Origin of the sequence: Cytobacillus solani (assembly GCF_006704205.1) — a bacterium.
GTDB classification, from domain to species: Bacteria; Bacillota; Bacilli; order Bacillales; family Cytobacillaceae; genus Cytobacillus; species Cytobacillus solani.
Genome location: NZ_CP041305.1, coordinates 576,716 through 634,386 on the forward strand (window position 1 = coordinate 576,716; position 57,671 = coordinate 634,386).

At 35.3% G+C, this 57,671-nt stretch carries 59 protein-coding genes and 2 pseudogenes (1 of these 61 cut by a window edge); 16 read left to right on the forward strand and 45 right to left on the reverse strand.

The genetic code is table 11. The annotated features are described in order from the left end of the window. Positions 1-205: 205 nt before the first annotated feature. The 3 genes and pseudogenes from FI644_RS26720 to FI644_RS02955 form a co-directional block, all read right to left on the reverse strand. Positions 206-652, reverse strand: a pseudogene (locus tag FI644_RS26720) (DDE-type integrase/transposase/recombinase); the annotation flags it as partial. Further along, entirely contained in the window at positions 571-798 is a 228-nt protein-coding gene (locus FI644_RS02950) for a hypothetical protein (protein ID WP_142108012.1), read from the reverse strand. The pseudogene FI644_RS26720 and the gene FI644_RS02950, both read right to left, overlap by 82 nt. Positions 799-1,536: 738 nt before the next feature. Continuing rightward, positions 1,537-2,100 carry a hypothetical protein gene (locus tag FI644_RS02955; protein ID WP_053474810.1) on the reverse strand — a complete coding sequence of 188 codons (564 nt, stop codon included), beginning with the start codon at positions 2,098-2,100 and terminating at the stop codon, positions 1,537-1,539. A gap of 306 nt (positions 2,101-2,406) precedes the next feature. On the opposite strand from FI644_RS02955, the gene FI644_RS02960 reads away from it, so the two are divergent. Beyond that, positions 2,407-3,330 carry an EamA family transporter gene (locus tag FI644_RS02960; RefSeq protein WP_142108981.1) on the forward strand — a complete coding sequence of 308 codons (924 nt, stop codon included), beginning with the start codon at positions 2,407-2,409 and terminating at the stop codon, positions 3,328-3,330. Positions 3,331-3,416: 86 nt separating this feature from the next. Here the strand turns inward: FI644_RS02960 and FI644_RS02965 are convergent, their stop codons facing one another. Continuing rightward, positions 3,417-3,860 carry a YfmQ family protein gene (locus FI644_RS02965; RefSeq protein WP_053474809.1) on the reverse strand — a complete coding sequence of 148 codons (444 nt, stop codon included), beginning with the start codon at positions 3,858-3,860 and terminating at the stop codon, positions 3,417-3,419. A 394-nt stretch (positions 3,861-4,254) separates the two neighbouring features. Between FI644_RS02965 and FI644_RS02970 the strand changes: the two genes are divergently transcribed. Beyond that, the gene (locus tag FI644_RS02970) at positions 4,255-4,605 is read left to right on the forward strand and encodes a VOC family protein (RefSeq protein WP_056683046.1); all 351 of its coding nucleotides are present in this window, start codon (positions 4,255-4,257) and stop codon (positions 4,603-4,605) included. A gap of 385 nt (positions 4,606-4,990) precedes the next feature. On the opposite strand, the gene FI644_RS02975 is transcribed toward FI644_RS02970, so the two are convergent. Both FI644_RS02975 and FI644_RS02980 read right to left on the reverse strand, forming a co-directional pair. Next, positions 4,991-7,201: a heavy metal translocating P-type ATPase gene (locus FI644_RS02975; protein ID WP_142108013.1), complete on the reverse strand. Its 2,211-nt coding sequence runs from the start codon at positions 7,199-7,201 to the stop codon at positions 4,991-4,993. Positions 7,202-7,330: 129 nt separating this feature from the next. After that, positions 7,331-8,155 carry a cytochrome c oxidase assembly protein gene (locus FI644_RS02980; protein WP_053474807.1) on the reverse strand — a complete coding sequence of 275 codons (825 nt, stop codon included), beginning with the start codon at positions 8,153-8,155 and terminating at the stop codon, positions 7,331-7,333. 210 nt (positions 8,156-8,365) lie between these two features. Between FI644_RS02980 and FI644_RS02985 the strand changes: the two genes are divergently transcribed. Together FI644_RS02985 and FI644_RS02990 are read left to right on the forward strand one after the other, a co-directional pair. Then, the gene (locus FI644_RS02985; protein ID WP_053474806.1) at positions 8,366-9,154 is read left to right on the forward strand and encodes a hypothetical protein; all 789 of its coding nucleotides are present in this window, start codon (positions 8,366-8,368) and stop codon (positions 9,152-9,154) included. A gap of 5 nt (positions 9,155-9,159) precedes the next feature. Then, on the forward strand, positions 9,160-9,618 hold the full coding sequence (locus tag FI644_RS02990; protein WP_053477458.1) for a hypothetical protein: 459 nt from the start codon (positions 9,160-9,162) through the stop codon (positions 9,616-9,618). A gap of 486 nt (positions 9,619-10,104) precedes the next feature. On the opposite strand, the gene FI644_RS02995 is transcribed toward FI644_RS02990, so the two are convergent. The 8 genes from FI644_RS02995 to FI644_RS03030 form a co-directional block, all read right to left on the reverse strand. Next, positions 10,105-10,749, reverse strand: coding sequence for a VTT domain-containing protein (locus FI644_RS02995; RefSeq protein ID WP_379998017.1), 645 nt, complete (start codon positions 10,747-10,749; stop codon positions 10,105-10,107). Positions 10,750-10,949: 200 nt separating this feature from the next. Further along, positions 10,950-12,269 carry a replicative DNA helicase gene (gene dnaB / locus FI644_RS03000; protein WP_245637767.1) on the reverse strand — a complete coding sequence of 440 codons (1,320 nt, stop codon included), beginning with the start codon at positions 12,267-12,269 and terminating at the stop codon, positions 10,950-10,952. Then, positions 12,199-12,528, reverse strand: a complete 330-nt coding sequence (locus FI644_RS03005; protein ID WP_056683024.1) for a replicative helicase loader/inhibitor — start codon at positions 12,526-12,528, stop codon at positions 12,199-12,201. Before FI644_RS03005 ends, dnaB begins: the two co-directional genes overlap by 71 nt. Positions 12,529-12,543: 15 nt before the next feature. Further along, on the reverse strand, positions 12,544-13,362 hold the full coding sequence (locus FI644_RS03010; protein ID WP_053474803.1) for a hypothetical protein: 819 nt from the start codon (positions 13,360-13,362) through the stop codon (positions 12,544-12,546). A gap of 243 nt (positions 13,363-13,605) precedes the next feature. After that, positions 13,606-14,046, reverse strand: a complete 441-nt coding sequence (locus FI644_RS03015; RefSeq protein ID WP_053474802.1) for an SRPBCC family protein — start codon at positions 14,044-14,046, stop codon at positions 13,606-13,608. Positions 14,047-14,445: 399 nt separating this feature from the next. Continuing rightward, the gene (locus tag FI644_RS03020) at positions 14,446-15,384 is read right to left on the reverse strand and encodes a peroxiredoxin family protein (protein ID WP_246067000.1); all 939 of its coding nucleotides are present in this window, start codon (positions 15,382-15,384) and stop codon (positions 14,446-14,448) included. Between the two features lie 63 nt (positions 15,385-15,447). Continuing rightward, the gene (locus tag FI644_RS03025) at positions 15,448-15,678 is read right to left on the reverse strand and encodes a glutaredoxin family protein (protein ID WP_053474801.1); all 231 of its coding nucleotides are present in this window, start codon (positions 15,676-15,678) and stop codon (positions 15,448-15,450) included. A gap of 396 nt (positions 15,679-16,074) precedes the next feature. After that, a complete protein-coding gene (locus tag FI644_RS03030) occupies positions 16,075-16,515 on the reverse strand; it encodes an Lrp/AsnC family transcriptional regulator (RefSeq protein ID WP_053477455.1) in 441 nt (146 codons plus the stop codon). Between the two features lie 120 nt (positions 16,516-16,635). Here FI644_RS03030 and FI644_RS03035 point away from each other — a divergent pair, with 120 nt between their 5' ends. Continuing rightward, the gene (locus FI644_RS03035; protein ID WP_053474800.1) at positions 16,636-17,190 is read left to right on the forward strand and encodes a cysteine hydrolase family protein; all 555 of its coding nucleotides are present in this window, start codon (positions 16,636-16,638) and stop codon (positions 17,188-17,190) included. Between the two features lie 446 nt (positions 17,191-17,636). On the opposite strand, the pseudogene FI644_RS03040 reads toward FI644_RS03035, so the two are convergent. From FI644_RS03040 to FI644_RS03075, 8 genes and pseudogenes are all read right to left on the reverse strand, one after another. Next, positions 17,637-17,783, reverse strand: a pseudogene (locus FI644_RS03040) (metal-sensing transcriptional repressor); the annotation flags it as partial. A 31-nt stretch (positions 17,784-17,814) separates the two neighbouring features. After that, on the reverse strand, positions 17,815-18,039 hold the full coding sequence (locus FI644_RS03045) for a hypothetical protein (protein ID WP_053474798.1): 225 nt from the start codon (positions 18,037-18,039) through the stop codon (positions 17,815-17,817). Between the two features lie 54 nt (positions 18,040-18,093). Continuing rightward, a complete protein-coding gene (locus FI644_RS03050) occupies positions 18,094-18,600 on the reverse strand; it encodes a hypothetical protein (RefSeq protein ID WP_082446806.1) in 507 nt (168 codons plus the stop codon). Between the two features lie 188 nt (positions 18,601-18,788). Further along, positions 18,789-19,466: a GNAT family N-acetyltransferase gene (locus FI644_RS03055; RefSeq protein WP_246067003.1), complete on the reverse strand. Its 678-nt coding sequence runs from the start codon at positions 19,464-19,466 to the stop codon at positions 18,789-18,791. Between the two features lie 186 nt (positions 19,467-19,652). Then, positions 19,653-20,150: a GNAT family N-acetyltransferase gene (locus FI644_RS03060; protein ID WP_053474795.1), complete on the reverse strand. Its 498-nt coding sequence runs from the start codon at positions 20,148-20,150 to the stop codon at positions 19,653-19,655. A gap of 175 nt (positions 20,151-20,325) precedes the next feature. Then, positions 20,326-20,730, reverse strand: coding sequence for an NUDIX hydrolase (locus FI644_RS03065; protein ID WP_246067060.1), 405 nt, complete (start codon positions 20,728-20,730; stop codon positions 20,326-20,328). 224 nt (positions 20,731-20,954) lie between these two features. Then, complete coding sequence (locus tag FI644_RS03070; RefSeq protein WP_053474794.1) at positions 20,955-21,236, reverse strand: immunity 22 family protein; 282 nt, start codon at positions 21,234-21,236, stop codon at positions 20,955-20,957. Between the two features lie 145 nt (positions 21,237-21,381). Then, a complete protein-coding gene (locus tag FI644_RS03075) occupies positions 21,382-21,867 on the reverse strand; it encodes an NUDIX domain-containing protein (RefSeq protein WP_181758170.1) in 486 nt (161 codons plus the stop codon). Positions 21,868-22,083: 216 nt separating this feature from the next. On the opposite strand from FI644_RS03075, the gene FI644_RS03080 reads away from it, so the two are divergent. Further along, entirely contained in the window at positions 22,084-23,676 is a 1,593-nt protein-coding gene (locus FI644_RS03080) for a M2 family metallopeptidase (protein WP_142108015.1), read from the forward strand. A 112-nt stretch (positions 23,677-23,788) separates the two neighbouring features. Here FI644_RS03080 and FI644_RS03085 read toward each other — a convergent pair whose 3' ends face one another. The 6 genes from FI644_RS03085 to FI644_RS03110 all read right to left on the reverse strand — a co-directional run bounded on the left by FI644_RS03085 (position 23,789) and on the right by FI644_RS03110 (position 30,550). Continuing rightward, positions 23,789-24,313, reverse strand: a complete 525-nt coding sequence (locus tag FI644_RS03085) for a GNAT family N-acetyltransferase (RefSeq protein ID WP_142108016.1) — start codon at positions 24,311-24,313, stop codon at positions 23,789-23,791. Between the two features lie 250 nt (positions 24,314-24,563). Beyond that, positions 24,564-25,682: an alanine racemase gene (gene alr / locus FI644_RS03090; protein WP_075209098.1), complete on the reverse strand. Its 1,119-nt coding sequence runs from the start codon at positions 25,680-25,682 to the stop codon at positions 24,564-24,566. Then, the gene (locus tag FI644_RS03095) at positions 25,672-26,583 is read right to left on the reverse strand and encodes a D-alanine--D-alanine ligase (RefSeq protein WP_142108017.1); all 912 of its coding nucleotides are present in this window, start codon (positions 26,581-26,583) and stop codon (positions 25,672-25,674) included. The genes alr and FI644_RS03095 overlap by 11 nt, the downstream gene beginning before the upstream one ends. Before the next feature lie 4 nt (positions 26,584-26,587). Further along, complete coding sequence (gene pdxR, locus FI644_RS03100; RefSeq protein ID WP_053474788.1) at positions 26,588-28,036, reverse strand: MocR-like pyridoxine biosynthesis transcription factor PdxR; 1,449 nt, start codon at positions 28,034-28,036, stop codon at positions 26,588-26,590. A gap of 734 nt (positions 28,037-28,770) precedes the next feature. Next, complete coding sequence (locus FI644_RS03105) at positions 28,771-29,643, reverse strand: DMT family transporter (RefSeq protein WP_053474787.1); 873 nt, start codon at positions 29,641-29,643, stop codon at positions 28,771-28,773. After that, on the reverse strand, positions 29,630-30,550 hold the full coding sequence (locus FI644_RS03110) for a DMT family transporter (RefSeq protein ID WP_053477453.1): 921 nt from the start codon (positions 30,548-30,550) through the stop codon (positions 29,630-29,632). Before FI644_RS03110 ends, FI644_RS03105 begins: the two co-directional genes overlap by 14 nt. Before the next feature lie 117 nt (positions 30,551-30,667). Between FI644_RS03110 and FI644_RS03115 the strand changes: the two genes are divergently transcribed. The 8 genes from FI644_RS03115 (at position 30,668) to FI644_RS03150 (ending at position 40,386) form a co-directional block, all read left to right on the forward strand. Continuing rightward, on the forward strand, positions 30,668-32,008 hold the full coding sequence (locus tag FI644_RS03115) for an aminotransferase-like domain-containing protein (RefSeq protein ID WP_053474786.1): 1,341 nt from the start codon (positions 30,668-30,670) through the stop codon (positions 32,006-32,008). 898 nt (positions 32,009-32,906) lie between these two features. Next, positions 32,907-33,596, forward strand: a complete 690-nt coding sequence (locus FI644_RS03120) for a TorD/DmsD family molecular chaperone (RefSeq protein ID WP_053474785.1) — start codon at positions 32,907-32,909, stop codon at positions 33,594-33,596. Next, positions 33,589-35,991, forward strand: coding sequence for a DMSO/selenate family reductase complex A subunit (locus FI644_RS03125; protein ID WP_053474784.1), 2,403 nt, complete (start codon positions 33,589-33,591; stop codon positions 35,989-35,991). The genes FI644_RS03120 and FI644_RS03125 overlap by 8 nt, the downstream gene beginning before the upstream one ends. Before the next feature lie 15 nt (positions 35,992-36,006). Continuing rightward, a complete protein-coding gene (locus FI644_RS03130) occupies positions 36,007-36,585 on the forward strand; it encodes a DMSO/selenate family reductase complex B subunit (protein ID WP_053474783.1) in 579 nt (192 codons plus the stop codon). Between the two features lie 13 nt (positions 36,586-36,598). Then, on the forward strand, positions 36,599-37,435 hold the full coding sequence (locus tag FI644_RS03135; protein ID WP_056682999.1) for a dimethyl sulfoxide reductase anchor subunit family protein: 837 nt from the start codon (positions 36,599-36,601) through the stop codon (positions 37,433-37,435). A gap of 809 nt (positions 37,436-38,244) precedes the next feature. Continuing rightward, positions 38,245-38,862, forward strand: a complete 618-nt coding sequence (locus tag FI644_RS03140) for an NUDIX hydrolase (RefSeq protein WP_056682995.1) — start codon at positions 38,245-38,247, stop codon at positions 38,860-38,862. 156 nt (positions 38,863-39,018) lie between these two features. Then, positions 39,019-39,642 (forward strand): HAD family hydrolase, encoded by a 624-nt coding sequence (locus FI644_RS03145; RefSeq protein ID WP_056682992.1) that lies wholly within the window; start codon positions 39,019-39,021, stop codon positions 39,640-39,642. Between the two features lie 486 nt (positions 39,643-40,128). Next, positions 40,129-40,386: a hypothetical protein gene (locus tag FI644_RS03150; protein ID WP_053474779.1), complete on the forward strand. Its 258-nt coding sequence runs from the start codon at positions 40,129-40,131 to the stop codon at positions 40,384-40,386. A 144-nt stretch (positions 40,387-40,530) separates the two neighbouring features. Here FI644_RS03150 and FI644_RS03155 read toward each other — a convergent pair whose 3' ends face one another. From FI644_RS03155 to FI644_RS03190, 8 genes are all read right to left on the reverse strand, one after another. After that, positions 40,531-41,076 (reverse strand): GNAT family N-acetyltransferase, encoded by a 546-nt coding sequence (locus tag FI644_RS03155; protein ID WP_142108018.1) that lies wholly within the window; start codon positions 41,074-41,076, stop codon positions 40,531-40,533. Positions 41,077-41,229: 153 nt separating this feature from the next. Next, a complete protein-coding gene (locus tag FI644_RS03160; protein WP_142108019.1) occupies positions 41,230-41,673 on the reverse strand; it encodes a carboxymuconolactone decarboxylase family protein in 444 nt (147 codons plus the stop codon). A gap of 136 nt (positions 41,674-41,809) precedes the next feature. Beyond that, positions 41,810-43,174, reverse strand: a complete 1,365-nt coding sequence (locus FI644_RS03165) for a DUF4179 domain-containing protein (RefSeq protein ID WP_142108020.1) — start codon at positions 43,172-43,174, stop codon at positions 41,810-41,812. Further along, the gene (locus tag FI644_RS03170) at positions 43,134-43,688 is read right to left on the reverse strand and encodes a sigma-70 family RNA polymerase sigma factor (RefSeq protein WP_142108021.1); all 555 of its coding nucleotides are present in this window, start codon (positions 43,686-43,688) and stop codon (positions 43,134-43,136) included. The genes FI644_RS03165 and FI644_RS03170 overlap by 41 nt, the downstream gene beginning before the upstream one ends. Before the next feature lie 246 nt (positions 43,689-43,934). After that, a complete protein-coding gene (locus tag FI644_RS03175; RefSeq protein ID WP_142108022.1) occupies positions 43,935-44,945 on the reverse strand; it encodes a GNAT family N-acetyltransferase in 1,011 nt (336 codons plus the stop codon). A gap of 254 nt (positions 44,946-45,199) precedes the next feature. After that, positions 45,200-45,448, reverse strand: coding sequence for a DUF3923 family protein (locus FI644_RS03180; RefSeq protein ID WP_053474773.1), 249 nt, complete (start codon positions 45,446-45,448; stop codon positions 45,200-45,202). Positions 45,449-45,692: 244 nt separating this feature from the next. Continuing rightward, the gene (locus tag FI644_RS03185; RefSeq protein ID WP_053474772.1) at positions 45,693-46,769 is read right to left on the reverse strand and encodes a helix-turn-helix domain-containing protein; all 1,077 of its coding nucleotides are present in this window, start codon (positions 46,767-46,769) and stop codon (positions 45,693-45,695) included. 173 nt (positions 46,770-46,942) lie between these two features. Continuing rightward, positions 46,943-47,704 (reverse strand): glycoside hydrolase family 25 protein, encoded by a 762-nt coding sequence (locus FI644_RS03190; protein WP_053474771.1) that lies wholly within the window; start codon positions 47,702-47,704, stop codon positions 46,943-46,945. A 365-nt stretch (positions 47,705-48,069) separates the two neighbouring features. Here FI644_RS03190 and FI644_RS03195 point away from each other — a divergent pair, with 365 nt between their 5' ends. Further along, a complete protein-coding gene (locus FI644_RS03195; protein ID WP_053474770.1) occupies positions 48,070-48,561 on the forward strand; it encodes a DinB family protein in 492 nt (163 codons plus the stop codon). A gap of 123 nt (positions 48,562-48,684) precedes the next feature. Here the strand turns inward: FI644_RS03195 and FI644_RS03200 are convergent, their stop codons facing one another. From FI644_RS03200 to FI644_RS03235, 8 genes are all read right to left on the reverse strand, one after another. Beyond that, entirely contained in the window at positions 48,685-49,095 is a 411-nt protein-coding gene (locus tag FI644_RS03200) for a hypothetical protein (protein ID WP_246067006.1), read from the reverse strand. A gap of 586 nt (positions 49,096-49,681) precedes the next feature. Beyond that, positions 49,682-49,951, reverse strand: coding sequence for a hypothetical protein (locus FI644_RS03205; RefSeq protein ID WP_231690025.1), 270 nt, complete (start codon positions 49,949-49,951; stop codon positions 49,682-49,684). Between the two features lie 471 nt (positions 49,952-50,422). Further along, positions 50,423-50,827, reverse strand: coding sequence for an NUDIX domain-containing protein (locus FI644_RS03210; protein WP_142108023.1), 405 nt, complete (start codon positions 50,825-50,827; stop codon positions 50,423-50,425). A gap of 47 nt (positions 50,828-50,874) precedes the next feature. Then, on the reverse strand, positions 50,875-51,459 hold the full coding sequence (locus FI644_RS03215; RefSeq protein WP_053474767.1) for an LOG family protein: 585 nt from the start codon (positions 51,457-51,459) through the stop codon (positions 50,875-50,877). A gap of 692 nt (positions 51,460-52,151) precedes the next feature. Then, complete coding sequence (locus tag FI644_RS03220) at positions 52,152-52,910, reverse strand: alpha/beta fold hydrolase (protein ID WP_053474766.1); 759 nt, start codon at positions 52,908-52,910, stop codon at positions 52,152-52,154. 489 nt (positions 52,911-53,399) lie between these two features. After that, entirely contained in the window at positions 53,400-53,936 is a 537-nt protein-coding gene (locus tag FI644_RS26225) for a hypothetical protein (RefSeq protein WP_181758171.1), read from the reverse strand. 757 nt (positions 53,937-54,693) lie between these two features. Next, positions 54,694-55,542 carry an MBL fold metallo-hydrolase gene (locus FI644_RS03230; RefSeq protein WP_142108024.1) on the reverse strand — a complete coding sequence of 283 codons (849 nt, stop codon included), beginning with the start codon at positions 55,540-55,542 and terminating at the stop codon, positions 54,694-54,696. Positions 55,543-55,626: 84 nt separating this feature from the next. Next, entirely contained in the window at positions 55,627-56,085 is a 459-nt protein-coding gene (locus tag FI644_RS03235) for a VOC family protein (RefSeq protein WP_142108025.1), read from the reverse strand. A 216-nt stretch (positions 56,086-56,301) separates the two neighbouring features. On the opposite strand from FI644_RS03235, the gene FI644_RS03240 reads away from it, so the two are divergent. Beyond that, on the forward strand, positions 56,302-57,246 hold the full coding sequence (locus FI644_RS03240; protein ID WP_053474763.1) for a helix-turn-helix transcriptional regulator: 945 nt from the start codon (positions 56,302-56,304) through the stop codon (positions 57,244-57,246). Positions 57,247-57,596: 350 nt separating this feature from the next. Here the strand turns inward: FI644_RS03240 and FI644_RS03245 are convergent, their stop codons facing one another. Continuing rightward, on the reverse strand, positions 57,597-57,671 hold the 3' portion of the coding sequence (locus tag FI644_RS03245) for an MFS transporter (RefSeq protein ID WP_056682969.1). 1,104 nt of this gene lie beyond the right edge of the window; the window shows 75 of its 1,179 coding nt (coding positions 1,105-1,179); the start codon falls outside the window, past its right edge — the gene reads right to left on this strand; its stop codon occupies positions 57,597-57,599.

The window sequence follows — 57,671 nt, forward strand, 5'->3', positions numbered from 1 at the left end:
TAAATGGATGATACTCTTGTAAGAAAAGAGTTGAACTGCTTACTCTTGGTTGCTTAGTATAAAAGAAACTTTGTCTGCTAAAAGGTAATTTAATTTCCTAATATGAATTAGTTAATTTCTACACCTATATTTTGTAAAACAATTGAGTAAATATAAAATAATAATGGTACGATATATGTAATCAAATAATTGTGAATTTATTGGTTAATTCTTCTAAACTATTAAAATGTCTACCTTTCACAAATTCTGTTTTGATGATTTTGAATGTTGCTTCGGCTACGGCATTATCATACGGACAGCCTTTCATGCTTAAGGATCGTTGGATATTAAATGTCTTTAATGCATCATCAATCAATTTATATTTAAACTCATTTCCACGAACCGTATGAAAGAGCTGTATCTTATTTAGATCAACCTGGATAGAAGCTAATGCACGATAAACAAGTAATGTATCTTTATTCGGCCCTGTACTAAAACCGACGATTTCTCGATTAAAGAGAGCGACAAAGACACATACCTAATTCCACTTTTGATTTACTCTTAGGTACGTTAAATCACTTACGACTGCTGTCAGTTCTTGTTCCTGGGCGAATTCACGATTAAGTTCATTCTTCTGTTTCGATTCATTACAGGATTTCGCATGTGGCTTAAATGTTTTGTTGCCTTTTCAATGAATGTATCAAGAACATTTAAATTAGAAATTTCAATTAGATTAGAAATTTCCTTTAATTTATTTTCTCCAACTGGATAAATTTCTCCTTCTTTATCAATCTTGTAATGACCTTGATGTAGACCCATTAACCTGTAAGCATCTTCAATTACAGGACCTTCATATTTCTTTAAAAACAATAATACTTTTTCGTTTTTCTTAACTAGGGGGTCAAGTTCACCGAGGTCATTTTGTAAAAGAGTAATTTGGGTGTTTCGTTCTAGAGTACCATCAGTATCTTTATATATATCTTTGATTTTAATTTCAGATTTATAAAACGGTACTCCCTCGAATTCAAATTCTTCTGTATCAGTATCGACTTGCCCTATAATTATAATAGGACTTTCTTCAGTTAATTCTTGAACATCTCCAAAGATTTCAGTCGGATCACCATTAATGAATTCCTTTTCGATTCTTTTAACAAAAGTAAAACAAGATTATTTTTAAATTTGGATATTAAGAAAGAAGCCACCCAGCAGAAATCAAACTATAAATACTTTTCTGAAAAAGTAAAACTTGTAACTCCTACATCTCCAAGTCTTGCTCCCTATTGTTGAAGATTCAGCCAGTTAGTATTTGTTAAAGAACCTCCTTCACTATATAGAGAAAGGTGTTACTATTTGACTAACTAATTAATATTTTCCACTCAAAAGCCGAACTTGTCCTATTGTGTTATTTATTTCTTAAAACTAACGATTGCTAACCTATAAATGCGTTAATCCACGTGGGATTAACGCATTTTTTTGTGGATGGTTATTAATCTTCTAATCACCCTCAAAATTTTCTTCTTCCATTTTTCTTAGCTATTAAACAATGAATGTTAGCTATTAATCTCTTTCCCAAAATAAAATACCACTGTCATCTGCAATGACAAAATAATTGCCGCTATATGAAAATCCATAGCCATACAAAAAGCCTCGATAAATACGAACGCAATTTTCATTGTGTCCTTCAACAAAACAGTCCTCAAATGCAGGCTGATAGATGATGTCTTCACAAGGGAAAAGTGGAGAAACTCTGCGTAAACGATCCCCGTATTTACTGCCGATTGGCAAAAGACTGCCGCCATACTTGCCTGCTAATTTAATCGTTTTATCTTTTAAAACGTCAAATCCTTCACAAATTAACAGCGTTTCATCTAAGTGAAAGTCTTCTGAATAATCACGAGCAATCTTTTCTGTTTTTGCTAGATCGATAATTCCTCTGCCATTCGAGGATACGACAAGGCATAAATCAGATGATTCATCAAACCCAAAATATTCGAGGCCACCAACATTAAAGCTGCCCTTATAGGTCCAGCCAGCTGGACTTTTAACAGAAGGTATTTTTTCTAATATGTTCGTTATTTTATTTCTATGTTTCTCAAATGCCTCACTTTTAAAATAATCCATTTATGGCCCTCCATTCGTTCATCATATTATTCATCATAGCAAAATTGCTTCTATCTATTTAAATACATTCCTGGTTGAACCTGCTCAATCGTGGAATATCGCGCTAGGAAGTTAACCACTTCTCATCAGCAGATTTTCTAAACTAGATTTGTATAAGCATTTTTTTCGTCCATTTCCATAAAAAAAGGTTGCAAAACAGGCGATACATATTTTATATTAGAGTTTATGATTTTTTTTTAACACTCCTAAAATCATAATCAAAATTTAAGTCATCAGGAATTTTAGGAAGGATGTAGTATGATGAAGATGTATCTCTATCCCCTGCTAGTTATTATTGCAGCTAGCAGCTTTGGTGTTGTTTCCACCATTATTAAACTGGCAATGGGCAGTGGCTTTTCAGTGTCTGAGGCTGTTACTAGTCAATTTTTTGTCGGTTTTTGTATCGCCGTAATTATTTTCTTACTTACAAACAGAGCAAAATTTAGCTTTAATGGGGTTAAAATACTGATTTGTGCAGGTATTTTAACTGGGTTAACAAATATTTTATATGGTCATTCCTTGAACTTTTTGCCTGCTTCTTTGGCGGTTGTCCTTTTGTTTCAATTCACATGGATTGGCATGCTGATTTCTTGTATCTCCAAACGGCAATTACCAAGCAGAATTGAAGCCATATCCTTACTCGTATTGGTAGCTGGAACGATCCCGGCTGCTGGGTTGATTGATGTTGATTTATCGCAAATCCCTCTTCAGGGGTGGCTATGGGGGCTAGCAGCTGCTCTTAGTTATTCCTTCTTTTTATTTGTGAACGGAAAGGCAACTGCAAATATGTCAGCCTCAAACCGTTTAGTATGGGTTTCTTTTTCCGCTTTTATGATTACGGCTGCTTTTCAATCTCCGGAAATTATTTGGAACGGTACGCTGTTTAACGAAGGACTTTGGATGTATGGATTGGCATTAGGGTTATTTGGCATGATTATTCCTGTTTTCTTATTCACAATGGCCGTTCCTAAAGTTGGATTAGGGATGTCATCGATATTGAGTGCCTTTGAATTGCCTATCGCGGTGATGGCATCCGTGATCTTATTAAGCGAAACGGTTACACCATTGCAAATTGCAGGTATTGTAACCATCATTCTCGGTACGTGTTTACCAGCGTTGCTAAATAAAAATGGTTTGTTAAGAAAAAATAAAATGACAAAACAAACGGTGTTAGGCGAACATGTGAGTTGATACAAAAGGGACAGTTCTATTGCTTCAATGAAGCATGAGAACCGTCCCTTTTCTTACATTTCTAGCAAATAAGTATATAAGACTTTTTATACACTTATCCCGTTTGAATTAGTAAGATTTTGTAAATTAGTAGAGCTAAGATTATAAGAAGCAACTTTCTTTTTCCACTGCTTAACTACAAAAATCTGATCATCCTCACAATAAACATAGAATTTCATGTTTCTTTTACAATCCTTTACATTAATGATAAATGGAATAATATTAGTATCTGGACTTAAAAATAGTTTTTCATCCCCCGGAAAAATATGGTTTCTATCTAAGAAAAGAGCTTTATTGAAATAGTCTGTAAATCTAATTTTTTCTTCCCCTTCTAAGTACTCTCCATTAAATATTATTGAAACATCTTTGGCATCTAGTTTCGGATGAAGTGCAAATTTACTTAAAAGCCAATTTACAACTGCACTTGGTGGACTTGTTAACATCTTCAATGTTATTCCAAGAATGATAATAACAAAAGCAGTCCATGTCATATCTATCCACTCCTTGGGTAATTTCTGGGTGCCTTATTTTACAAATAAGTAAGTATTATTCTAGTTATCCACTTCTTAATCATATATAATATTTCATTTTTTTGACCATCCAATCCATTACTTTTTTGACCGTCCATTTACCAAAAAATGAAGGAAAATCAAGAGCAATTCTGATTGAGTTTAGTGCTGCCACATTCTCTCTAGCAAAAATGAATCAGGCATAACATGTTTAGGATCCCATTTTGCTTAGATTCAACAACCGCTTTTGCATTAAAATCCAATATTTAACTTACTTGTCTAGCAGTGCTTGTAGTAACAGGCAGAAGTTCACAAGAAGGAGATTTTTATTTCATCACGAATTAAACCTCTAAAGCTAAAAATTTGGAGGTAATCTATGAACCCTATTTTAAATCAAATTGGTACGGTGTTTATTCCTGTAAGCAACATTGAGGAAGCTCGTAACTGGTATTGTGACATATTAGGGTTACCAGCAGATGGTGAGATATTATTTGGTCATCTGTATATAATCCCTATGAACGGAACGGGAATTGTATTAGACAGCAAGATTTATTCAGAGGACAATATTTTCAAAACGCCACCTTTTCATTTGAACACTGCCAATATAGAACAAGCATATGAGCATATGAAGAGTAAAAATGTCGAATTAACAACCGAAATTGAGCATAACCATTGGTTTAATTTCAAAGACCTTGATGGAAACCATTTAATGGTTTGCAAATGCTAACCCTATTGTATTAACGATAAACGTTAATTACGTATTGAGTGGTCTCTTTTTTTATGTAGGCTCTGTTATAACTGAATGTTGATTTTTCTGTGTTTGAAAAATAAGCGGAGAATTTCCGTTTATTTTGGTAAATACCGATATTTCCTTAAAAATAAGGGGAGTTTTTCCGGTTATAGTATCCAAATCACAGGATTTCGTCTGAATCAGAGCAATTAACCGGAATATCTCCGCTTATATCTGCTTCTTGAGCTTCCTCTCTATATATTAGCCGGAAATTCTCCGCTTATGAATTCTCATACATACATGAAAATCAAAAATGAAAAATAGCAGACATTTCTAGCAAATAGGTATATAAGACTTTTATATACACTTATACCGTTTGATTTTAGATTCTAGTCTTTTGTAATCTAAGAGAGTTAAGGACGACTGAGACTGAACTAAAAGCCATTACAGCACCCGCCAGCCAAGGGGCTAAGAGTCCGAACATCGCAAATGGAATGCTGATCATATTATATAGAAACGCCCATACAAAGTTTTTCCTAATATTGGTCATCGTTGCTTTACTTATCTTAATTGCATCCACAACTTTACTCAAATCACCTTTTATTACCGTAATATCACCAGATTCAATCGCAATATCGGAACCAGTACCCATCGCAATTCCAACATCAGCGACTGTTAAGGCTGGTGCATCATTAATCCCATCACCAACCATAACGACATGCTTTCCTTCGTCCTGAAGTGATTGAATGATTTCTGCCTTTTTTTGTGGTGTGATATTTGCTTGAACCTTTTCAATTCCAGTCTTTTTGGCAATCGACAGGGCGATCTTCTCGTTATCACCAGTTAACATGATCACATCCATTCCCATCTGCTTTAGACGAGTAATCGCTGATTTTGATGATTGTTTTACCTCATCAGCAACGGCAATAATCCCGGCAAATCGAGCATTAATAGCGACTAACATGACTGTTTTTCCTTCTTGTTCAAATCTTTTAATCTCTTTATCTGCTCTTGATGGAACGTAAAGTTTATTCTTAATAAAGTAACTTGGATTAGAAATTAACACTTCTTTCCCTTTTACAAACGCCTTGATTCCATATCCCGGAATGGTTAGTACTTCGCTTGCACTTGGAAAATGAAATACCCTCTTCTTGGATTCTTTCACAATCGCTTTTGCAACAGGATGTCCTGAAACCCCTTCAACAGCACCTATCATTTCAAAAAAGTCACTTTCACTAAAGGATTCAACATACATGTCCGTTACTTGAGGCTCTCCTTTTGTAATCGTTCCGGTTTTATCAAGAATGACGACATTGCTTTTTCCTAAAACTTCAAGATATTTTCCCTCTTTAAAAAGAATGCCTGTCTGTGCTGCTCGTCCACTCCCTACCATTACAGAAGTAGGGGTAGCCAATCCAAGAGCGCATGGGCATGCGATAATTAATACAGCAATTACTTTTTCCAGCGCTTCACTTAATTGTCCCGGCTGGATCATGACATACCACAAAACAAATGTAAGCATTGAAATGACAATAATAATCGGAACGAAGATTCCTGTCACCTTATCTGCTATGTGCTGAATAGGTGCCTTTGAAGATTGTGCTTCTTCCACAATGCGAATGATTTGTGACAAAGTAGTCTCAGAATCTCTTTTAGTAACCTTTATTTTTAATGTTCCGTTCTGATTAATGGTCCCTGCATAGACATGATGACCAATGCCTTTTTCAATTGCTGCACTTTCTCCAGTTAACAATGACTCATCAATCATTGAGTTTCCTTCAATAACTTGTCCATCTATTGGCACCTTTTCGCCAGATTTAACAATAATCACATTGCCCGGAGATAATTTATAAACAGGCGATTGGGATTCCTTTCCGTTCAAATACAATGTGGCTGTTTTCGCCTGTAATTGGTACAGTTTCTTGATTGCCTCTGTAGTCCTCATCTTCGTTCTTGCTTCTAGTAATTTTCCCAACAAAATAAACGTGATAATAAATGCACTTGTTTCATAGAACAGTACAATTGAATGTGGACGTTCTAAGGTATTTAAATGAGTGAAAGTCAAATAATGGCTGTAATAAAAGGCTGCCGATGTACTTAAAATGACTAAAACATCCATATTCGCACTTCCACTTTTCAACGATTTCCAAGCCCTTTCATAGAATTGGTACCCTATTATAAATTGAATAGGAATGGTAATAGCAAATTGGAATAATGGATTGATGAAAACCTCTGGAACTGTAATAAAAGAAGCCCAACTAAAATGAGAAAACATCGCCCATGCCAAAGGAAAAGTTAGCAATGCTGAAACAAAAAACTGCCATTTGAGGACTGTAATTGCTCTATGCTTCTCCATTTCTGACTGAAGGTTATTCTTTCTATCTATTTCCGCATCAAATCCAATTGTATTAATCTTCTTGATAATCTCATTAATATTTATCTTAGTATTGCTAAATGTGACACGTCCCTTTTCAGTTGTTAAATTCACATGTATTTCCTCTACCCCATCTATTTTAGAGACCGCCTTTTCTATTCTTGTTGCACAAGCGGCACAATGCATTCCTCTAATTTCTAAATGGTTTGTTTCTTTCATCCTCTATTTTCACCACTTTCTTTTTCGCCAAATTAATATAATCTATTAACAATAGATACGCTTTAGAACAATTAATAGAGAAGAGCCTTATTTTAATAAACTAGAGTTGATAATAAAAAAGAGGTATTTTTACGGACTTACTTTATCTGCTTGAGTGTCCGATCTCTCCGTTCCAAGCCTTATGGCAGCCATTAATGACATTTTATGAATGCCCAGCATAATAAATCCTGCCATTGCTTGATCATATTTTGTATTAAATGGAGGAGGAAGGATATGAATGGATATGGATTGAGAGGGCATGCAAAGAAGAGCTGTTATTTGTGTCAAGAAGGGGTTATTTGCTCCGTCTATTAAGGCGCTGAAAACGGATAATAAGCAAGCTGGCATTAATAGAACGCCACTCAGTAATACATATCGTTTCTTTTGTCCATCACATAGTCGTTGCTGTGGATCAGGTGACACAATGGGCCACCACATACTAAAAGATAATATCAACAGTAAACATATATACCCATTGTGAACCAAAGGGTGTTGTGTAAAAACAGTTAACACAACAGGTAAATGATACATCAAAAACAATACGGCAAAAACGATTAATGAAAGCTTAGGCGCCAGGAACCGTTTGCTTATTATTTTGTTAGCTATCGGCGTCTTCAGTATCCTTTGAAACAACTGACTAGGAATCCCTAATAAAAAAATGGATGGGACAATAAAATATAAAATGCTCATTTGAATCATGTGTAAACTAAATGAGAGATGACTTATCGCAGTTAAAGGACTGCCGATGGTTAAGTATAACAAGCCTAAACTTAGGAAAAAGAATAGTGGTTGTTTATGATACATTTTTATGTCTTTCAAACGATTAACGAATAATGCATATAAAACGGCAATACCTATCACACACAATAGCAATGGTTTATTCCACGTCAGATCTACAAGTAAAATATTAAACATCTAATTCCTCCTCCCCGCAGCTTGACCCCTTTGCTATTGAGAAACAATGTTCATTTATTAACTATATATAAGTATGTTTGATTATGTGATTTATAACAATAAATCTTAGTATTTAGCTGTATGCTGTAAAGTGAACGGCTCCCTATAGGGAAAGAATAAAAATAACCTACATTTGGAAATATATTATAAATAGTTCCGAAGGTGGATTATATGTACAACTATACAAACGATAACACTGCCAGACGATATAAAGCCCATGTTAGTGTTTTAGGAACAACACAATTGCATTTAAGAAATCCTTATATCATTGCCTGGTGGTCCGCAGCGTTCCCTGGGTTCGGGCATATGCTTTTATCTAAATACCTTAGAGGTTACGCATTATTTATTTGGGAAGTTATAGTTAATGTGAATGCGAATATTAATTCTGCCATGATCTATTCCTTTCAAGGGAATATTGATATGGCAAAAGAGGTATTAGATACAAGGTGGCTTCTTATGTATATTCCTGTTTACCTTTTTGCCATTTGGGACAGTTATCGGACAACAGTGGATATGAATCGAATTTACCTTTTAGCAGATAGAGAGGATCACCGTTTTAATACGTATGCCATTGGAGCATTAGAGATTAACTACCTAGATAAACGGAATCCAATCGTTTCAATGATGTGGTCATTGTTGATTCCTGGTCTAGGTCAGTTATATATTCATCGGATTTTAACAGCTATATTTGTCATCATATGGTTAGTTATTTTTTATTATTTTTCTCATGTGCAAGAGGCGATTGTACTCTTGATTTTAGGTGATGTAAAAGAAGCAACCTCCGTGCTGCATTCAGAATGGCTTCTATTTATTCCTTCTCATTATGGGTTTGCTATTTTTGACTCTTATGTTAATACGGTGGAAAATAATAAACTTTTTGAAAAAGATTTAAGAAAACATTTGACTGTGAATTATCAATCGAGGAATTTCCAAATACGTAAAGGACAAAAAGTGACATGACACATATGCAGCTTTTTTCAACATTTGAAACCACGGGATACTTAGAAATGGCCATTTCAACTTTAGAAAAGAGAGGAATACAAAAAGAGGACATATTTGCTGTCCCACTCGATAATCGGGCAGAAGACCATAAAGTTTTTGATACCCTGCATCGCTCAGACGGTACAAGCCTGATTGATATAGGTATGGCGTTAGCTACAGCCTTTTCAGTGATTGGAGCAAGTATAGGATTTAAATTAGAGTGGGGTCCCATTTATTGGGGGCTAATAGGCGCATTTGCTGGGTTCGTTCTTGGCTTTTGCATTCGCCTTTTTATAGAAATGGTTGTAAAGAAAAAGAAAAGAGTTTTAAAAGGCAAGCACTCTGAAATTATCTTAATTGTTGATTGTGAAGAATCACAAGCTGAATTAGTTGAGAATATACTTTGGAGTCATTTTGCGTTAGGAGTAGCAAAGGTAAAGTGATTGAACCATGATACTTGTTGAACGCTCTGTTTGGGTAAATGTATTCCTATTTTTTATACATAAAATAAATAGTCTGAAACTTGCAATAGCGAGCCGAAAATAAGTGGCTGCTTAAGTATAAATTATTTAAAAAGAAGGAACCACTCTGACCTAGGGCAAGACGAGTGCCTATCGTAAATCCAGAGATGACGATGATTCTTGTATGGCCCATACGAAAAGATACTGAATGACAGACAGCATTCTATGATTTTTTCATAAAAAAAGCTTACATATTCAAGGGTGTTTCAGCTTTCACTTTAGTAGATATAAGATACTAAAAACACATTAACAGAAAAACGAAAAAGCCGTCCCCTTTATAACATAGAAAGACGACTTTTCTATTTTTAAATAAAATATATATAATAAGTTTAAACTTCCGCTTTACTATCACTTTTGGTACAGTTCTCCGTGACTATTCTAAGTGCGGAGACCACAGCTTTGGAACCGTCATCCTTTTTTCAATTTTCCCCGAATCACCCCGATAATGGCTGGTAGCACAGAAATAAAGATAATTGCTAAGAGAACCGTTGAAAAGTTGTCTTTGACAATTGGGATATTGCCAAAAAAATAGCCTAAGATCGTACAAATTCCTACCCATCCTGTGGCACCAACCACATTATAAATCAAGAAATACCGGTAATTCATCTTACTCGCCCCTGCAATAAAAGGAATGAACGTGCGAATAAACGGCATAAAGCGGGCGATCACAATTGTTTTTCCTCCATGCTTATTAAAGAAAGCCTGGGCTCTCATCATTTTATCTTGGTTAATCAATCTCCCCATTAAACTTCCATGTGTGATGGTAGTCCCTACTTTACTACCGATATGATAATTGACAGTATCTCCAATGACCGCCGCTAAAAAATAGACAATGACTAGTAAAAAAATGTTAAATGCCCCCATTGCGGCAAGAGCACCACTAGCAAACAGTAAAGAATCACCCGGTAAGAAAGGAAAAATCACAATTCCCGTTTCTACAAATACGATTAAAAATACGATTCCATATGACCATCCGCCAAAGTTTTTGATGATTTCAACTAGATGTTCATCAATATGCAGGATGAAATCAATGATATCTTTAATTATTGTCAAAGTTGTACCCACTTTCATCGTTTTATCATCAGCTAATCTATTTTCACCTATATATGTTATCACAAAACACTCGAACTGCTCACCACTTAACACTATACTAAGGCTTGTTATTTCTATCTTTATTAAGAGAGGCAGCGGATCATGGATACTGTCATCTATTCATTTCTTACCATCGCATACGTAATGAACCGTCCCTTTCCTTACACAAATCTGCCATACTCCTTCTCAAACAACAGCTTAACCATTCCAATCGGCCCATTCCGATGCTTCGCAATATCGATTTCGATGAACTTGTTGTCGGAGTTGTCTTTGTTGTAGTACTCGTCTCTGTAGAGAAGCATGATGAGGTCGGCATCTTGTTCAATGCTTCCGGAGTCACGGAGGTCGGACATTTTCGGGCGCTTGTCCATCCTTTGCTCCACTCCTCTTGATAGCTGGGAAAGGAGAATAATCGGAACCTCATAAAGTCTTGCAATCTGTTTTAACTCCTTTGTGATGCTGGCAATCGCGAGGTCATGGCGATCATATTTTCCCGATACATTGATTAGCTGAAGGTAGTCAATCACAACAAGGTAGTCTTCATCAGGAAATTCCCGCCGCGTTTTCTGGATTTGGGCTCTTAGACATGAGACCGTTTTCTGAGAGGGATCGTGAATCTGGAGATTCCATTGATGGAAGACTCCTAGAGCCGTATTTGCTTTTGCTTGGTCTTCCTCGGTAAATAGTCTGTACGGATTTTTCCATTTGGCTCCGTCAATTTTTGAGAGGCTGCTTAAGATTCGTTTGGCGAGCTGTTTTTTTGGCATTTCTAGCGAAAACACATCGACAACACCACCTTTTTTACAGCAATTCATCGCCAATGACAAGGCAAAAGCCGTTTTTCCCATGGATGGCCGAGCAGCCAGCACAATCAAATCCCCCTTGCTCCAGCCGCTTGTCATCCGATTGAGGGAGTCAAAGCCTGTATCGATCCCATTTAAGTCGCCTTGGTCCTCATACATTTCATTAAAAATGTCCATTATCAGATCGTGTTTCGTTTCTTCATGTGTCATGCCAATTTCCTGGAGTCTGATAAAGGTCTGATAGAAGCGCTCTGCCTCGGCCAATCTCCCATCATTTAAAAAACTAGCCGCTGCCCGTTTTAACTCGCGAAGCTTATAATGCTCGAGCACGATCTGCTGGTAGTCTTCAAGGTGAACGGTTGTCGGACAGCTTACGGCAAGACTTGTCAAATAGCTTACGCCGCCAATCGATTCAATCAGACTGCCAAGCTTATTGACCACTGTGACTACATCAATTCCCTGTGATTCCTGGCGCAGCTCTGTCATCACTTGAAAAATAAGCTGATTCTTCTTTTGTGAAAAATGATAAGGTTCTAGAATTAATTCAAATATGCAGTCAGGTTCTAAAAAAACAGCTCCTAGAACCATATTTTCCGCTGCGATCTCTTCACTTTCGGATGGATGGGGATAGCCAGTCAGGAGTTGGTTTCCTTCTGGCCAATTGCTGATCTCGTACAATACGCTCCCTCCCTTCCTGCTCCCATTGTTTGGTTTGCTGAAGAAAATGATTTTCTCTCTCCTGAAATACCGTAATCTCGGCCAGCACTGGCGGAAAGGGATGCTTCGCAATATGAGCGGTCAATTTTTGCATGACAAGCGTAAAATCCATTTCCTTCATCACTCTTAGCCACATGAACACCATTTCATCACTGATTTTAACTTGCGGATACACCGATTCAATGGTCGCTAACACTTGAATGAGTTCTTTCTTATCCATTGTCCCCAAACCTCACTATTGGAGGATCCCTTGCATTTCGAGCCGGGCAATGCGGTCCAGAAGGGTTTCTTTTTGTGGTTTCTTCCTTTTCCACTCAGATTTCCCAAGGCGTGTGACAATTGCTGCCTCATAATAGGCCATGCTGTTGATGCGCTGCTGTGGCGATTTTTGCTGATAGGTCGAATGAATATTCTCCATCCAATTCAGCAGCTTTTCTAACGGGACTTCCATCCTGGCGACTTTTTCAATTGCATTCATGTCCTTCGCTGACAAGGCTGCTCCACGATTGCGGAGCTGAAGGAAACGCTCCGTGATGGCATTCATTCTTGCGCTTTGGTCCATCTCTCCATTCTCTTTCGGCTGATCCTTCTCTTCCACTAACTTTTCCTCTTTCTTCTCTCTTTCTTGATTTTGTTCCACTTTCGTATCGTCCTCGTTTTCAGATGGTTCTGTCGTCGTTCCGCGAAAAGAAGGGCAAAAAAAATCGACGAATCCCTCCGATTGGATTTCTTCACAGTTTAATAAAGTAAACAACGTTCCCACATTCGTTTCCTCAACCGTAATTAACCGTTTTTTCACGAGCTTATCCACCGACCGCTTGATGGTGCTCTTGGAATACTGCTTCTCTCCTCTGCCTTCCCGGTAGCCAAGATCCTCCACTAACTTGGAAAATGCCCTTATGTATTGCCCGCGTTTTAACTTCACACCGCTTACCATCCTTCCGTCCTCTCTTGTTGCTCGTGTCAGCAGCAAAAGATAAAGCCGAAACGGAACAATTTCTTTCCATAAATCAACCTCGACCACATCTCGATTCAATTTCACCCAGCCGCACATATTTTCCCCGCCTTCCCATTATGTTTCTCCTCACCTTATACATATAGAAATGCAGCCAAAAAGGACAGGGTCATTGTAAAAAAATAAAGGGATGGGAATCCAGTTTGCTAATTAAAAAGATCAGGTGCTGTGAACACCTGATCAGCGCAGCTGTCAGCCGCAAAGTGGCTCGCTGCCTAACTATTGATTATTAAAAAAGAAGTAACCACTATAGCAGGGTTACTTCTTTTTGTTTTTGAAAAACTATGAGAATACTGCAATTTTACGTGCGATAGATTCTGTTAAACGAGAGGCTACCTTTGGAACAGCCCATTTAATAATTGGTGTTAACACCGCACCCGATATTCCACCTGCATGGACGTTCACCGTACAAGTCATTGTTGTTTTCCCATTCACTTCTTCTGCAGTAAAGTGACCGCTTCCTGTAAAATTATCTGATAAACCTTTTAGTTCAAATTTAATATTTGAAGGTTCATTCCATTCAGTAATATCTACTTGCGCTTTTATTGTTTTTCTAATCCCTTTTACATTGCCTTCAAATGTCCAAATAGATTGCTTGTCATTTATAATTTCATGTTCTTTATAGGCAGGTACTGTCGTTGCCCATTTTTCAAGATCACTGACATAGTCCCAAACTGCTTGTACATCTACTGGAATTTCTACTGTATGTGTTCCCGTTGCCATTATGATTCCCACTTTCACTATGTATGAATTGTAAATTTGCATTCCTACAATATTATTATTACATAAAAAAGGTAAACTCACATCAATTATACATAGTGAAATATTTTTTGCTCTGTAAATGCTCCCTTTAATGGAATAACTGTAATAAGTCCTCAATTCCAATTAAAAATAAACACACATATATAAACAATTGAGCTAGACCACAGCAAAGTGACTAAAAACTAAAATAGGAGCAACGTTTTTTCTAGTTGCTCCATTCAGTTCATGTTACCCGTTATTAAATGAAACATTACTCAATCTTTGATAAAAAAAGAGAGTTGCCAATCATTTAAATGCGAAGCATGGTAAACTGCCCGCCCCCGAACAATGACTTTGTATAAGCTTTTACTTACTATTTTTTCAATCAATATTTTCTATTAACTGGTTCATCATCTCTTTATCCATAGGCCCAACTATTTTCTTGCGTACAATCCCATTGGAATCAATCAGATAACTTGTTGGAATGGTTATGGCTCGATATTGGTCGCCAACATCCCCATCTTGGTCGAGTAAAATAGGAAAAGTTACATTTCTCTCTCTCTCAAATTCCTTTATATTTCCCGGATTTTTCTCTGAAGTCGTCAAATTGACGGCAAGTATTTCCACTTCTGTTTTGTCACTTGATTCATAAAAATCCTGCATATGCGGGATTTCTGCTTTACAGGGCGGACACCAGGTTGCCCAGAAATTTAAAATTACCTTTTTCCCTTGCAAATCAGACAGTTTTACATCCGTACCGTTTAATGCCTTTAATTGAAAATCAGGTGCTTTATTTCCTTCCTGAAGTCCAATTTCTACTGTCTTTGTGCCAGATGTATTTACTTTCGGCTTATCCTCATTTAAAAAAAGATTCAATAAAAATGAACCACTCAGAACAGCAAAGGCAAAAACAAGTATCGACTGCAGAATCATACTGTTAGTTATTTTTAGTTTTCTGGCTTTCAACACGAAATAGATTAACGCACCAAGTATTCCTAAAATGAATCCTTTCGTTCCACCGGTAAAATACACTAACGACATTGGACTTTCAATAATTAATTTCGGCTCCAGCAGCAGCAGACTCCCTTTCCAAATCAGAAAGCCCCAAAAAACACTGTTTAATGCCAGCTCAAATAATTGTTTTCCCAATTCCTTTTTTTGTGAACGCAGCAGCCATAGTTTCAGAAAAACAAATCCGATTACAATGGCAATGCCAAAAATAATCCATTTCAACATAATAGTAAAAGAACCAATTTGGATAACCTCTATTCCCGTCTTCCCCCTTCTTTTTAAGTTAATGCAATCTGTAGTTCCAAGCACTTATGCCGCTTTGACATATGACTCCTGCATCTTTATCCTTGAATAATTCCGGTTCTTACGTTTCTACTTTACTAATCTCATAACCTTTTCCGGATCAAACCCTACTACCCATTGGCCGTTAATTTCAGTTTGCGGTACGCCCAACTGACCAGTAGCTGCAACTAAACGGTCAGCGGCAGTCTGATCCATTTGTACGTTCACTTCCTTGAATGGAAGTCCTTGATCCTTTAAGAAATTCTTCATCATCACACAATATGGACAAGTATTTGTTGTGTAAACTGTAATTTGGTTCATTATAAATGCTCCTCTTCTTTAGGGAATATACACTCAATTAAAAGCTTTAAAAATCAGGTAAATGACTCCTGCCAGGAGCCATACAATTGTTCCTGGTCAGATTGGAAGCGGCTGTTTAACCTTTTTTCCATCTCCAGAAACCTTTGTCCGGCTGATTCCTCAAGAACCAGTCGTGGAGCACTCTTTGATTTTTCTTTCCTTATCGGACATTATATAACCCCCTAAATAATGATTATTAATTACCCATTAGGGTATTAAAACATTTAAAAATAAAAGAGGCGAAACCTCTTCTAACAAACATTAACATACCTTCATATTATACCTATAAGGGTATGCAGTCAACCAAATTGCATTGGTGTGATTTCTTAAACTTAAGACCATTAACTTTAATCTCTATCATGTGGCTGATAACGGATTCTCTTGTTTAATTTCCTTTATGGATAAATGCAGACTATAATTTCCATATTCGAGAAGTTCATTAAGAAAAAGATTTAACTGATCTTGTGATTTAACTTTTATTTTTATATGGTAGCAGCCTTCTCCCGATACCCTGTGAACTTCAAGTACTTCATTTCGGTCCTGTACAAAACGTATAAATGAATCATGGTTTGCTGTTTTCATATAAATAATAACAAACGCAGTAAAAATCAATCCTAATTTCATTTCATCTACTAGCAGAGTGTAGGCGTTAATTACCCCGCTATCCTCTAGTTTTTTGATACGGTTCCCTACTGCCTGCCCTGTCATATGAATTTGTTGACCGAGATCTTTCCATTGAATACGGGAGTTTTCGGATAGTAACCGAAGGATCTGAAAATCAATATTATCAAGTTCCATCATAAATTCCTTTCACCATGAAATGATTTAATACAAAAGGGTTTCATCAAAGTATCGATAGAAATAACCATATTATTTATCCTTATATTGTAACAAAATTTTATGAATGAGGTGGATAATATGAGCACAGCTTTAATCATTGTCGATATTCAAAACGACTATTTTCCAAACGGAAAGATGGAGTTAAGCAATCCTGATCAAGCAGCTGCTAATGCTGCTAAAGTTCTTGATTGGTTTAGACAAAATAACAAAGAAAACATTTATCATGTTCAGCATATCGCAAGCAGTCCAGAGTTAGGCTTCTTTCTTCCAAATACAGAGGGGGCTGAACTACATGAAACGGTTCTGCCATTAGAACATGAAAACATGATCGTAAAAAATTTCCCTAACAGCTTTTTAAAGACTGATTTAGAAAGCAAATTAAGAGAAAAAGGTGTAACCATGGTAGTCGTTGTAGGGATGATGACACATATGTGTATTGATGCAACTGTAAGAGCTGCAGTCGATTTAGGCTTTGAAACTACACTTATTGGTGATGCATGTGCAACAAGGGACTTATATTATGAAAATAAAGTCGTGCCAGCAGAACAGGTTCATTATGCGTTTGTCGGCGCACTTAATGGCATGTATGCCAATGTAATTTCAACTGAGGATTTCCTGCAGCAAAACAACTAATTCAATTCAAAAGGGAGTTTGTTTAAAAACAAACTCCCTTCGTGTATGCATGAGATTGCATAGGCGGAGATTTTCCGGCTATTTTATAGAGACGAAGCTTAAGAGGCAGAAATAAGCGGAGATTTTCCGGTTAACTGCTCTATATAAGACAAAATCCAAAGATTTAGATGCAATAAGCGGAAAAACTCCCTTTATTTTTAAGGAAATATAGGTATTTCCCAATTTAAACGGAATTTCTCCGTCTATTTTCAAAAACTGTAAAATCAACAGGCAGTTAACTTATTAAATAATCGCTGCCTACCCGTTTTAATAATTTATAAAAGGTCTCTCTCTTCTCCCCTCTTGTGAATAGACCTCGATTATCTTTTCTACTGTTTCATACAATTCTTCTGGGGCAATATACACTATAGGGGTATAAAAATGGTGAAAAATTATTCCCTATCAATCTATAAAGTTTTGTTATTTTTCATTAGCTTTTGAATCGTCACAACTAGTTCATCTAAAACTTCGTCATCCCCTTCTGAATGGCGATCGACGACACAGCCCTTTAAATGACCTTCCAAAAGAATTTTAGCTACTCTATTTAATGCAGAATCAAGGAAAGTGTCCGATTGCGGAAAATAGTTATTGATTATAAACATTTATTTGGAGAATGATCCTACTTTGTTTAGTCCTAATCATTTTCTTAGCAACCAAACCTCCAGCTAAAGCTGATCCTACAGCAATTATTGGGATAAATAATGTTGTGTTTAGATACAATGCAGTGAAATAACCTAAACTAGGAACTAATACGAAAACAAATAAAAGGACAAAAATAGATTGGCGAATATTTAATTTCATTATGTTCATTTGAATCCCCCGTTCATTTTGTAATTTAAGGAGGATAGCTCTCCTTTAATCCATTTAATATGTACACCAGAATACCCTTTCAGCTATCGGTTCAATGGCGGGAACCTTTATGAAATGTAACAAAAGGTCCGTTTCGCTCGCTCCAACATATTCATTCTTATCTACATTATAATATTGAAGGACCTCAACCTTATAATAGCCATTTTCGATGTCAATCTTATAATCGGAACAATTTTGATCAGGTACATTCTGATCTTCAAACTGAGCAGCCATTGTCAGGCAGTCGTAATCCACTAAATATAGCTGATTTTCCGTTACTTCTATATATCCTGCGGCTTTCCTAAAGCATGTATGGGCTATTTCTTCTGTCCCTACTCTCACGTCTACTTTCCAAGAATATTCAATTCCTTCTTCCGTCATTTGAAAAACCAAAAGATGCCCTTGTTTCATTTCGTCTCCAAAATGCTGCAAAAGACTATCAAACTCCCAATCTTCATCTACGAATGATTTGTATTTAGCCGCATTCGCCACTCCAATAAAATTTGTATCACCAAACTTCATACAAAACCTCATTTTTTTCCCCCTCGTTTAATTATTTTTTTTGAATAAAGCAGAGGAATATAACTCTATACATAAAAAAGAGTGACATTCTTATTTTGGAGTTTCGCCCGTTCGTTTACATACAATCCTTCACAAGTTGATAGTTATACTTCTTCCAAATAGAATTTTTAAAAGATACAGTAATCCTATTAATATTTTTTTGCTAATAAATCGTTCAATCTTTGTTTAACTGACTCCCATTCACTATCAATAATACTGTAAAAAATATTGTCGTGAATGGTACCATCTGCCTTTACCCTATGTTTACGAAAATTTCCCTCTTTTGTTGCCCCTATTCGTTCAACTGCTTTTTGTGAACGTACGTTTTGTCCACTTACTGAAAATTGGACACGAAGGACCTTTAATTCTTCAAAGCAATACGTAAGTAATAATAATTTACATTCGGTGTTTACCTTTGTTTTCCAAACCTCGGGTGAAAGCCAGGTCCAACCTATTTCCACATTCCTATTTACTTTATCAATATCACCAATGCGAGTTGTCCCAATTACTCGACCAGTCCTTTTATCCTTAATAATAAAAGGGATTTGTTTACCCTCCTTTTTATTTTTAACAGCCATTATTAATACTTGTTCCAGGTCATCCACTGTGTTAATTTCTCGCCACGTATATTTCCATACTTCAGGGCTCTGTAATGCTTCATATAATAATTCCGTATCCTTTAATTCAAGAGGAATTAGTGAAACCGTCTCTCCTTCTAGAGTTATATCCTTTTCAATTTCCATCGCAGCTCTCTCCCTTTTCCCAAAATAGCAACTAGCAGTTGTACCTGTAAATTCCATACTAATAAGAATATCTCCTTCTTTCATAAAGAAAGAGCACCATTCTTGCTGTAGAATTGTGCCCAATTGTTGAATATCTATTACCTTCTAATAGCTTGTTATACTGAACAACGTTACTCGTTTGATTGTAATCTTATAAGTAGTACACCAAGGATTATCTTCTTTTTCCTTATCAAAAGTAAAAATAGTTACTTACTGAAGCCACTCAATCGTTTACTTATTTTCTAATGTTGTCATCATATCCCACGAAGTTCCATCTATACCGACTTTCACAAATCCTTGTCTTTCATACAAACGAAGAGCGGGATTATTAGGATCAACACTTAATGATAATGAAGTGAAACCAGAGTCCTTAGCTGTTCTAATCATTTCATTAAGAAGTAAAGTTCCTAGCCCTAGCCCTCTATATTCTGGTAAAACAGCCATGCTAAGTACTGGAGTGTTTTTATCAATAAATCCATACGTTTTAGTTGTTTCATCAAATAAACGTGTCCATATTGCACCAACTGGGTTTTCGCTTGAGTCCGTCGCGATTAAGGCTATATCCCCTTGTCTCCCCCAATTACTTACATACTTTGATAAATCAGGCTGGTTTAAAATTTCTCGTGAAGGTTTTACATCACCTTCTGCAATAAAAATAGCTTGATAAAGCATTTCCCATAAAAAATCAATATCCCGTTCTGTTGCTGTCCTTATCTTGTATCCTGTCAAGTTCATTGCTCCTTCCTATATTTAATAAAAAGACAATTAAAGAGCAGAAGTAAGCCTTGATAATATGGAATTGTAGAAGAGGCTATTATAATAGAAGAAAATTGGCCACTTACTCATTGACATTCATCACTATACTCCCAATTTTATTAAACGCTTTAAGTTTATATACGATTTCCTACTCTATAAGTTTTACAATTCCATCTTTGTACGCAAATAAATAATTGCCCTCTTTTTCTAATAGAACAGGTAAATATTGAGTGACCATTTCAGCAATCCCTAAGTTATTTGGATTCAATATCCAATCAATTTTTTTCCAATCAAGAATCCCTTCCCTCGTTTTTTGTAAGGGTTCATTTCCGAATGTCTTATCTACTTCGAACAAATACACATATAATCCATCTTTTTCTTCATCATCTTTCTCCCATGTAATTACACCTTTTGAATAATATTCGTTTACTGTAAAACCTGTTTCTTCTAAAACTTCACGTTTTGCACCCTCGTCAGAATTTTCGTCTGCTTCATTTTTACCGCCAACCCCATTCCACACTCCCATAATTGGCGGCTTTTCACGATTCAACATTAAGATACGGTCATTGCTCTTTAAAAAACATACATTGTATTTAAACATGAATTCATCTCCACAATTAAATTGTTTTCTTATTGCACTACAATTTGTAATTCAACTAAACTGCTCTTAGCTTTATTACTTCAACAAAAAAAGCGTTAATCCTTGTTCGATTAACGTGCCCTTTAATGGAATAACTAAAATATGGCCTCTGTCCTAAAATCACTTATCCCTTGGAGCTAGTATAGAAGTATGGACACTCCTTTCATTCTAATAAAATTCGGAATAACAGCATCATCGTATGAACAACCGTCTAATAGGGCTGGAAGGTTCTTCGTTTCTTGATCAAAATACTCCGCTTCCATAAAATCCTCATCAAAATAATCAATTTGAAAGTCCTTTTCAAATGTTGATGGGATTGCATCCCCATCTTCAGTGTAAGTAATTAAAAGGTAATTTTGAAGGTCATTATTTGATTTAAATTTACCTACCCATAATGACACAAAACCTTCTTCTTCCATCAAATACTTCCTCCCTATGTAGCTATTGAACATTCCATTAAGTTTGTCCATGCCGTACTATGTACAATGTAGTTTTTTGCTTCCTTTAATTCCTCCATTGGCTAATTCTAATTACACCTTAATATTAATAAATTAGAAAGATGAATTAATTCAATTCTATACGGAGTTTGTCTAATCTATAATCCTCAATTAGGTCGATGCTTTTTTTGTTCTTAACATAGTTTTTGATTTGCTGGTTAATATTTGGTATCAGTAAAATGGAGTCTAGTTCCTCGAGAGGAATCCACTTGACTGCCGATTGGTTTGGGTCTGGAAATTCAGGTAATCGTGGCATTGAATTATTCTTTATTTTACATTCAAAAATGAGATGTAATGCGTGTTGCTCATTGGCATTATAATCACCAGATTGTTGATGAGGAGCAAACTCGTAAATTAACGCTAATGGTCCAACATCCACTTGAGCTGTAGTTTCTTCTAACACTTCCCTTGCAACACCATCAATTATAGTTTCACCTGGCTCTAGCCCTCCACCAGGTAAATTATAATGAATCCCATTATCATTGTATTCAACTAAAAGGACAGAATTATTTTCAATAATTAAAGCGGTACATCGAATTCTTACATGCGACAAGATTTCACACCTCATTAAATAAATTTAGAATGCTATTCAATTAAAAGACATCAGGTACCCATATTAACAAATTAGTCAAACACCATAGCCAATTATATTTTTACACCATACTTTTTAAATATTTTTTTATAAGCTTTTAAAGGTTTAAGAATACCTTTAACGAATTCTTAATAATGTTACTATTTTGATACTTAGATATAGAAAGGTAGGATAAATATGGAAACACTACAAACATTTCTAAAAGATATCAATGACCAAATGCAAGTATTATTTAAAGATGTGACTCAATCAAGCTGGATGGCCCAAACAACTGGAGACCCTGAGTGGGCTGCTAAATTAAGTGAAGCTGAAACTCGATACAATCTTTTATTCTCTTCAAAAGATTCATACGAGAAAACAAAACAATTTCTAGCAACGGAAAACTTAACGGAGATCGAAAAACGTCAGCTTCAACTTCTGCTAAGCGAAATGGAAGGGAATCAACTCCCTGAAGAAGTGATTGCTGATTTATCAAAACGCTCTTCCGAACTAAATTTATTATTTAACACATACGCACCTGTTGTGGATGGCAAGAAGTATTCTGCCAATGATATTCGAGAGATATTGGTTAATAGTGATGACCAAGAATTACGCAAAAAAGTATGGTTTGCAAGTAAGGAAGTTGGTAAAGTCGTAGAAAAAGACCTGCTTGAGCTTGTGAAGAAGCGCAATGAAGCTGCACAACTACTTGGTTATGATAACCATCATCAAATGGGCTTTGCTCTTCAAGAACTTGACCGTGACGAGGTATTCGCTATTTTCAACGACCTTATTGCTCAATCAGACGAAGCATACCGCTCAATGAAGAAAGAACTAGATGAACGTTTAGCAACTCGATTTGGGATTAATTCAGAGGATATACGCCCATGGCATTATGTCGATCCATTTTTCCAAGAGGCACCACCATCTGATTCAACCAATCTAGATCCTTTTTATCAAGGGAAGGATATTGTCCAAATCACAACAGATACGTTTAACTCAATGGGAATCGAAATTGATGACCTATATGCAAAAAGTGATTTGCTCCCTAGAGAAAAGAAAAACCCAACAGCCTTTTGCACGGATATTGATCGCGAAGGTGACGTTCGTGTCCTTTGTAACTTAACGGAAGATGCGTATTGGATGGAAACGAACCTACATGAGTTTGGCCATGCGGCTTATTTCAAATATGTAGACTCTAGCCTTCCATTCGGATTACGTACAGTTAGTCATACCTTAACAACCGAATCGATCGCGATGTTATTTGGAAAAATGGGCAAAGACCCACGTTGGTTAAAGCGCTTCTTACAAGTTGATGAAGCAACAGTAAATGAGCTTGCTCCTGAATTAGAAAAGTACCAACAGTTACAAATGCTTATTGCAGCAAGATGGATTATTACCTTTGTATTTTTTGAAAAAGAACTATACGAAAATCCTGATCAAGATTTAAACGCTTTATGGTGGAAAACAGTAAATGAAGTTCAGCTAGTCACTCCTCCTGATTCAACTGATCAACCCGATTGGGCTGCAAAAATTCATTTTACACTCGCACCTATTTACTACCAAAATTATCTACTTGGAGAATTAATGGCAGCACAGCTTCTTCGTCATATTGAAACGAAGATTTCTCCTGAATTTTTCACAAAAGAAACGGGAGAAATGCTCATTAATCAATTCTTCAAACCAGCTGCCCTTTATGACTGGAATGAAAAAATTAGCCGTGTAACGGGTGAAAAATTAAACCCTGCTCACTTTGTTGATGTTTATTGCAAAACTCAGGTAAAAAGTTAATTAGTGAAAAAAAGGATAGCTTGGACTATATGAACCGAACCCTGAATAGTAGACACTTTAAAAAAAGTGGATCTATTCGGGGTTTTTTATTTGTTCTAGCTTAAAACCAAAATTAAAATATATTCCTAATATCATTCCAACCATATACAAGTTCGGAAAGTTTCTTTCCTCCAATCTCTACTTCAACAGTATCTATTCTTTTACCTCCAAGTAATTCATAAAACTTACGAGAGGTATTCTCTTCCAAGACAAGAACAACCATAGAGGTTAATCCCATTCCTTTCAATTCATCTATAACCGGTTTAACAAGGGCTGTTCCAATCCCTCTTCCCTGATATTCTTTCAATATATATATGGCGTATAACTCCCCATCGTACCCATTATAGTTACCGCTTCTTTCTTTACCGCCTTTGGAAAAACCAACTATTAATCCCTCATTGTTTTCCGCTACATATACGCCTCCATACGGAATGGCATTGGTCCACATCTGTTCACGGCTTTCATACGAAAGTTTATTTAAATATTCATCAGGAACAATGTTGGCATACGTTGTTTTCCAACTGTCGACATGTACTTTAGCTATTCCTTTCGCATCGGTTAAAATTGCCTTTCTAATTTTTATGAACCCTTTATCCATTTGTTTCACCTCCTTTTTCCATTATAAACCATCTGTCTCATTTTATGGTTTTATTAGAAAGTTAAACCATTGTTTTTTAATAGAAAGTCGTATCATGTTTAAAGCAAGATGTACGCTATATGTTTAAAAGGAATGTCTCAATTTTAGAGACATTCCTTTTATTCTACTAATACTATTTAATTCCTTCTTCCACAATCACGCCTGTTTGCGGAAGATTAAAATCATTACTACGAATGCTGCCTTTAGCTTGTTATTTGTAAATTCTAGGAACTCTGTGACCTAAGTTACATGCTACTTCATACGATATGGTTCCTAACATATTTGCCACTTCATCTAATGATATAAAATGATTTCCTTGATCTCCATAAACAACTACCTCATCACCAATATTTACACCTTTAATTTCAGTTACATCGATCATACAAAAATCCATACATATTTTACCGAAAACAGGAGCTTTTTGTCCGTGAATTAGAACGTGAGCTATCCCAGATAATCGCCTCGAATATCCATCTGCATACCCAATGGGAATAGTTGCAATAACTGCTTTATCTCTATCAATTGCAGTCGCCCCATATGAAACACCGTGGCCTTTCTCAAGTGTCTGGATATGGATGATTTTGGTTTTTAGCTGCATTGCCTGTTTAAGATTAACTTTTGTCTTATTCACCTCTTTAGATGGATAAAGCCCATACATTGAAATTCCGATACGAACCATATCATAGGTCATATCTGGAAATTCGATAGTTGCAGCACTGTTCGCAATATGACATAGGGGAATTGATATTTTTCGATTCTCCAATTCTTCCAATAAACTTCTCCATCGGTTCATTTGTTTTTCTGCATACCATTTGTCAGCTTCATCTGCAGTAGCAAAATGTGAAAACACTCCTTCAAGATAGATCCCATCCATTTTTGAAACGATTTCGATAAAATCACTTGCTTCTTCTGCTTGCAGTCCCAACCGTCCCATTCCTGTATTGACCTTGACGTGAACCTTCGCCTTTTTTCCTAAGATCTGCCCAGACTTTGATAAAGCTTCTGCATGTTCCATATCAAAAATTGTTTGTGTTAAATCCCAATGCACAACATCATTCGATGCTGAAGACGGTGTGTATCCAAGTATTAGTATAGGTACTTGAATATCTGATTTTCGCAGTTTAATAGCTTCTTCCAAACTAGCCACTGCTAAATAATCTACTCCACTATCAATCGCTCTTTTGGAAACCTCTACAGACCCGTGTCCATAACCATCCGCTTTTACTACTGCCATTATTTTGGTTAATTTAGGTATTACTTTTTGAAATTCACGAATATTATGTGAAATATTCCTAAGACTAACTTCAGCCCATATTGGTCTATACATCATTTCTCCTCACTTTAAGTGAATGTTCGATAATCAAGTCAAGTAGCTTATGATAAGGAATACCCGCTCCCTGTGCACTTTTTGGCAGCAAACTATTTTTCGTCATCCCAGGTAATGTATTAACTTCCATCACATAAGGGATACCATCTTTAATCATCATGTCGATTCGGGCGTAAACACTACATTTCAATGATTTATAGCAAGTCATTGCAGCTAAAGAGACACGGGTCTGTGTTTCGGGCGGGAGCTGGACCACCTCTTCAATGGTAGCCACATCATTGTATTTGGAGGTATAATCAAAAATTTCACCCTTATGACGAATGGAAATCACCGGTAAAAGCTTTCCATCCAATACGGAACAAGTGATTTCCTCTCCCGTAATAAGCTTTTCGATTATCACTTCGGAATCCCATTTGAATACTTCCTCAATCGCAGGCTTTAGCGTTTCTTTGTCATATACAATTTTTACGCCTACACTCGAACCGCCTGAATTAGGTTTCACAACTAGCGGGTAACCCATTTTGTCTAGTTCATCCATTTTAAGTTCTTCCATGTTCGTAAGGTGAATCCAATCCGGTGTTTGCACGCCTTCAAAACGGATGATTTTTTTGGAGATATTCTTATCCATGCATAAGCTGCTGGACAGGATACTGCTCCCTGTATAAGGAACTCCCATGGTTTCAAGAGCACCTTGAATCGTGCCGTCCTCACCGAATTTGCCATGCAGCGCCAGTAGCGCAATGTCGAGATCTTTCACCTTTTCCACTAAGCCTTCTTTGTTCTCTAAGTGGATCGGTACAATTTCATATTTATTTTTATCTAAATGCACGATCATTTCTTCACCTGTCATGATCGAAACTTGTTTCTCGGAAGAAACCCCTCCCATAATTACGCCAACTCTCATTTTTCTAGCCTCCATAATTATTTTTTAACGTGTCCCCTATGATTTTAATTCCCTGAATAATCTCTCTTTCTTTCAGCCTAGAAAATCCTAATCGTAAAGTATGGTTTCCACTGCTGTCAGTGTGAAAAACATTACCTGGTAAAAAAACAACGCCCCTTTGATAACATTTTTCTAAAAGCTTTCGTGAATCGATGTGGTTTTCTAGTTCTATAAAAAGGTGGAGTCCACCGTCACCAGTTATCCGTTTAAAAGGAATAAATTGCTTACAATAATGAACAGTTAATTCGTACTTTTTCTTATAGACTGATTTAGCCTTTTTTATATACTTCTCAAAGTATCCATCATTCAAATATTGATATAACACAGCTTGATCTAATGTAGACGTATGAATAGTTCGAGCTCTTTTCATACTTTCTAAGTAATAAATCAAATCTTTGTCTGCTACTATCCACCCAACCCGTAAGCCAGGAAAAAGAATTTTAGAGAAGCTGCTAATATAAATAACATTATTGCCTAGTCCAGCGAAGGTTGCCAACGATGCAAGATGTGACCCAGAGTAACGTAATTCTTCATTAAATCCATTTTCAACGATAGGAAGCTGATATGCGGAAAACAGATCCATGATTTCTTTCCTTTTTTTAGAGGACGTTACGATTCCAGTTGGATTATGATAAGACGGAATCAAGTATGCAAAATCATATTCTCTTTTTGATAAGAATGTTTCTAGCTGACTAACATTGACACCGTCATTATCCATTTCAATTCCATCGATTTCGAAGCCATGTAATCGAAAGAGCTTTAGAGCAGAATCATTGGTTGGATTTTCACAAATAACACGGCCGCTCTTTTTATTTAAAGAGGATAAAATGATATCCAGACCTTCCGTGAATCCATTGGTAATTAAAACATCTTTATTTCTAGTGTCTACCCCTTTAATTTCCATGTAATGAAGCAGGTATTCGATAAGTGGTTTATAGCCCTTTGCATATCCATAGTTAAGAACGATGTCACCTTCAATGGACATCCGATTTAAAAAAGCCCGTTTAAAATTTTCGACATCAAAAAGCTTTTCATCGGGTGCGATGCTATTAAATGAAATCATTTCCTTATTCCAGCGCACTCCATGCTTCATAAGGTCCAATTCATCTGCCAAAAAGGTTTGCTCGTTGACTTTTTCAGTCCAATTTAACTGGATGGACGGGGATTTGAAGGTCTCAACATGACTTACAAAGTTTCCTTTTCCTTTTACCGCATAGATAAGGCCTTCTTGTTCCAAATCTGCATAAGCTGTTAGAACGGTATTTCGGCTAATTGATAATAAAGAACTGAGTTCACGAGTGGATGGAAGCTTTTGGTGCTCAAGCAAATGCCCGTTGGTTATCATTCTTTTTAAATATTCCTTAAGTTGAATATATACAGGACGGCCTTTCGTAATCTTAAAATCGTTAAACACTACATTCATCCCCTTGCTAACATTTTTACATTCCTGCACCGATTTCAAAAGGTCCACCCAATATGTATTTTTACGGTCTTGTGGTAGGGTGTGTAACTAAAAGCGTACCATTCGCTAAATGACCCGATTGTCGTATAGAATGACTGTATTATCAGAAAAGCAATGACAAGATATGATGGACACCAGAAGACTTGAGAACGTTAAGTCCACATATCTATAACCATGTAAATCCTTATAGAAGAAGGAACTCTTTCCTTTTGTTTATTTATCATGTTTATAAATATCAATTTGATCAAACTTTATTTTAAAGTAACATTTGGAAAACTTAAAATCTAAGTAATTATTATTACAGGGGCATCAAGTGGAATTGGAGAAGCCGGCCCTTTTCATGAAGAAAGACGCCTTCCTTATTTTTCAGAAAAGCGCCTTTTAATTAAATAACTAACGTATAGCAATAAGCCTTTTATCACCTAATGCTTTTTACAGTAACGCCACCCGTTAGTTGAATTAGAACATTTATCTTTTCCTTAAAGAATTGTACTATTCGGGGCCGATGGATGCACAACTAATTAGGTTGGCGAACACGTTTCTAAACGGAAAGTATTACCTAGTATTTAACTGACCTTTTAATTCTCATATATTGCAAACCAAGTTACAACTAATGAATCCATTTTAATCAATCTTTTTTAAAAATTTATGGTAATTAGCTAACCGTGTTTCTATTTTTATATATCCTACCTAACCCATTTTCTAAAAATGTCCTCATTCGAAAATAAAAGAGCAAAAAGAATGATAAGCATACCAATTTTATGTTGTGAAAATAATGGTTCTTTTAAAATGACATAGCCTAGAATGATGCCAATGACTGGTACAATATAGTTGCTGAAAGATGCAAACAGAGCACCTTCCCTTTGAATCAATAGATTATACAGCATATAGACGATTCCAGCGTGGAACATTCCTAAAATAATAATAGATAATACTTGTGTATGATTAATGTCCATTTGCAATGGCTTTTCAAAAAGGAGTGCGAGTGGGATTAAGACGATACTTGCAATCCATAAAACGTTTCTCATATGACCCACAGGAGAACCACCTTCTAATTTCTCCATTAGAATCAATGATAACGCAAAGCTCATCGCAGCAAGAATGAGTAAAGCATTTCCAGATATATTTCCTAATACGTCGTGGATTCCATGCGTTGACCATGATAAGAAAACAATCCCTAGAAACCCTAGAATTATGCTAACTAACTCAAACTGACTTGCTTTTTTTCTGAAGAACACTGTTAAAAGTAATAGGGTGAAGACTGGGACCATTGCGATTAGCATAGATGCAATACTGCTCGATACGTACTTTTGGCCTTGTGCAATAAAAATAAACGGCAAGATTACTTCAAAAAGTGCAATCCAAAAATATTTTTTAGTATTGGTTGTGTAGTTTTTCTTTGATTGGAACAGGCCAATCACTGATAAACAAATTGCACCGATCAGTGCTTTCAAAGCAGACAACGAAATGGAACCTACATCATTCGTTACTAATTCCATGAAGAAAAATTGAGATCCCCAAATGAAGCTTATGATTAGCAAGAGACTATATTTTTTCATTTGATTTGCCCCTTGCACCAAAATAGTTTGTACCAACAACACCGATGATAATGATAATTGATCCTGCTATGTGGTATAAATGAAATTCCTCTTTTAAAAAAATGACCCCTGCTAAAATGGTAATGAGCGTAGCAAAATTACTGAAAACACTCATTTTCGATGCGTCTATTTTTGATAAAGCATAGTTGGAAAGATAGGACGTTCCTAAAGACGATAGGATACCTAAATATAAAATGGCAAGAACAAAATCCCAGTGTCCAAAAGGTTGCATAAATTGATGGACTGTTCCATTCATTACATGGTTTGTCAGTGCCAGTCCATTAAAAGCTATAAACCCAAACAAGGTCATGATATATGTGATAGTGAATAACGAATACCGTTGTGTTAACTTTCTGGCAAATACGTTGTATAGTGAGGCTGTAAGTGCTGAAAGTAATATTAAACCAGTCCCGAGTAGACTTGTATTTGTGCCCCCTGCCCCTTTCATGTACATAATATACATCACACCGAGTACAGATAAACCAATCGCTATTTTTTGACTACGTGTAGATGTTTCCTTTAAAATGATACTTGCAAAAATCAACGTAAAAATTGGTATTGTTGCTTGAATAATACCAGCTTCCGATGAAGATGTATGCACTAACCCAAATACTTGAAAAGCAAAAAAGAATGTCGGATATAAGATGGCTAACAAGGCAATCCGCAGTACATCTTTTTTTGTTACTTTGATCGATTCTTTTTTTAACACGAACAACACTGTGGCAGCGATCCATGCAATGGTAAACCGATGAGCCAATGTATCTAACGGTGTTGCAACCGTGAATGTCACTTTAACAAACATAAATGACAATCCGATAATGATTGCATAGATAGTTGCTGCGATATATGCATTTCTATTTTCAATTATTTTGATTACCCCCTTATATTGATCCGGCCGGCACCATTTATCGTAAGGGATAATAATATCCTTTACGATATAAAAAATACACATCTGTACCGATACAGATGTGCAAAGAGGTTTAAAATGCTTAAATATGAATCAATCTATCAATCACTTATGATGCAAATTCAGTCTGGTAAATTTTCGACCGCTGCAAAATTACCATCCATTCGAAATTTAACACAACAATTTTCTTGTAGTACAAGCACGGTATTGACCGCTTTAAAAAAATTGGAGGAGCAACATATTATTTATGCCCAACCGAAAAGTGGATATTATGTTGTAGATAATCACGTCTTCAAAACCCCATTGTCCACTGACATAATTGACTTTGCAAGCGCATCTCCTACTTGGCATGCATTTCCTTATAAAGATTTTCAACACTGCATAAATAAAGCAATAGACACATATCAGGAAGAATTATTTCGCTACGGAACGCCAAAAGGTTGGCCACCACTCATAGCAGAAGCTAAAAAACTGTTAGAATCTTACCAAGTATTTACTCATAACGAACAGATTTTCATCACTACAGGTGTTCAACAGGCTCTATCTTTAGTAAGTATGATGCCCTTTCCAAATAATCGTTCAACCATTCTTGTTGAACAACCTAGCTATCATTTATATATGGAACTTCTGAAAACCTTACAGCTGCCAGCAATAGGAATTCAACGTACCGCGAAAGGTATTGATTTAGGTCGACTAGAACAAATATTTCATGAAGAAGATATTAAATTCTTTTATACAATGCCACGTTTTCATAATCCTTTAGGATCTTCATACGGTAAAAAAGAAAAAGAGGCTATTTTACAATTAGCAGACCAGTATAATGTATACATTGTAGAAGATGATTATTTAGCAGACTTTGAATACAATCCGAAGAACGATCCTCTTTTTGCTGATGATTACCATGATAAAGTCATCTATTTAAAAAGTTTTTCAAAAATTATGTTTCCTGGGTTAAGAATTGGATTGGCGGTTCTTCCTCCTTCAATTATTGACATTTTTCAAAAATACAAAATGACAACAGATATCGACAGCTCTATGATTTCACAAGCCGCATTATATCTCTATTTGAAAAATGGTATGTTTGAACATAATAAAACAAAAGTCAGTAACATCTATCATACACGTGCGAAAATTCTGCATCAATCAATACAAGATCATTTATCTACGTACGAATCATCATCAGAAATTGTAATGCATAGTCATATTGGGCTGCCCAAGCGTGTGAATTTGAAATCATTTGTTTATCATTTGCATGAAGAAGGCATATATCTGGATTCAGTTGAAAGAAATTATTTAGATGACTTTTACCACGAACGGATTTTGAAGTTGAATGTTTCAAATGTTGACGCCCATCGAATTGAAGAAGGAATTAGGAAAATTGCAAGTGCATTAAAAAATCCTCAAAACTACTTTTTATAAATTCTTTCAGCAAGGCAAAAACTATCCTTGTTCGAAAGCATAAAGGGTGAGGGGATATTAAACATGCCCGATTGTTGAATTGAAAAACAGGAAAGTTACAAAATAGTTCATAAGTTATTTTGCTAAAGCACCCGTTCGTAATATAAGGTTAGCCAGATTTTTCTGGTTGACCTTTTTCTATATGGTCATATGATTACGGTAGTCGGGGTAGAACGTCGCCCCCGTGGGACTCGATCCCGTCAGCTAAACTGTTCACCCCCTACTTGTATAAACATGTTTCAGGAGCGAAAATTTATTCGGTAATTAGCTGGCCGTAATGGATACGAATTAGACTGGAGTAAAGTAAGCGAAAAACAGTTATTTGATGCTTCAGTTAAAGCTGTTGTAAATGAAAGCCCTTTAGCACAAATAATTAGTAAATGTATAATGAATGAAAAGCCTGATCAAACTTTAAGACAATCGTTTGTTAGATTTGTAAATCGTGATCGTTTTCTTGAAAGATAAAATGTACACTACCTGATTTATTTGCTTATATATAAATATAAAATAATACACTTTGAAGAGGAACACCCTTATGCGAATCCCATTAACTATGGTTATTGGGATTCGCATAAGGGTGTTTTTTTATGGAGGGAAAAGAATGAATAATAAAGAGAGAGTTATTTAAAGTTTTGTTACACCTGTGAAGATATTGTTAACGATGAATATACAAAATGTATAAAAGTCACTTTGAGTCACATATTGTTATGTATTTTGTTTGAGATTTGAACTGTTCAGCTAAAAAAATTTCACCTATAATTACACCAGTATTGTGTAAAAGATCACAAACCAGGTTCATAATTTGAAAATATTTATTATGAATTTTCTGTCATCTTGATTATTGAGAGGAGGAGTTTCAATGACTAGTTTGTGCGCAAATAATCAATCTACTGTTAGTTTTCAGAGAAAATTGGTCTACGAGTTTCTCATTGTCGGTTTTAAAGAACCACTATCCATAGAAACTTTGCAACGTTGGAAAGACATGCTTCACACAAGTGACCTATCCGTACTTGCTGAAGGGAATATTCATTTAAATACATTTTTTACTGAGTTAAAAGAAGAAAATGTAAATGAAGTTGTTGAAAAGGAAAAAAATGAATTCTTCCGTATTTTTAACGTGTTTAATGATAAAGGTGAAATTCCTGCACCACCATGGGAATCTGTTTATGTGACAAAGGATCAGACGATGTTTGGAGAGACTGTGTTTCAATTAAGAGACAAGCTACACCAGTTTGGTTTGAGATTTATTAATGAAAATGAAGAACCAGAAGATCACATAGCCATTCAATTAGAATTCATGCTTTATTTACTTCAGTACACGGAGAAAGCGTTTGAGGAAAGACAAAAGGATGATTTTACGAAGGGAATATATAATCAATATTGGTTACTTACAAATCATCTTATGCAATGGGTTAAGCCTTTTACAAAGGATATTCACTCTTCCTCCACAAGTGTTTTTTATAAAGGAATAGCAACACTGTTATTAGATTTCATTGATGAAGAATTTGAATACATTAAGAGTTTCAAGGAGGTTCTTGAAAATGGATAAAAACTTTTTTGAGCAAATTGCTGAAAAAACATTGAAGCGGCGAACATTTTTAAAATGGTCAGGAGCAGTAACGGCACCATTATTAGTTGGAAGTGCTGTGACATCAAAAAGCTTAGTGCCAAAAGTGCTTGCAAAGTCAGAAAAAAATGATGTCGAGGAAGTCGTTATTCCAACTTGTAGTACGCTGAATTGTGGCGGAAAATGCCTAATTAAAGCACATGTAAAAGACGGACAAATCGTTCGTATTTCTACAGATAATGACGAAAGAGATGAGAATGCGGACAATGAACAGTTCCCGCAAATTCGCGCTTGTTTACGTGGCCGTGGTTATCGTAAACATGTTTATTCGCCTCATCGGATTAAAAAACCGTTAAAGCGCGTTGGAAAACGTGGAGAAGGAAAATTCGAGGAAATTTCTTGGGAAGAAGCAATAAAAATTATTGCTAAGGAAAATAATCGAATTAAAGAAAAATATGGTCCAGCTTCTCGCTTTAGCCTTTATGCAACAGGGCAAACGGGAACGGTTGGAAGCGGTGATACGGTCATTCAAAGATTATTAAGTTGTGATGGCGGGTTTTTAGGACGCTATTCAAATTATAGCTCAGGACAGCACGGTGCTGCGACACCATATACGTTTGGTACAAGCTCAGCAGGTAACAGTTGTCGCCCGTTATTAGATTCAAAGCTGATCATTTTACACGGTATGAACCCTGCTGAAACAATCATTGGCCATTTTAATATGTACCTTCGAATGGCGAAAGCAAAAGGGGCAAAAATTTATACAATTGATCCGCGGAAAACGGATACAAATGTGGCTTTTGCAGATGATTGGTTCCCTGTTAAGCCGACAACAGATAATGCGCTTGTAGCTGCAATGGCGTATGTCATGTTTACAGAAAATCTCCACGATCAAGACTTTTTAGATAAGTTTTGCGTCGGTCATGATGAGGAGCATATGCCAGAAGGTGTTCCAGCTGGTGAATCTTACCGTAGTTATGTAATGGGTGAGACAGATGGAGTGCCAAAAACACCAGAGTGGGCAGCAAAGATTACAGGGCTTCCTGCGAATCGCATTATCAAACTTGCACGTGAAGTGGCGACAACGAAACCAATGGCTTGGGTTCAAGGAAACGGCATTAATCGTCATATGAATGGTGAGCAGATGTCACGAGGCGGTTCTATGATCGCAGCATTAACTGGAAATATTGGTATCAGTGGTGGTTGGGCAGGACCAAACTTTCCTAGCGGTAAGCTAATCAAACATCAAGATTTTCCAATCCCAGAGAATCCATTAGGTATTTCAATTCCTGTGTTCAAATACACGGATGCGATTGTCCGAGGTACAGAAATGGGTGCAGAAGATGGCGTTAAAGGTCTAGAAGAGGGACAAAAATTGCCATCAAACATCAAAATGATTTTCAATATGGCGGGAAATTGTTTAGTCAACCAACATAGTGATATTAATGAAACGACCAAAATTCTTGAGGATGAATCTTTATGTGAGTTTATCGTCACATCAGATATTTATATGACACCTTCTGTAAAGTATTCAGATATTATTTTACCAACTTGTACTTTCTTTGAGCAAAATGACTTTGTTCCACCATGGAGCTTTGGGCAGCATATTTTCCTTTCACAGAAAGTTGTTGAGCCTTTATATGGTTCGAAGACTGAATATGAATGGATGACTATGCTTGCAAAAGAGTTAGGTATAGAACAAGAATTCACAGAAGGCAGAACTCAAGATGATTGGGTGAAATGGATGATTGAGGAGTCGAAAACAAAGGATCCAGACTTCCCGTCCTATGAAGAAATGCAGAAAAATGGTGTTTATAAGTATAAAGACAATCACATTGTCAATTTCAAAGAACAAATAGAAGATTTTGAAAATAATCCATTTGAAACACCATCAGGAAAAATCGAATTATTTTCTAAACAGCTATGGGATATGGATAAAAAAGAAACGATTCCTGCTATTCCGAAGCATGTGGCAGTTGCAGAAGGTCCAGAAAGCAGCGTAACTAACAAATATCCATTACAAGTGTTTGGCTGGCATGTGAAAAGACGTTGCCACTCAACATGGGAAACGAGCGAGTGGATGGAAGAGGTACAAACACAAGAACTATGGATCAACCCGATTGACGCTAAGAAAAGAAAAATTAACGAAGGCGACAAGATAAAGGTATTCAATGAAAGAGGAACGACGATTATTCCTGCAAAAGTGACAAGTAGAGTAATGCCTGGCGTTATTTGTATGCCACAAGGTGGTTGGCACACACCAAATGATAAAGGTGTTGACGAAAGAGGTGTCATTAACGTTCTCACAGGTCTAGATGCGTCACCATTCCATTGTAACCCTCAGCATACGAATTTAGCACAAGTTGAGAAGGCATAAGGAGGAGGATGAAAAATGGCACAACTAGGTTTTTATATTGATCAAAGCCGCTGCAATGGTTGTAATGCATGTGTAATTGCATGTAAGGATAAGAATAATAATTCAGTTGGGATAAATTTTAGGCGTGTATATGCATTTGAAGATGGTCATTTTACGAAGGATAAAGACGGTGCTTGGATTAATAATGTTAGAGCGTATAATGTCTCGATTTCTTGTAATCATTGTGACGAACCTGGCTGTGTAAAAGGCTGCCCAACAGGTGCTATGCACAAAAGAAGTGAAGATGGGGTCGTTGTAGTAGACCATGAAAAATGTGTTGGTTGTAAATACTGCGAATGGAACTGTCCATATGGTGCTCCGCAATTTAATGAAGAGCTTGGGATGATGACAAAGTGTGATACATGTTTAGATCTTCGTGATAAGGGAGAAAAGCCAGCTTGTATTGCAGCTTGTATTATGCGATGCATCGATTTTGGCCCGATTGATGAATTACGTAAAAAATATGGTAATAATGCAGAAATTAAAGGACTTCCTAGTCCATCTATAACTAAACCAAATATCGTTATTAATCCGCATAAGGATGCGGCTATATAAGGAGGATTCCATAATGCATGAGTGGCCATTGTTGATTTTTACCATTTGTATGCAAGCGGCAATTGGTGGAATCGTTATGCTGTCGATTTTTTACAGTAAGATGAAGAAAAACGGAATAGATCCTTTCAAAGTAATGAAGTTACCGTTGCTGGTTATTACAGTATTATCATTCATCGGACTAGGAGCTTCATTTGTTCACCTTGGAACTCCAACGCATGCTTTCAATGCGATTTTAGGATTTAGTCATTCGTGGATGAGCCGTGAAATTGTCGTTACTGGAACGTTTATTGCTTTCGTATGTGCTACTACGGGTTTAGCTTTATTACAAAAAAAGGTGAATCCAGCTTTACTTATTATTACAGCCATCGTCGGTATTATTGATGTGTATTGTATGGCAGCCATCTATTCTAATACACTCGTAAATGGCTGGAATCATGCGAATACATTCTTGTCTTTTTATGGTACAACTTTCACTTTAGGAGCGATTCTTGCTGTTAGTCTATCAATTATTTCACTTCAGAATAGCAAATTGTCTAAAGACCTATTAAAAACGGCTTTCTTAGTAGTCTTTGCGGGCATCGCCGTTCAGTTAATTGGCTTAGCAACATACTCTTCTCTAGAAGGAGAAATTCGACAAATAAGTGGTCAAGCTGCTGCCGTTAGTTTAGGAGCTTACGAGGGAACCGTTGCAATCCGCTGGATCATTGAGCTTATTGGAATCACTGTCCTAGCTTACTTAGCACTTGCACCAAGTAAAAAAGTATATTATTCATTTGTTTATCTAGCTTTACTTGCTATCATAATTGGAGAAGGCATGAGTCGTTACGTATTTTATGTTTTAGGTTCTTAATTTGAATGAAACGAATTAGAAATGTTAGTAAGCGGAAAATCTAATCTTTGCTATGGATGATGAACAAAAGATTAGCATTTTTTAGCGAAAAGTAAAATTTATGAGGCTGTCCCATAAGTCCCAAAAAGTAAAGAAACTAAGGAAAACGATCCGTTTTTCCTTAGTTTCTTTTTCATTTTCATTCCGGGTGCTATGGATGAATTGCGGTAGTCTGTTCTAAATTACATTTTTAGTTATGAAAAGCTAAAGGGTTTAAGTGGAGAATTTTTCCACTATCATTGTTAAAGTGTTAAATAGATAACTATCTCATCTAATTTGACATCACTTTGTAGATAAAAGAAAAAGGACATCAACCATCAGTAGCTGTTTGCTGCATAATGATAGATACCTTCGGTTAGGAGTATATGCAGGATTTTTTCTTATTCCATAAGCGGGCCATTATGTAGAAGACTTGAATTCGAGATATTTCTAGCAACCCCGAACTGCTTTCTTGTATATATAAAGGATTTATGAGGAAAAAGAGAATACCCAACTTAAAAATTCTAACCCCTTAATCAGCTGCCAAATCAGGTGGTTTTTTTTCTCACGAAACAGGTTTGTTATCTGATTGCCTGAATCGTTTTAAGTTTTTGTTTGAGTTTTCCCTTGACTTGAAATGCATTTCATAAATTAGATTGAAATTAAGCTAATTTTCAACCAAGGGAGTAGAAAGATGTTTAAAAAAATTAACCTTCAAAAAGATGAACATGTACTATCAACCTTTAGTTTTTAATGAAAATGAGGTAAAAATCAATTGGTGGTGAATAACGATGAAACCTAAATGGCTAGAATGGGCAAAACAGCTTCAATCAATTGCACAAGCAGGGCTAACTTATTCAAAAGATATTTATGACTTGGAAAGATTTGAATTAATAAGAAAAATTAGTGTTGAAATATTGACACAGAATACAAATATGGACAATAAAATTATAAAAGAATTATTTGCAAATGAAACTGGGTATGCAACGCCAAAAGTTGATATTAGGGCTGTTGTATTTAGTGGTAATAAAATATTAATGGTGAGAGAAAACAGTGATGGAGATTGGTCTTTACCAGGAGGTTGGGGTGATATTGGATTAACTCCAAGTGAAGTAGCAGTCAAGGAAGTAAAAGAAGAATCAGGGTTTGATGTTAAAGCGATAAAATTAATAGCTGTACTCGACAAGAAATGCCATCCTCATCCACCTTCTCCATATCACGTTTATAAAATATTTATCCAATGTGAAATCATTGGCGGGAAACCAAAAGAAGGTATTGAAACAGATGCGGTGGAATTTTTCGTAGAAAATGAACTACCAGCTTTATCAATAGCTAGAAATACAGAATCACAAATTCATATAGCATTTAAACATTTACATAATCCACAAGAACCTGTCTATTTTGATTGATATTCCCAGTTGTTCACCTAATGAGAGCTTTACTTCAAAAGGGATTTCTGCGGAGATTTTTTTTCTTCTTGTGCTAATAGCAGTTTTTCTCAAGAGTATTTTTTTACATTATAATTGTAAAATGTTTATATATTAGAAACTAGGGAGTGATAAGGAGTGTTTAAATATGTGATTTTTGACGTCGATGGGACTATTTTAGATACTGAAAAAGCTATATTAAAATCTCTACAAAAAGTCTTAAAAGAAGAAGGAAAGGATTATCAATTAGAGGATTTAAGGTTTGCTTTAGGAATACCAGGGATAGAAACATTAAAAAAATTAAATGTGACTGATCTGGAACGTGTACATCCAAAGTGGTCAGAGACTGTACTAGAATTTTCTCACCAGGTAAGTGTTTTTCAGGATTTAGAAAATGTTATAAAAACATTATCAGAAAGTCCTGTCAGAACTGGTATTGTGACTTCAAAAACAAAACAAGAGTTAATTGATGAATTTGAACCATTTGGATTGAGTTCATTTTTTGAGTACACGATTTGTGCAAGCGATACTGAAAAACATAAACCACACCCTGAACCTTTATTAGCTTGTTTAGATGGGTTAAATGCTAATCAAGATGAAACAATATACATTGGAGATTCTATATATGATATGCAGTGTGCAAAAAGTGCAGGTGTTAAATTTGCACTTGCATTATGGGGTTCTAAAACAACTGAAGGATTTGAATCAGTAGAATTTGTTTTAAAGGAACCAAAAGCTATTTTAGATTTAATAAAAATATAAAACCTAAATGGCTTGAATGTGCAAAGCAACTGCAATCAATTGCACAGGACACTTAAGAAATAAATCTGAAATTGTAATGAATTTTACTTAATCTATAGGGTGCTTTTCTTTAATAAGAAACCTTCTTTTTGTAGTGCTTCCAAATAATTAAGAGTGGCTACGATTGTTGAATAAGGAATTATAATATTGTAAGAAAAAAGGAATGTCTCCAAAATTGGGACATTCCTTTAGATTTTCTAGAATACATCTTACTTTCAATAGAGTACAACTTACTTTTTAAAAAAACAATCAATTTATAGGACTTTTAATAGACATTAAAGAACAGGATAATATACATCAAAAAAAGCATAAAAACTTCATGAAAATTGTAGATACTTTTATGTCAACCGTCAGTTTTTGTTGCTTGTTATATCATTACTCGACTATCTTCAGACTATACTTCCAAGTTACTCCTAACAACAGATATATTATTAGCTATGTTAATTTTTGAAAGGGACAAAAGAAATAACTTTTAAAGTTAAAGCAGCAAACACGGAAACTGTTTTATTTTGGCTAATTCCTACTGGTACGCAAACATGGACAGAAAGAAGACTAATAGGCTATGACATTAAGGAAAACGAAAACGATAATAACTTTTCTTTGACTTGGAACATTGATAAGCCTTACCTACATGACCATTTACATATTCAAGCAATAGGTGAAGGAATAGTAACGAATGACATAATCAATTTATCAATGAACTAAAGGCTGATGCTTCTTCAAGTAAACTGCCCATATAATTTAAGTGAAACATTACTCAATCTTTGATAAAAAAAGAGAGTTGCCAAGCAACTCCTTAGATATGTACCAGGTTCTCGTTTATATAATATTTTCGCAAGTGAAATGAGCTTACACATCCAAGCTGTTGATGATAGCCAATATTTGATGATCTGTCCATTTGCCATTAATCTTTAGATTTTCCTTAGCTATACCTTCTTTTTTAAATCCCGCTTTTTCTAATACACGAATAGATGCTATGTTGTCAGGCATAGCTCCTGCTTCAATTCTATGTAGTTTTAATTCTCTAAAAGCAAAGTCGACAACAAGTTGAAGAGCTTCTGTTGTATAGCCATTTCCATTATACTCCTTATCTAATGTAAATCCCGTATAACAGCTTTGGAGGTCTCCCCTGGCAATTTGAGTTAATGAAATGTCTCCGATAAGTTTATCAGTTGCTTTTAAAAAGATTCCAAAGGCGTATAATTGCCCTTCATCTGTCTTTTTTAATGCCTGTTGAAGGCGTATTTTTTGATATTCCTCTGTATAAAAATCTTCTGGGAGTAATGGGCTAACTCGTTGAAAAAATTCACGATTTCTAGTATGTAAACTAGCTAACTCTCTGGCATCAGAAGTTTTGTAAAGTCGAAGATAAATTTGTTCCCCTACAAGCTTCATAGAACCCCTCCAATATCTTTTTACTATTATTTTATTCTAATTACTTGTACATTCTTCCTCCATTAAATGGAACTTAACATAAAAAAAGAGCACAATTCATGCTCCAGAATTGCGCCCTATCGCTAAATATTTAAAAAATGAGATTTAGAGTTATTATTTTTCAGTGGCTCTATTGCCCATTGCAATAGAAATTCTATTCCAACTGTTAATTTGATTAATGATTAAAACAAGATCAACATACTGTTTCTCGTCATAGTGTTCACGTACTCGTTGATAAATCTCGTCTGGCACACCTTTTGTCGGGATTAATGTCACATGCTCTGCCAGCTCTAAAGCTATTTTTTCAGCTTCTGTATAGAATTCACACTCTTTCCAAGCACTAACACAGTATATTCTTTGTTCTGTTTCACCCATTTTTCTCGCATCTGCTGAATGCATATTCAAGCAATATGCACAGCCATTAATCTGAGAAACACGAATTTTAATAAGCTCACGAAGTTTTCGTTCGATTGCTGCTGTTTTCGTGTATTTTTCCATATTCATCATCATTTCCATACCATCAGATGCAATTTCATAGTAAGAAACTCTTTGGCTCATATAGCAGGCCCCCTTTAATTTAGTATAAGACAATTATATCCTTACAAGAACATTTGTACCATTTTTTATAGAATTGCCCCACAAGTATTTTACCTAAGCACATACAGTTCGTTTATTACTATCTATATTCCACATTTTAATTTACATCCATCTTAACTTTATCTAATTCAACAGGAATATTCGCACTTAAAGATCCCAAGTTAACCCTTATTACATAATTGTTTAGGTTAAACCCATCAAGCTTACGAATATCAAATGTACTTCTAAATCGTAATTCATCCTTATGAATGGTTTTAACTGCGTGTTGCATGGGTTCCATATAGATATCCTTTTCTGTTTCCTTAACTAAAAGGACATCATTTCGAGCAAAATCCTTAAAGAAACCAAAGCTCCTGCCCATTTCATCCCCATTATTAACTTGAAAATCAACACCAAGGCTATGATCATTAACAGTTATCTTTTCAATGGTAACAGCAAGATTCTGTCTATCTGCCTTGATTTCAACAGGTGTTGATGCATTCAGGGAAACAAATTGATCTTGTTCATATATTGCTACTTTCGGATGCACCTCTAAATACTTTGTTTCCCCTTTTACCGACTGTGGAATGACACTTCTTCCTTTAACAATAATATGGTCGTTTTCTTCAATCGTTTTCAGGTCGATCCCATCCATTGAGATGTTTATTTCATCCCCTTTGTCATCATAGACTTCTAGCCGCACTTGATCATGCTTTCCTTGAATAGGAAAAGTAGCCGTGTAGTTAATTGCGGTCGATGCTTGACCAAAAAGAATCGAATCAAAATGAACTTTAACACCTGAAAATTCTTCACTGCTCTCTTTATCAATAGTAACTGTTTCATACGGTAACTGGTTAATTGGAACATCAAATCTCCAGCTTCCTTCTTTCCCCCCAATTGTTTTGAATTCAAGTGGGAAGGTAGCTTCTTGTGGTAATTCTGATTCTGGATAACTTAATTGAATATGCCCAATATTACCATCATCTGTTGGTTCCATATGAACGAGTTCTTTACTATCTGAAATTCCTTCATCTCCATCAAAAATCTCATAAAACCCAACCACCTTGCCGCTTTCCTCAGTGTTCAAATTCCCTTTCACATTAAAAGTTACTCCTACAACCGCACCGTCATAATATGCATTGGTAATAGTGACATCTATCCCTTTACTGCTAGCTGTTTTATTTAGTTCAGTTATTAATTCTTGTGATTGTAAGCTTCTGCCAATGGCATCGTTAAACGTTTCATATATCTTTCCAAGTAAAGGTACATTCGCCATTACATGAGACATGGAAGGAGAAATAAAACTGGAAGAAACTAAAATCGCAGCAACTGCAACCGTCGACCACAAAACTATTTTGGTATTCCTTTTAGTTTTAGGAACATCAAAACTAGCCCGATTCATTCCATTCTGAATGGCTTTTAAAACATCCTCTTGTGGTACTTCAATCTTCTCGTATACTTCTTGAAATGAGTTTTTTTCCATTGTGGTTCATTCCTCCTAACAACATTTTTAACCTTTCTTTCCCTCTGCTCAAATAGGTTTTTACTGTATTTTCAGGAATGTTCATGATTTGAGCCACTTCACTTATTGGAAGATCCTGAAAGTAAAATAGAATAATTGCATTTTTATATTTTTCATTTAACTGGTTTATTGCCTCTAATAAGTCAAGACTCTCTACTCCTGTTACTCCTTTATCAAACTCTCGCTCGTTCATATTGTCTATAGGGATCTCTTTCTTCTTCTTTTTTAAAACGTCATAGGAACAATTTATAAGGATTCTAGTTAGCCAAGTTAAAAAGAAATGCTCATTTTTCAGTTGGCTGATCGATAAAAAAGCTTTGTAAGATGTCTCTTGAACAACATCCAGAGCATCTTCACGATTTCTAACATATAAGTATGCCGTACGGTATAATTGATCACTATGTAAAATAAGAAGTTCCTGAAGACATTTTTTATTTCCATTTATTGCCTTCTTAATAAGTTTAAGTTCATTCATTTTTTGCCCCCCTTTCGCTTATTAGAGTGAGATTGGTATATATAAGTTTCAACTTTTTCATTCACTTGAAAATTTCCCTTTAGGAAGAAATGAAGCTGCTCTGGTTCACATAAAAAAAGAGCGTCTATTTTGACGTCTCTCCTAGTTTTATTAATCATATTATAGGTTAAACAGAACAAGGGCTGCCTAAGCAGCCCTTTCCCTTACATGACAGCTGCAAAGGATAAAAATACCTGACTGAATTTGCTACAACAACTTTATACTTGGGTTATTAAAGTTTGCCCATGCTATATTACTATTAATGTGTCTAACCATTCTGTAAGCAACTGGCTTAAACCCGCACTTAGGCCAAAATGTGGAAGAAGCAAGATTGGTTATTCTCCAATCTGTTATTATACTGTTATATCCCTTTTCCTTCATAATCCTCCAGCCTTCATTCATTAGCTTTTTACCAACACCTCTTCCCATTTGAGAATAGTAAGTACCTGCAATGCTTAACTCTACTCCGTTATCGGGTGTCATCAAATCTGAAGTAATAGGATAATATACTTGAAATCCTAATTCCTTCATGTCTTTTATCGCAATAAGACACGTTTCATCATTTCCCTCTGCTATTCTTTTATATCCTTCTTTAATATTCAATACAACTTCAGGTAACGCAGGCTCAAACGTAGGTGCAGAATTATGATACGATTGGATAATGCTAGACATTTCACCCATCATTTCACTATCCATTTTATTACCAGCTCTTATCTCTGCATTAGATACATTTTCAAAGGGTTTGTAATCCTCCATGTTCATTACCCCGTGTACTTGCTGGATAGAAAAGCTTAATCGTTGGCAGGCATCTAAGTACACCTGATTTCCAAGAGGTATTATCGTGTAGTGCATAAAGCAGCCTTGCTCTAGCCACGCCATTGAAACCTTTGCATATAGATTCCTTATAAGTTCAGAGGATTGATCCATTCTGATTGCTATTCCCTCATAGGGCACCCATATATGTCTGCCTCTAACGGTGTCAATCTTTATCTCTCCAATTATATAACCAACTAGTTCATTATTAGTAAACGCTCCTATCACAATGACTTTACTATTAACGAACAATTTTCCAAGTATATCTGTTGTATATTCAGCATGAAGACAACTGTTTTTTAGAAACGGAAACACTTCACCTTCAAAATTTTGCCTATGTATTAACAAATCAGCCATTGCGGGTATATCATCCATACGAATGGGTTTGAACTCACATATTTCCATTTCTATTCTCCTTCAATAAATTTACATTATATTACATATTCTATCATAATAGATTATATTACTAGATATGTAAGAATCAATTATTAATTTACGACTCACAACTACTTATCTTAAAAAACTAATCTATCTTATTGAAAATTGGCAGCTCTTTTTCAACAATTTGACCATTTACATAAAGAAAGAGCGAAATTCTTACTGCAGAATTTCGCCCCGCTTTCTTTAGTTTGCTAATATCCTAAATACATAAACCCCTTTTATACCTGCTGAAATTTAGTTTTTTTATTACTGTTAATAATCAAGTTAACAATTAGCCATACAACTTGAATGATTACCGGGAATATAAATGCGATTAATAAAACAATAAATGATGCTAATTTTGCCTCAAGCGTTTGAATAGCACCTGTGCCATCAACCTCCCTTAGCCAAACGAAAGCTGTACCTACTGCAAAAATGACAGCCCAAAAAATGTTAGCAATCCACCAAAAGATCCATAGCTTTTTCATATTCTCACTCCGTTTCTTTCTTCATCATAACTGAAAATAATCCAAAATCGAAATTTTTATTTTATGTACATTCGTTCCACTACTTCCTTCTTTATATTTCTATCTTACAGTGCGAATGAATTCCTGTTAATGGACCTGAGATATATTTTAAGCTAGGGCTTGAGATGTATAAAACTCCAGCGTATCCTTCACTGTCACAATACACTACTCCACAAAAGGGCCATTTACATAAAGAAAGAGCTCTTCATCTATTTCTATTAATAAGCTCTAAATATTGTGAATCTCCATACCCTATTGTTGGAAACAGATCAAATAACCTATTCATTAATTCTGATGTTGGTAAATCTTTATTTTTGGAAATATACTTTACTACTGCATTATTTTCCTTTAGCAAATCTAAATATATATCTATTGCCTGATACATTACTGGAAGTAGTTCATTTGATGGTCTTTCATGATTTACCAAAACTTCATTATAGACAGAAAAAAAGTTACCTAGTTTAAGTTCCGTTTGACTTACCTTAAATTCATCCTCTCTGAAGCTATTTAAGAAAACTTTTCCATCATATCCCCACTGTTCAAGATAGGCTAGTATTGTCAATAGGTTCATTTGACAAAACATATCCTCACCAAACCATAAAACGATGCATTTATACTCTTTATTAAAAAGATTATCTAATGGGTCAATTACCTTTTTAATATAATCTTCTAATGAAACATGATGTCCCAATGCTCGTGTTTTTATAAATTCTTCATTAAAAACTTGTTTAGTGGTCGCGTTTACACACATTGCTTCATTAAATGGAACGTAATCAGAATCTCCCATTAGTTTTTTATCTTTAAACTCTTCATACATGACCTGACCATTCAATATGTTGAGTACGTCTTTGTCGAACAACTCATTTTTCTCATTTTGTAACTGTTCAACCTCTTTTTTTCTAGAAATATTCATTCTGCAGCATTCCTCTTCTTTATTAATAGTGAGTTTAACAAATGATTGGACAGGCATCTGGTGAAGTTGAAATTCTCGTGGATTTATACCAAAAATAGCTTTAAAAGCTCTACTATATGCTTCTTGCGAAGAATATTCGTAATCAAAGGCAATATCAATTATCTTTCTGTCATTTGCCAAATCTTTCGTAGATAAATACAATCTTCTAAGAAGAACATAGCGCCTAATACTTATACCTGTTACTTGGTGAAATTTAAAAGAACAATAATAAGGGGAATATCCCATATAATTAGAAAGCTTATCTAATGAAAACTCATTTTTTAAATGATCTTCAATCCAATCAATCATAAGCTGTATATGTTCATTCATTTATCTCACTCCTAAATAACACTATACGAGGTATCTATTTCTTTCTTTTGATATTTCTTGTGATTTATAAAAACATAAAAATGGGAAAACGTAAGCCCTTTTCATTAAGAAAGACGCTTTCCTTGTTTCAGAAAAACATCCGATTATGGTATAACACATATAATTAAATAATTTTAATATCCGTACTCTATAAATTCCTTTTCACTACCATAAAAAACATTTACATCTATGTACTTTTCTTCTCCACTATATCCATCTAATTGTTCTCGGTCTGTGTACTGCCAAAATGTCCACTTTCGTTTATCTGGTAACGAAGGTTGGGTAAAAACATCCCTTATCCATATATCGCATTGTTCAAAACTATTTTTTATATACAAATCATAAGCCTTTCGTGTAGTGTAAAGAATTACACGTTTTCCATAATGTTCTTCAAGCATTTTCACCATTGTATGAAGCTCTTTTTCTACTTGACTACGATTAGGAGGATTTTTTTCTTTATCACCATAAAACTCAACATCAATGACTGGTGGTAATGCTTGTTCACTAATTGGCACTGTTTTAATATAATTCTGAGCTTGAGTTTTGCCCTCACTATCATAGCTAAAAAAGTGGTAGGCTCCAATCCGTAAGGTAGTATTTTCTGCACTTTTCCAATTCTTTTCAAAATATTTATCGACAAAAGTGCTCCCCTCTGTGGCTTTAATAAAAGCAAACTTTAAGTCTTGTTCCTGAATTTGTGCCCATTCTATTTCACCTTGATAAGATGAAACATCTACACCTTTCACAGGATAATGTTTTGCACTGGAAGCATTAGGAATAATGATGCCTTGATACCACAATAAAATGGTCAAGAGTAATATACTTATTAAAAAAAAGATAGAATAAACAAATATTTTTCGTTTTCTCTTTTTTACAGCTATATTTTCAACTATCATCTTCTTTCACACCATTCTGATTTATTTTTACTTTACTCATCTCCAGAAGAGGGGATGACTCATCAATAGAAAAAAAGTCTCTTAGAGCTTATTATCTATTCTATTTGAAAGCCTCTAACTCCTTGTTCAACTAAATGGACCGATAAATCAAAAAGACACGTTCCTATATAAACGGGTTCTTTAACGGAATAACTGATGTGTCTCTAATAGCTGGTTTTTCGGAAGATCGTTGATTAAAGTATAGGCTCCAGAGATATAAAATTCATGTATATTTTCACTCCTATGTATTTTTTTCGGAATATTAAATAAAATGATCGTAACTAGTGAATTTCATTTAGATAGTTACAAACAAGGAGGCAATCCTAATGAGTAAAAAAGAAATCTTACAAAATGTAGTCAAGCAAGTTTTTTACGAAGAAGAATGGTACCCACCAATATCAGAAGCATTAAAAAATCTTACCGCTGCACAAGCATGTTGGCAACCAGAAGGAAAGGCGGGTAATACAATTTGGGAAAATGCAAACCATTTACTAACCTTTAAAGAGCGCTTACTCTCCCGCTTACTACAAGATGACACATTTGTTGCTCCACAAAATAATGATGACACGTTTGTGCAAGGTGAAGCTAATGATGAAGATGCTTGGCAAGAAACAGTGAAGCGAACGCTTCAAGTACATGATTCCTTGCAATCTTCATTAACATCCCTTCATGAAGCAGAACTGGATCAACTAAGTCCTTCTCTACCAGTTTGGCAACAATATCTGAATATCCTTTTGCACGATGCTTATCATACAGGACAAATTGTACAACTTCGTAAACTACAAGGTTCATGGCCAGCTCAACGCTCATATTTATAAACGATGATTACAGTTTCTTGGGTTTCGCACCCAACAAAACGATTGAAGAGCAGATCTAACTGTTACATCAAAAAAAGAAGCCTTTCGTGTTCTGGAAAAGCGCCTTTAATTGAACAAGGTCCATTAAAAAGAGGTAGTACCAATTTTAAAGGTAATACCCTTTCCCTTACTTATTCTGATATATGTTTGCACTCTAAAACTTCTACCTTGATTACATCCAATCTTTGGACTATCACAAGATGGAGATACTCTTACTTTAACGAAGTCTTCTGCATATTCAAATGGTTTATTGTTACTGTCAGGAACTTGAATTCTTAAGGAAATATCATAAGAATGATTGTTGTTATAAACAATATTCTCAACCCTCCGTTGCTGCCAGCCAAAGCCAGAAGCTTCTTTTCCTCCATATTCTTTTATTACCCTTTTATCAATTGCTGGAAATATTATATCCCGAATAATATCTTCTGGTGTAACATACCAATTTTCTGCATACGATTTAATTTCCTTTTGCTCTAGAGTTTTTGCACTAACCACATTATGTATGGCAAACACTAATTAAATTGTAACTATAACAAGCATTTTTTTCATGATTGTCACTCCCACAGATCTTTACAGCTAGAATCCCCAACTCAAATAACTATTAACCAAAACAATCATTAACCCGAATGTCCAAATCGTGTTGTTTTCCAATTTGTATCAAAACCTACATTAATGAACTAATTTAAAGTTCAACAAACCTGCATTTTAAGTGGAATCATTTATAAACACTATACAAAAATGCATTCAATTTTTCTTAAAATTCTTCCTCCATTAAATGCCCTTTTCATGAAAAAAGACACTTTCCTGATTTCAGAAAAGCGCACTTTAATGGAATAACTAAAATATGAACTCAATCTTAAAATCAATTAATACTTCTTGAACTAAAGTACCCTTAAGTTCAAGAAGGCACTATATTGGAAATTTCTTTTTAAGTTCTGTCTTAGATTGAAATCCCAAAGACTTTTATAGAATTTTATTGTTTAATTTGCTATTTCTACGTCTATATCATCGGAAAAGGCTAACATTATGAAAGATCATTTATTTCAATAATGAAATTGCTTTGACGATTGTGAGGGGAAAACTAATCTCCACAATCATCCCCTCCACCATCGCTATCCCCGTTGTTAAAACCGTCAATGTCTCCATCATTATCGCCATCGTCGAAAAAATCATTTATAGAATCAATTATGCTTTTATTCTGACTTTCAGCATTCAAATGATGGGCATTAATAAAACTCTCAAACGTAAATACTTGTATAGCCTGTTGTTTGTGTCTTGAAATAAAGTAAAAACAGATAATTATTATAATAATTACAAGCAATACGATAGACAGAATCACAATTTTATTCAAAACTATCCCTCCATACTTGTCTATTAATTAATATATGAACTATCGTGTTTTAAATTACATATTTTAACAAGCACAAAAATAGAAAACGCGGTTGAAGTTAAAACACCAGCGTTTTCCTTTGTAATTTTTTATTATGAATCGGTACTACCTGTTTCATTTGAACAACCAGTTAATAGCAGTCCAATAATCCCTAGCAAAAGAATAATGATACTACGCATTAATTTCCCTCTTATCATAGTGCTTAACATTCTTTATTCCACATTATCATTAATATTCCTTCATCATCTAACTGTCTCTTTTATGGAATAACTTACAATTTCAAAAATAACTTTTTAACTCCTTCCTTATTCCACAATCTGCGATTACGGAACAAAAAATTCAGCAATACTGGATTTTTGAACAATCTTTTTTATAAATACCGACTCCAATTCAAGTCCATAACGTAACTCTATTTCCCCTCTCCTTAAACGATTATCGTAATTGTTTAAGCGCGTGATCCGTTGTAATGGTGATGTTATCTGGCATCTCGTCAATCGGGAACCACTGCACTTTTTCTAAAGCATGAGGCTCCTTATTTTTCACTTGTCCATTTGTAATACGCACGATATAAGTAGGAGCGACATAATGAATATCTTCTGCTTGAATGATATGATTCGTTACACATAACAGTCGTGAAATCTCAATATCAATTCCAAGCTCTTCTTTAATTTCACGTCTTACCGCATCTTCTATCGCTTCCATATAATCAACCTTACCTCCAGGCAGACTCCAGCAGCCCGCTTCTGGCGCCTTTTTACGCAAGACCAGTAAGATTCTGTTATTCTCATCCAATATAACCGCTCCAACGCCAACCTTCGGTAATTTTTCTTTTTCCATTAGTGCTCCTCCATGTTCCCGCTTATTTTTATTGATGCTATTTTCAATCAGGTTTGAGACTTGTTTCTAATATACGTTTTGACTGAGGGTGGTTGATAGGTAGCAAATTGATCAAGCAAGCCTGTAGATTTCGTATCGACAAGGGCCATCGAACGATACTTTTCCTGTAGAAACTGTTCATTTGTCATATGATCAAATAATTTGATCAGCGGATTGAAATAATTATTAATGTTTAACAGTCCGCACGGCTTCTTATGCAGTCCTAACTGTGCCCATGTAAAGATTTCAAAAAACTCTTCTAACGTTCCTGGCCCACCGGGTAAAGCAATAAAGCCGTCTGCCAGGTCCGCCATCTTGGCCTTTCTTTCATGCATAGATTCTACAACAATCAGCTTGGACAAGTTTTTGTGGGATATTTCTCTTTCATCCAAAAAGCTTGGCATTACCCCGATCACATGTCCGCCTGCTTCTAAAGCGGCATCGGCCACCGCTCCCATGACACCTACACTGGCTCCTCCGTATACAAGGCCAATCCTACGCTTCGCAAGCTCTATTCCTAGCGCTTTTGCTTCCTCTATGTAAATGTCGGATGCCCCATTACTCGATCCACAAAATACAGCTAACCTTTTCATATGTATTCCTCCTTTAATGACACACTGTTATCGATTATACAGGACAACCAAATGTTTGGTAAAGTATTCCACATATAGGAAAAGAGACTGGTATGTAGCTGTTAGAGTGAATAAAGATGAACTAAAAATGCAGCACGACTTTGATATAACAGCAGGAAAAAGAACTCCGTTTGACAAAGATTGATCAAAGGAGAGCCCTTTTTTAAAAATTAGTTATCAAATTTTCATAAGAATGTTGATCATTGCGAGTCATCTTTATTTTATAAACATTTAAAATTTTTTCAAAATGGTGCGACTCTTTTATAAACAGTTAAACTTTATTTCAAACCAACATTTTCTCTACAACTTGTCCCACAATCTGGCTCGATTGTTGATTAAAAGCTAAAGACCATTCCACCACTAAACTGCTTCGTTCGTATAATAACTTCAACGAAAAATGGTATCTAATTTTTGTTCAAGAGAAACTCTTGCCATAAAAAAGGAACCTCTAAGTGTTAGATTCGTGTCTAACATTTGGGGTGCAGTTCAGTTACAGGAAAGCGCCCTTTAATGGAATAACTATATTCTGACCGCTCTCATAAAATCACTTAATAAACTAACGCACCCGTTAGTTTAAGTGAAATACTTCACATATGAAATATATTCATTCAATCTTAGACTTGATACCAAAAAAATTTTAAAAGCAATGTCGCTTATTTTCCCATCTCCATCAACATTAACATAATCTCCTCTATAACAATTTCTGGCTCATCATGATGAATATAATGTCCACTTCGACTAGCAATTCTGTACTTGCTTGACGTTGACAGCCATTGGAATTCTGCTTGGAGTCTTTGCTCAATTTCCAGTATTTCTTGAGATGGCCATCCCTCTTCATCATTGTCAGGCAAACCTCTTGTAATAATTGAGAGAGGGAGGTTGTTTTGCTTTGAATGATCAACGATTTGCTTATAGCTTTGTATTTTATCAATCTTCTCACTATTCAACATAGGATTCTCGTAATATTCCCTATTTCCTGCAATCAGATTTTCTGGTAGAACCTTTTCATAGGCAAGTTCTTTATATTCCGGTGCAGCGTCAACCAAAACCATACCACAGATGTTCAGTGGATAAAGGCTGGCATATAATCTGGCGACCAAACCACCAAAAGAATGTCCCACCAATATATAGGGTTTCTCCACTTCAAGTGCTAGCAACAATTCGTTGAGCTCCTCGACTAGATCATAGCAAGTCGTCGGGACGGATGCGACTTGACTCCTGCCAATACCCGCCCTGTTATAGGACAAGGTTGATGTTTTTTGCGATATTCGGTCTTGGACTTTTTTCCATGTCTCATAGCTATCGCCTAACCCTGCTATGAAGATTACGCTTGGAGTACTGTTACGTGAATTATTATTGAATAGTCTGCGGTTATCACAGATATCAATTATCTTTTTATTTTGTATAGTCACTTTTAATCACCTAGTTCAATTATAAGCTTCACACTATTAATATTTCCATAATAATTGGATTATTATATAGTTTTGCGAACTTTTCCATTTTTTATTTTGTAACTTCAGCTGAAACCACTTCAAAAGAAATCTGTAGAATACCAATTGATAATTTGCTTACTTCCAAGTTTTTTGTCGTTTTAAACATTTCACACTGGATCGCCTAAATCTATTTGATTGTTCTGTACATATAAATAGACCATCGAATGATGGTCTTGTTCTGCTAAAGTACCTGTTAGTAAAAATTCGAATTTTCAACTTTTTCTTTTTCTAAAAATACTTTTAACAAAATTCCCCTTGAAATCAGTATATTCATTTACTCTTGTGGAAGACATTTTTAGATAATCCAACTTAATCTCTAAATACAGTTTTCTTGCTGTTGCATCTGAATTAATATAAACAACAAAATCTTCCAATAATAAGATAGTGGAAGGTTATTTGGCAGCTCAATTATACGATTTGTGAACAAATAATATAACCGCACAGTGTAAACTGTTGATTACCTTGACCTTCTGCTCGAAAAATCCATTGATTAGGGGGAGAACCAACCGGTTGCATTTGAGTAAGTCTAACTTGATTACCGCCAGTAATAGAAAACCCAGCAGAGATCGCAATATTACTAGGTGGACAGGTAATTGTAAAGGTCGCGACACCAGCTTGTGAAGTTACACATTCTGATACTATTTGAAAACCAGTTAATCCAGGTCCTTGTGGTCCCTGTGGTCCTTCTGGTCCCTGTAGTCCTTGTGGTCCTTCTGGTCCTTGTGGTCCTTCTGGTCCTTGTGGTCCTTGTGGTCCTTGTGGTCCTTGTGGTCCTTGTGGTCCTTCTGGTCCTTGTGGTCCTTCTGGTCCCTGTGGTCCTTCTGGTCCAGGAGGACAATTGCACATTTGTCCGTGCGATTTTGGAATCGGAAACAGTGGACAGCATCCTCTAAACTTTGAATTAGAGGATTGAGGCCAGGAAGGAGGAATAATATAATGTTTCATTTTATCATCCTTTCTCAATTATCTATAAAATTATATATTCAAAGATAATTAAGATGCCTGGACAGTTTTATCAAAAACAATCACTACTTCTCTAACAAAAGAATTGAAAAAAATCTATAAACTACAATTAGAAACAAGCTTTTACTAGGCATTGAATATCATGATTTGGATTTAGTCTTTGCTCAAAAAAATAGTAAACAAATCCACCCACCTAAAAATGGCAAGAAATTATCGAAAGCCCGTTGATAAAAGCGGCTTACCATATTGGCGGGACTGTGTGGGAATCCACCCCACCAGACCTGCCACGCAGGTATCAAGCAGTTTTGAAGACTGTGGAGGACAACAGTAAGCATATCAGCTTCATAATTTTCACATTAATATGCTAGTGATTTTGGGAGGGATTGTACTATTTTCATATTTGTACTATTATCCTTTTTGTACAACATATGACTTCAATTACTACAACAACATCAAAATTTTTACCACAACAAAATCCCTTATGTTTCTTCAACTAAAGCACCCGTTCGTACAACAGCCAATCAATATTGTAATATTATACTCTTATCTATAGCAGATAAAACTTGATTCTTCACTTATAGTAGTCACGCTTATAGTTGCTAAGACCATTATAATTTTATTTTTTTTCTGTCAAACCATCAGATCATGTGATACGGAAAAAATGGCCTGCAACTCATTAAAAAGCCAACTCGTTTTTAAAGAGTTGGCTTCACATAATTGTGATGATAAATCTATTGAACTATTGTGATCGAATAATATGATCATTCACAAATGCTTTTATGAAGAATAATTCATTATCATTTGGGTCTCTCTTATTATCTACCTTAAAACATTCTATAGCACTTTCTAGTGATGTGGATTTTGTAGCTTGACTTGCTGTTGTCAACTCTTTCCAATACATATTCATTTCATCTTTGTTATAGATAGATTCATGACCCAGCAAGAAAAATTCAGAATCATATTTTTGAATGTCTTTTATCATGGGCAATAACAATGATTGCTTGAAATGGAATAAAGAATTTGTATTAGTACCATAAACACTATCACCTAAGAAAATAACTTTTTCATCAGGAATATAAATGATTGTCGAGTCATCAGTATGAGTGCTTTTGATCCTCTCAAGGAAGCAAAGTTTATTTCCCAAATCAATAGTTAAAGAATTTTCAAAAATTACATTTGGAGAGTTCAACTTAAAATTTTCTCTATTAGGTATTTCAGACTGTATTATTTCCTTACACATAGAAGTCATTTTATTAGTATTCACATACTTTTGAAGAGAACTATCATCGTATAGATAGCCTTGCCACTCTTTAATCACTTTATTTGTCTGACTATTAACTATAACAATAGCATCAAATTCATTCATACCTAAAATATGATCCCAATGTGCATGTGTAATAACCACATATTTAATAGGTGGTACGTTTAGTTTATCTATTTCCTGTAAAAAATCCTTAGCATGTTGTACAGAATTACCTGAGTCTATTACCAGACTGTATTTGTCTCCACATACCAACCCTAATGTTGGTCGGACTCGTTCATCTTGATTAGATAAATAATAAATACTATTACTTAATTTATTTAACATGTTATCTCTCCTCTATTCTTAAATGTTACTTTTATGAAATTTTTCCATCTGACAATTCTCAAGAGTGAAACAGATTCATAACGTTTAACTATCCTTTTGATGTCCTCTTTTTACTGCATCTTCTGATAGTGCTGTGAAAATTTGAAAGGTAACACCGAATTTGTCTGTTATCATTCCATAAGCTGGGCTAAAATGAACTTGTTGAAGTGGCATTACCACTTGACCTTCTTGGCTCAACAATTCATAAAACTTAGTGGTTTTCTCTATTTCATTGGTCGATATACAGATGTTAACGTTGTTCCCGTTTCGATAAGGCATACCAGGGAACATGTCAGCAACCATGATATTAGTCTCACCGATATTTAATATTGAGTGTGCCACCAAATCCTTCATATTTTCTGGCAAAGGAGATTTGGGATCTTCCGGTACATCCCCGAATGTTTGGCTAAATAAAAGCTTGGCATCCAGCACTTCCTTATAAAACTCAATGGCTTCTTTTGCATTTCCGTTCATCATCAAAAATGAACTCAATTGTACAGTCATAGAATGACAACTCCTTTAGGTTTTGTGTAGTATAAATACTCATATCTTTGGTAAATCCAATACTTATCTTTCATTTCAACCAGATTATTTTACTCTCAGATACTACTATTTTTACGCTTTTTTCTTTTTCATACACCTTTATCTATTTGTGATTATACATTATAATAGTGACAACTTTTGTCACTGTTATGTTTGTTTTTAGGAGGTTTATCATGAATGTCTAAAGCAAAAAGATTAAATGAAATGATCATGATGGTTAATCGAAAAAAAAGATTTAAAGTTAAAGAATTAGCACAAGAATTCGGCGTGTCAAAAAGAACCATATTGAGAGATTTACAAGAATTAAGTGAGATGGGCGTCCCTCTATATTCTGAATCTGGTCCATATGGTGGGTATCAAGTACTTAATGAAAGAATTCTGCCCCCAATTGCTTTTAATGAAGGTGAGGCTATTTCTATATTTTTTGCCATTCACGCATTACGACATTATATTTCCCTCCCTTTTGATAGTGAATATGAATCTATTATCAAGAAATTTTATTTATATCTTTCTGGAGACATAAGGGAAACGATAGACAAGATGAAAAATCGAGTTGACTTTGTGTCTGTTTACCAACAGGAAGAAACCCCTTATATAAAACAATTATTAGAGGTATCAATCAAACAAGAAATAGTTAAAGTAGGCTATGAAGTAAATGGAAAAATCACGTATAGAAGTATTCAACCTATTGGTATTTATGCAAATGAAGGAAAGTGGTATTGTCCATCTTATTGTTTTTTAAGAAAGGATTATCGTGTATTCAGATGTGATCGCATAAAAACTATTGAACTTGATGAAAATACTGTACCTATTAATTTATCAACTATTTATTTAACTAACCGATTTTCTCTTATAAATAGAAATAAAGAAACATACCAATTACATGTGGAATTAACAAATAAGGGTGTGGATAAATATAAATCAACAAAATGGCCAAATATTGAGTTGATTATAAGAAATGATGGGACAGGTTTTTTGAAAGGAACTATCTTAAAAAGCGATACTGCCTTTTTTTCCAATTTCTTTATCAATTATGGTGAAGATGCTATGGTTAAAAGCCCCTCCGAATTAGTTGATTCCATAAAAGAAAAACTAAATACCATTTTAAAACAATATCTTTAACAAACAGTATTACTCCTATATTCAATGGAATTTATATTTTGAGCATTAATTCTTGGATGTATGTTCCATTTTCCCTTCTTTCTTCTCATTCAATTATGCTCTCCCTTAGTGTAATAATAAAAGCTGCCAAAATGGCAGCTTTCTCTATAATACTTGCGCCATTAGTTAAAGAAGTGTGTGCGTTAGTTGATCGTTTTTAAACCGCTTAATGCATGTGCATTATTTTTCATTTCACAAGAATGTATTTTTTCTGTTGACTTTACTTAAGAAAAAGGAAAGCAAGTACTAAAAGTAAACGACTAACTCCACTCAAATTCGAACCAATAGTTGAAATAAATAGACGATCGTTTCTAACATTTTTCCATCAATGTCTTACTACTAGAGATTCGTTCAAAAGCAACTAACATTAAGGTCATTAGTAAAGC

Bases quoted from the DNA above. Each gene is read 5' to 3' on its own strand.
- FI644_RS26225 (WP_181758171.1), bottom strand. From the start codon at position 53,936: ATGAAACATTATATTATTCCTCCTTCCTGGCCTCAATCCTCTAATTCA.
- FI644_RS03030 (WP_053477455.1), bottom strand. From the start codon at position 16,515: ATGGAACTTGATAATATTGATTTTCAGATCCTTCGGTTACTATCCGAA.
- FI644_RS02980 (WP_053474807.1), bottom strand. From the start codon at position 8,155: ATGTTTAATATTTTACTTGTAGATCTGACGTGGAATAAACCATTGCTA.
- FI644_RS03195 (WP_053474770.1), top strand. From the start codon at position 48,070: ATGAGTAAAAAAGAAATCTTACAAAATGTAGTCAAGCAAGTTTTTTAC.
- FI644_RS02970 (WP_056683046.1), top strand. From the start codon at position 4,255: ATGAACCCTATTTTAAATCAAATTGGTACGGTGTTTATTCCTGTAAGC.
- FI644_RS03045 (WP_053474798.1), bottom strand. From the start codon at position 18,039: ATGAACATAATGAAATTAAATATTCGCCAATCTATTTTTGTCCTTTTA.
- FI644_RS03185 (WP_053474772.1), bottom strand. From the start codon at position 46,769: ATGAATGAACATATACAGCTTATGATTGATTGGATTGAAGATCATTTA.
- FI644_RS03175 (WP_142108022.1), bottom strand. From the start codon at position 44,945: ATGGAAATATGTGAGTTCAAACCCATTCGTATGGATGATATACCCGCA.
- FI644_RS03055 (WP_246067003.1), bottom strand. From the start codon at position 19,466: ATGAAAGAAGGAGATATTCTTATTAGTATGGAATTTACAGGTACAACT.
- FI644_RS03240 (WP_053474763.1), top strand. From the start codon at position 56,302: ATGTCTAAAGCAAAAAGATTAAATGAAATGATCATGATGGTTAATCGA.
- FI644_RS03125 (WP_053474784.1), top strand. From the start codon at position 33,589: ATGGATAAAAACTTTTTTGAGCAAATTGCTGAAAAAACATTGAAGCGG.
- FI644_RS03190 (WP_053474771.1), bottom strand. From the start codon at position 47,704: ATGATAGTTGAAAATATAGCTGTAAAAAAGAGAAAACGAAAAATATTT.
- FI644_RS02975 (WP_142108013.1), bottom strand. From the start codon at position 7,201: ATGAAAGAAACAAACCATTTAGAAATTAGAGGAATGCATTGTGCCGCT.
- FI644_RS03035 (WP_053474800.1), top strand. From the start codon at position 16,636: ATGAGCACAGCTTTAATCATTGTCGATATTCAAAACGACTATTTTCCA.
- FI644_RS03230 (WP_142108024.1), bottom strand. From the start codon at position 55,542: ATGTTAAATAAATTAAGTAATAGTATTTATTATTTATCTAATCAAGAT.
- FI644_RS02990 (WP_053477458.1), top strand. From the start codon at position 9,160: ATGCAGCTTTTTTCAACATTTGAAACCACGGGATACTTAGAAATGGCC.
- FI644_RS03085 (WP_142108016.1), bottom strand. From the start codon at position 24,313: ATGGATAAAGGGTTCATAAAAATTAGAAAGGCAATTTTAACCGATGCG.
- FI644_RS03180 (WP_053474773.1), bottom strand. From the start codon at position 45,448: ATGAAAAAGCTATGGATCTTTTGGTGGATTGCTAACATTTTTTGGGCT.
- FI644_RS03165 (WP_142108020.1), bottom strand. From the start codon at position 43,174: ATGGAAAAAAACTCATTTCAAGAAGTATACGAGAAGATTGAAGTACCA.
- FI644_RS03155 (WP_142108018.1), bottom strand. From the start codon at position 41,076: ATGAAGCTTGTAGGGGAACAAATTTATCTTCGACTTTACAAAACTTCT.
- FI644_RS03140 (WP_056682995.1), top strand. From the start codon at position 38,245: ATGAAACCTAAATGGCTAGAATGGGCAAAACAGCTTCAATCAATTGCA.
- FI644_RS02960 (WP_142108981.1), top strand. From the start codon at position 2,407: ATGTATCTCTATCCCCTGCTAGTTATTATTGCAGCTAGCAGCTTTGGT.
- FI644_RS03105 (WP_053474787.1), bottom strand. From the start codon at position 29,643: ATGAAAAAATATAGTCTCTTGCTAATCATAAGCTTCATTTGGGGATCT.
- FI644_RS03015 (WP_053474802.1), bottom strand. From the start codon at position 14,046: ATGGCAACGGGAACACATACAGTAGAAATTCCAGTAGATGTACAAGCA.
- FI644_RS03065 (WP_246067060.1), bottom strand. From the start codon at position 20,730: ATGTTGAATCGTGAAAAGCCGCCAATTATGGGAGTGTGGAATGGGGTT.
- FI644_RS03130 (WP_053474783.1), top strand. From the start codon at position 36,007: ATGGCACAACTAGGTTTTTATATTGATCAAAGCCGCTGCAATGGTTGT.
- FI644_RS02955 (WP_053474810.1), bottom strand. From the start codon at position 2,100: ATGGATTATTTTAAAAGTGAGGCATTTGAGAAACATAGAAATAAAATA.
- FI644_RS03215 (WP_053474767.1), bottom strand. From the start codon at position 51,459: ATGAAAAGGTTAGCTGTATTTTGTGGATCGAGTAATGGGGCATCCGAC.
- FI644_RS03010 (WP_053474803.1), bottom strand. From the start codon at position 13,362: ATGTGCGGCTGGGTGAAATTGAATCGAGATGTGGTCGAGGTTGATTTA.
- FI644_RS03095 (WP_142108017.1), bottom strand. From the start codon at position 26,583: ATGAGAGTTGGCGTAATTATGGGAGGGGTTTCTTCCGAGAAACAAGTT.
- FI644_RS03115 (WP_053474786.1), top strand. From the start codon at position 30,668: ATGCTTAAATATGAATCAATCTATCAATCACTTATGATGCAAATTCAG.
- FI644_RS02985 (WP_053474806.1), top strand. From the start codon at position 8,366: ATGTACAACTATACAAACGATAACACTGCCAGACGATATAAAGCCCAT.
- FI644_RS03235 (WP_142108025.1), bottom strand. From the start codon at position 56,085: ATGACTGTACAATTGAGTTCATTTTTGATGATGAACGGAAATGCAAAA.
- FI644_RS03210 (WP_142108023.1), bottom strand. From the start codon at position 50,827: ATGGAAAAAGAAAAATTACCGAAGGTTGGCGTTGGAGCGGTTATATTG.
- FI644_RS02965 (WP_053474809.1), bottom strand. From the start codon at position 3,860: ATGACATGGACTGCTTTTGTTATTATCATTCTTGGAATAACATTGAAG.
- FI644_RS02950 (WP_142108012.1), bottom strand. From the start codon at position 798: ATGGGTCTACATCAAGGTCATTACAAGATTGATAAAGAAGGAGAAATT.
- FI644_RS03120 (WP_053474785.1), top strand. From the start codon at position 32,907: ATGACTAGTTTGTGCGCAAATAATCAATCTACTGTTAGTTTTCAGAGA.
- FI644_RS03170 (WP_142108021.1), bottom strand. From the start codon at position 43,688: ATGAATGAACTTAAACTTATTAAGAAGGCAATAAATGGAAATAAAAAA.
- FI644_RS03160 (WP_142108019.1), bottom strand. From the start codon at position 41,673: ATGAGCCAAAGAGTTTCTTACTATGAAATTGCATCTGATGGTATGGAA.
- alr (WP_075209098.1), bottom strand. From the start codon at position 25,682: ATGATGTATAGACCAATATGGGCTGAAGTTAGTCTTAGGAATATTTCA.
- FI644_RS03005 (WP_056683024.1), bottom strand. From the start codon at position 12,528: ATGGATAAGAAAGAACTCATTCAAGTGTTAGCGACCATTGAATCGGTG.
- FI644_RS03135 (WP_056682999.1), top strand. From the start codon at position 36,599: ATGCATGAGTGGCCATTGTTGATTTTTACCATTTGTATGCAAGCGGCA.
- FI644_RS03025 (WP_053474801.1), bottom strand. From the start codon at position 15,678: ATGAACCAAATTACAGTTTACACAACAAATACTTGTCCATATTGTGTG.
- FI644_RS03080 (WP_142108015.1), top strand. From the start codon at position 22,084: ATGGAAACACTACAAACATTTCTAAAAGATATCAATGACCAAATGCAA.
- FI644_RS03050 (WP_082446806.1), bottom strand. From the start codon at position 18,600: ATGAAGTTTGGTGATACAAATTTTATTGGAGTGGCGAATGCGGCTAAA.
- FI644_RS03070 (WP_053474794.1), bottom strand. From the start codon at position 21,236: ATGGAAGAAGAAGGTTTTGTGTCATTATGGGTAGGTAAATTTAAATCA.